Source organism: Halobacterium hubeiense, from assembly GCF_001488575.1.
Lineage (GTDB): Archaea > Halobacteriota > Halobacteria > Halobacteriales > Halobacteriaceae > Halobacterium > Halobacterium hubeiense.
In genome coordinates, this window is sequence record NZ_LN831302.1 from 1,419,725 (window position 1) to 1,471,867 (window position 52,143).

General features: G+C 69.9%; 68 protein-coding genes (2 of these 68 only partly in view). 31 read left to right on the forward strand and 37 right to left on the reverse strand.

What is annotated here, in order from left to right:
- Positions 1-304, reverse strand: partial view of a HalX domain-containing protein gene (locus HHUB_RS07350; protein ID WP_059056982.1) — the 5' portion only. 281 nt of this gene lie to the left of the window's left edge; the window shows 304 of its 585 coding nt (coding positions 1-304); it begins with the start codon at positions 302-304; the stop codon falls past the left edge of the window.
- 54 nt (positions 305-358) lie between these two features.
- Positions 359-1,726 carry a PAS domain-containing sensor histidine kinase gene (locus tag HHUB_RS07355; protein ID WP_059056983.1) on the reverse strand — a complete coding sequence of 456 codons (1,368 nt, stop codon included), beginning with the start codon at positions 1,724-1,726 and terminating at the stop codon, positions 359-361.
- A 134-nt stretch (positions 1,727-1,860) separates the two neighbouring features.
- Here HHUB_RS07355 and HHUB_RS07360 point away from each other — a divergent pair, with 134 nt between their 5' ends.
- The 8 genes from HHUB_RS07360 to HHUB_RS07395 all read left to right on the forward strand — a co-directional run bounded on the left by HHUB_RS07360 (position 1,861) and on the right by HHUB_RS07395 (position 9,134).
- Positions 1,861-2,592, forward strand: a complete 732-nt coding sequence (locus HHUB_RS07360; protein WP_059056984.1) for a prephenate dehydrogenase/arogenate dehydrogenase family protein — start codon at positions 1,861-1,863, stop codon at positions 2,590-2,592.
- A complete protein-coding gene (locus tag HHUB_RS07365) occupies positions 2,579-4,024 on the forward strand; it encodes a small ribosomal subunit Rsm22 family protein (protein ID WP_059056985.1) in 1,446 nt (481 codons plus the stop codon). The genes HHUB_RS07360 and HHUB_RS07365 overlap by 14 nt, the downstream gene beginning before the upstream one ends.
- 62 nt (positions 4,025-4,086) lie before the next feature.
- Positions 4,087-4,566 carry an Lrp/AsnC family transcriptional regulator gene (locus HHUB_RS07370; protein ID WP_059056986.1) on the forward strand — a complete coding sequence of 160 codons (480 nt, stop codon included), beginning with the start codon at positions 4,087-4,089 and terminating at the stop codon, positions 4,564-4,566.
- 116 nt (positions 4,567-4,682) lie between these two features.
- Positions 4,683-5,108: an NAD-binding protein gene (locus HHUB_RS07375; RefSeq protein WP_059056987.1), complete on the forward strand. Its 426-nt coding sequence runs from the start codon at positions 4,683-4,685 to the stop codon at positions 5,106-5,108.
- Positions 5,109-5,177: 69 nt separating this feature from the next.
- Positions 5,178-7,358, forward strand: a complete 2,181-nt coding sequence (locus HHUB_RS07380; protein ID WP_059056988.1) for an amino acid permease — start codon at positions 5,178-5,180, stop codon at positions 7,356-7,358.
- Positions 7,359-7,432: 74 nt separating this feature from the next.
- On the forward strand, positions 7,433-8,209 hold the full coding sequence (surE, locus tag HHUB_RS07385) for a 5'/3'-nucleotidase SurE (RefSeq protein WP_059056989.1): 777 nt from the start codon (positions 7,433-7,435) through the stop codon (positions 8,207-8,209).
- 59 nt (positions 8,210-8,268) lie between these two features.
- The gene (locus HHUB_RS07390; protein WP_082687199.1) at positions 8,269-8,835 is read left to right on the forward strand and encodes a GNAT family N-acetyltransferase; all 567 of its coding nucleotides are present in this window, start codon (positions 8,269-8,271) and stop codon (positions 8,833-8,835) included.
- 62 nt (positions 8,836-8,897) lie between these two features.
- Positions 8,898-9,134, forward strand: a complete 237-nt coding sequence (locus HHUB_RS07395) for a DUF7385 family protein (RefSeq protein WP_059056990.1) — start codon at positions 8,898-8,900, stop codon at positions 9,132-9,134.
- 18 nt (positions 9,135-9,152) lie between these two features.
- Here HHUB_RS07395 and HHUB_RS07400 read toward each other — a convergent pair whose 3' ends face one another.
- From HHUB_RS07400 to HHUB_RS07410, 3 genes are read right to left on the reverse strand one after another with little or no spacing between them, the layout of a single operon-like run.
- Positions 9,153-9,794 (reverse strand): hypothetical protein, encoded by a 642-nt coding sequence (locus HHUB_RS07400; RefSeq protein ID WP_059056991.1) that lies wholly within the window; start codon positions 9,792-9,794, stop codon positions 9,153-9,155.
- A gap of 43 nt (positions 9,795-9,837) precedes the next feature.
- Positions 9,838-10,317, reverse strand: coding sequence for a cupin domain-containing protein (locus HHUB_RS07405; RefSeq protein ID WP_059056992.1), 480 nt, complete (start codon positions 10,315-10,317; stop codon positions 9,838-9,840).
- Between the two features lie 54 nt (positions 10,318-10,371).
- Positions 10,372-11,082: a DUF47 domain-containing protein gene (locus HHUB_RS07410; protein WP_059056993.1), complete on the reverse strand. Its 711-nt coding sequence runs from the start codon at positions 11,080-11,082 to the stop codon at positions 10,372-10,374.
- 182 nt (positions 11,083-11,264) lie between these two features.
- Between HHUB_RS07410 and HHUB_RS07415 the strand changes: the two genes are divergently transcribed.
- Complete coding sequence (locus tag HHUB_RS07415) at positions 11,265-11,477, forward strand: hypothetical protein (protein WP_143416373.1); 213 nt, start codon at positions 11,265-11,267, stop codon at positions 11,475-11,477.
- Here HHUB_RS07415 and HHUB_RS16600 read toward each other — a convergent pair.
- From HHUB_RS16600 to HHUB_RS07425, 3 genes are all read right to left on the reverse strand, one after another.
- Complete coding sequence (locus HHUB_RS16600) at positions 11,474-11,626, reverse strand: hypothetical protein (protein ID WP_157533992.1); 153 nt, start codon at positions 11,624-11,626, stop codon at positions 11,474-11,476. The two genes, HHUB_RS07415 and HHUB_RS16600, sit on opposite strands and share 4 nt — an antisense overlap.
- Before the next feature lie 61 nt (positions 11,627-11,687).
- Positions 11,688-12,017, reverse strand: coding sequence for a chorismate mutase (locus HHUB_RS07420; RefSeq protein ID WP_059056995.1), 330 nt, complete (start codon positions 12,015-12,017; stop codon positions 11,688-11,690).
- Positions 11,951-12,805, reverse strand: coding sequence for a shikimate kinase (locus HHUB_RS07425; RefSeq protein WP_059056996.1), 855 nt, complete (start codon positions 12,803-12,805; stop codon positions 11,951-11,953). Before HHUB_RS07425 ends, HHUB_RS07420 begins: the two co-directional genes overlap by 67 nt.
- Before the next feature lie 301 nt (positions 12,806-13,106).
- On the opposite strand from HHUB_RS07425, the gene HHUB_RS07430 reads away from it, so the two are divergent.
- Entirely contained in the window at positions 13,107-13,544 is a 438-nt protein-coding gene (locus HHUB_RS07430; RefSeq protein WP_059056997.1) for a DUF5796 family protein, read from the forward strand.
- Positions 13,545-13,556: 12 nt separating this feature from the next.
- Here HHUB_RS07430 and HHUB_RS17515 read toward each other — a convergent pair whose 3' ends face one another.
- Together HHUB_RS17515 and HHUB_RS07440 are read right to left on the reverse strand one after the other, a co-directional pair.
- Positions 13,557-13,691: a DUF7128 family protein gene (locus tag HHUB_RS17515; protein WP_059056998.1), complete on the reverse strand. Its 135-nt coding sequence runs from the start codon at positions 13,689-13,691 to the stop codon at positions 13,557-13,559.
- Positions 13,692-13,840: 149 nt separating this feature from the next.
- The gene (locus tag HHUB_RS07440) at positions 13,841-14,398 is read right to left on the reverse strand and encodes a GNAT family N-acetyltransferase (protein ID WP_059056999.1); all 558 of its coding nucleotides are present in this window, start codon (positions 14,396-14,398) and stop codon (positions 13,841-13,843) included.
- Between the two features lie 95 nt (positions 14,399-14,493).
- On the opposite strand from HHUB_RS07440, the gene HHUB_RS07445 reads away from it, so the two are divergent.
- Entirely contained in the window at positions 14,494-14,781 is a 288-nt protein-coding gene (locus HHUB_RS07445) for a HalX domain-containing protein (protein WP_059057000.1), read from the forward strand.
- Positions 14,782-14,876: 95 nt separating this feature from the next.
- Here HHUB_RS07445 and HHUB_RS07450 read toward each other — a convergent pair whose 3' ends face one another.
- The 6 genes from HHUB_RS07450 to HHUB_RS07475 form a co-directional block, all read right to left on the reverse strand.
- Positions 14,877-15,353, reverse strand: a complete 477-nt coding sequence (locus HHUB_RS07450) for a fimbrial biogenesis chaperone (RefSeq protein WP_059057001.1) — start codon at positions 15,351-15,353, stop codon at positions 14,877-14,879.
- Between the two features lie 148 nt (positions 15,354-15,501).
- Positions 15,502-18,330, reverse strand: coding sequence for a DEAD/DEAH box helicase (locus HHUB_RS07455; RefSeq protein ID WP_059057002.1), 2,829 nt, complete (start codon positions 18,328-18,330; stop codon positions 15,502-15,504).
- 92 nt (positions 18,331-18,422) lie between these two features.
- Positions 18,423-19,232, reverse strand: a complete 810-nt coding sequence (locus HHUB_RS07460) for a hypothetical protein (RefSeq protein WP_059057003.1) — start codon at positions 19,230-19,232, stop codon at positions 18,423-18,425.
- A 131-nt stretch (positions 19,233-19,363) separates the two neighbouring features.
- Entirely contained in the window at positions 19,364-20,101 is a 738-nt protein-coding gene (locus HHUB_RS07465; protein ID WP_059057004.1) for a metallophosphoesterase, read from the reverse strand.
- Positions 20,102-21,694, reverse strand: a complete 1,593-nt coding sequence (locus tag HHUB_RS07470) for a hypothetical protein (RefSeq protein WP_059057005.1) — start codon at positions 21,692-21,694, stop codon at positions 20,102-20,104.
- Complete coding sequence (locus HHUB_RS07475; RefSeq protein ID WP_059057006.1) at positions 21,691-22,959, reverse strand: Single-stranded DNA binding protein; 1,269 nt, start codon at positions 22,957-22,959, stop codon at positions 21,691-21,693. Before HHUB_RS07475 ends, HHUB_RS07470 begins: the two co-directional genes overlap by 4 nt.
- Before the next feature lie 102 nt (positions 22,960-23,061).
- Between HHUB_RS07475 and HHUB_RS07480 the strand changes: the two genes are divergently transcribed.
- On the forward strand, positions 23,062-23,721 hold the full coding sequence (locus HHUB_RS07480; RefSeq protein WP_059057007.1) for a 2,5-diamino-6-(ribosylamino)-4(3H)-pyrimidinone 5'-phosphate reductase: 660 nt from the start codon (positions 23,062-23,064) through the stop codon (positions 23,719-23,721).
- 13 nt (positions 23,722-23,734) lie between these two features.
- On the opposite strand, the gene HHUB_RS07485 is transcribed toward HHUB_RS07480, so the two are convergent.
- The 3 genes from HHUB_RS07485 to HHUB_RS07495 all read right to left on the reverse strand — a co-directional run bounded on the left by HHUB_RS07485 (position 23,735) and on the right by HHUB_RS07495 (position 25,897).
- Positions 23,735-24,166: a universal stress protein gene (locus tag HHUB_RS07485; protein ID WP_059057008.1), complete on the reverse strand. Its 432-nt coding sequence runs from the start codon at positions 24,164-24,166 to the stop codon at positions 23,735-23,737.
- 65 nt (positions 24,167-24,231) lie between these two features.
- Positions 24,232-24,516 carry a DUF7545 family protein gene (locus HHUB_RS07490; RefSeq protein ID WP_059057009.1) on the reverse strand — a complete coding sequence of 95 codons (285 nt, stop codon included), beginning with the start codon at positions 24,514-24,516 and terminating at the stop codon, positions 24,232-24,234.
- Between the two features lie 58 nt (positions 24,517-24,574).
- Entirely contained in the window at positions 24,575-25,897 is a 1,323-nt protein-coding gene (locus HHUB_RS07495) for an FAD-dependent oxidoreductase (protein ID WP_059057010.1), read from the reverse strand.
- Between the two features lie 119 nt (positions 25,898-26,016).
- On the opposite strand from HHUB_RS07495, the gene HHUB_RS07500 reads away from it, so the two are divergent.
- The gene (locus tag HHUB_RS07500) at positions 26,017-27,051 is read left to right on the forward strand and encodes a hypothetical protein (protein ID WP_059057011.1); all 1,035 of its coding nucleotides are present in this window, start codon (positions 26,017-26,019) and stop codon (positions 27,049-27,051) included.
- Here HHUB_RS07500 and HHUB_RS16065 read toward each other — a convergent pair.
- Positions 26,959-27,510 (reverse strand): ArsR/SmtB family transcription factor, encoded by a 552-nt coding sequence (locus HHUB_RS16065; RefSeq protein WP_082687200.1) that lies wholly within the window; start codon positions 27,508-27,510, stop codon positions 26,959-26,961. The two genes, HHUB_RS07500 and HHUB_RS16065, sit on opposite strands and share 93 nt — an antisense overlap.
- 91 nt (positions 27,511-27,601) lie before the next feature.
- Here HHUB_RS16065 and HHUB_RS07505 point away from each other — a divergent pair, with 91 nt between their 5' ends.
- The 5 genes from HHUB_RS07505 (at position 27,602) to HHUB_RS07525 (ending at position 29,299) form a co-directional block, all read left to right on the forward strand.
- Complete coding sequence (locus HHUB_RS07505; RefSeq protein ID WP_059057012.1) at positions 27,602-27,886, forward strand: DUF357 domain-containing protein; 285 nt, start codon at positions 27,602-27,604, stop codon at positions 27,884-27,886.
- A 66-nt stretch (positions 27,887-27,952) separates the two neighbouring features.
- Positions 27,953-28,228, forward strand: coding sequence for an ArsR/SmtB family transcription factor (locus HHUB_RS07510; protein ID WP_059057013.1), 276 nt, complete (start codon positions 27,953-27,955; stop codon positions 28,226-28,228).
- A gap of 73 nt (positions 28,229-28,301) precedes the next feature.
- Positions 28,302-28,604, forward strand: coding sequence for a hypothetical protein (locus HHUB_RS07515; RefSeq protein WP_059057014.1), 303 nt, complete (start codon positions 28,302-28,304; stop codon positions 28,602-28,604).
- Positions 28,605-28,674: 70 nt separating this feature from the next.
- Entirely contained in the window at positions 28,675-29,067 is a 393-nt protein-coding gene (locus HHUB_RS07520; protein WP_059057015.1) for a DUF2267 domain-containing protein, read from the forward strand.
- 49 nt (positions 29,068-29,116) lie between these two features.
- A complete protein-coding gene (locus tag HHUB_RS07525; RefSeq protein WP_059057016.1) occupies positions 29,117-29,299 on the forward strand; it encodes a DUF7836 family putative zinc-binding protein in 183 nt (60 codons plus the stop codon).
- Here the strand turns inward: HHUB_RS07525 and HHUB_RS07530 are convergent, their stop codons facing one another.
- Entirely contained in the window at positions 29,300-29,698 is a 399-nt protein-coding gene (locus HHUB_RS07530) for a translation initiation factor IF-2 subunit beta (RefSeq protein ID WP_059057017.1), read from the reverse strand.
- Between the two features lie 136 nt (positions 29,699-29,834).
- Between HHUB_RS07530 and HHUB_RS07535 the strand changes: the two genes are divergently transcribed.
- Positions 29,835-30,074 carry a UPF0058 family protein gene (locus tag HHUB_RS07535; protein ID WP_059057018.1) on the forward strand — a complete coding sequence of 80 codons (240 nt, stop codon included), beginning with the start codon at positions 29,835-29,837 and terminating at the stop codon, positions 30,072-30,074.
- Positions 30,075-30,124: 50 nt separating this feature from the next.
- Here the strand turns inward: HHUB_RS07535 and HHUB_RS07540 are convergent, their stop codons facing one another.
- Positions 30,125-30,511, reverse strand: coding sequence for a DUF555 domain-containing protein (locus HHUB_RS07540; protein ID WP_059057019.1), 387 nt, complete (start codon positions 30,509-30,511; stop codon positions 30,125-30,127).
- An 88-nt stretch (positions 30,512-30,599) separates the two neighbouring features.
- On the opposite strand from HHUB_RS07540, the gene HHUB_RS07545 reads away from it, so the two are divergent.
- The 4 genes from HHUB_RS07545 to moaC are packed head-to-tail and all read left to right on the forward strand — an operon-like array spanning position 30,600 to position 33,767.
- Positions 30,600-31,490 carry a DNA-3-methyladenine glycosylase family protein gene (locus tag HHUB_RS07545; protein ID WP_059057020.1) on the forward strand — a complete coding sequence of 297 codons (891 nt, stop codon included), beginning with the start codon at positions 30,600-30,602 and terminating at the stop codon, positions 31,488-31,490.
- A 38-nt stretch (positions 31,491-31,528) separates the two neighbouring features.
- Positions 31,529-31,807 (forward strand): acylphosphatase, encoded by a 279-nt coding sequence (locus HHUB_RS07550; RefSeq protein ID WP_059057021.1) that lies wholly within the window; start codon positions 31,529-31,531, stop codon positions 31,805-31,807.
- Positions 31,808-31,846: 39 nt separating this feature from the next.
- Positions 31,847-33,283, forward strand: a complete 1,437-nt coding sequence (locus HHUB_RS07555; RefSeq protein WP_059057022.1) for a bifunctional ADP-dependent NAD(P)H-hydrate dehydratase/NAD(P)H-hydrate epimerase — start codon at positions 31,847-31,849, stop codon at positions 33,281-33,283.
- Positions 33,276-33,767, forward strand: a complete 492-nt coding sequence (moaC, locus tag HHUB_RS07560; protein WP_179204559.1) for a cyclic pyranopterin monophosphate synthase MoaC — start codon at positions 33,276-33,278, stop codon at positions 33,765-33,767. The genes HHUB_RS07555 and moaC overlap by 8 nt, the downstream gene beginning before the upstream one ends.
- On the opposite strand, the gene hflX is transcribed toward moaC, so the two are convergent.
- Positions 33,764-35,071 (reverse strand): GTPase HflX, encoded by a 1,308-nt coding sequence (gene hflX, locus HHUB_RS07565; RefSeq protein WP_059057024.1) that lies wholly within the window; start codon positions 35,069-35,071, stop codon positions 33,764-33,766. The genes moaC and hflX overlap by 4 nt on opposite strands.
- Positions 35,072-35,173: 102 nt before the next feature.
- Here hflX and HHUB_RS07570 point away from each other — a divergent pair, with 102 nt between their 5' ends.
- Positions 35,174-35,491 (forward strand): FUN14 domain-containing protein, encoded by a 318-nt coding sequence (locus tag HHUB_RS07570; protein ID WP_059057025.1) that lies wholly within the window; start codon positions 35,174-35,176, stop codon positions 35,489-35,491.
- 1 nt (position 35,492) lies between these two features.
- On the opposite strand, the gene HHUB_RS07575 is transcribed toward HHUB_RS07570, so the two are convergent.
- Genes HHUB_RS07575 through HHUB_RS07605 form a run of 7 tightly spaced genes read right to left on the reverse strand, consistent with a single transcriptional unit; the run spans position 35,493 to position 40,895 of the window.
- Complete coding sequence (locus tag HHUB_RS07575) at positions 35,493-36,218, reverse strand: ribosome assembly factor SBDS (RefSeq protein ID WP_059057026.1); 726 nt, start codon at positions 36,216-36,218, stop codon at positions 35,493-35,495.
- Positions 36,219-36,276: 58 nt separating this feature from the next.
- A complete protein-coding gene (gene psmA, locus HHUB_RS07580; RefSeq protein ID WP_059057027.1) occupies positions 36,277-37,065 on the reverse strand; it encodes an archaeal proteasome endopeptidase complex subunit alpha in 789 nt (262 codons plus the stop codon).
- A 2-nt stretch (positions 37,066-37,067) separates the two neighbouring features.
- The gene (locus tag HHUB_RS07585) at positions 37,068-37,544 is read right to left on the reverse strand and encodes an Rpp14/Pop5 family protein (protein WP_059057028.1); all 477 of its coding nucleotides are present in this window, start codon (positions 37,542-37,544) and stop codon (positions 37,068-37,070) included.
- Positions 37,541-38,143: a class I SAM-dependent methyltransferase gene (locus HHUB_RS07590; protein WP_059057029.1), complete on the reverse strand. Its 603-nt coding sequence runs from the start codon at positions 38,141-38,143 to the stop codon at positions 37,541-37,543. The genes HHUB_RS07585 and HHUB_RS07590 overlap by 4 nt, the downstream gene beginning before the upstream one ends.
- A complete protein-coding gene (locus HHUB_RS07595; RefSeq protein WP_059057030.1) occupies positions 38,127-38,831 on the reverse strand; it encodes an RNase P subunit p30 family protein in 705 nt (234 codons plus the stop codon). The genes HHUB_RS07590 and HHUB_RS07595 overlap by 17 nt, the downstream gene beginning before the upstream one ends.
- Before the next feature lie 50 nt (positions 38,832-38,881).
- Complete coding sequence (locus HHUB_RS07600) at positions 38,882-40,429, reverse strand: hypothetical protein (protein WP_059057031.1); 1,548 nt, start codon at positions 40,427-40,429, stop codon at positions 38,882-38,884.
- 46 nt (positions 40,430-40,475) lie between these two features.
- Entirely contained in the window at positions 40,476-40,895 is a 420-nt protein-coding gene (locus HHUB_RS07605; RefSeq protein WP_059057032.1) for an RNA-binding protein, read from the reverse strand.
- 134 nt (positions 40,896-41,029) lie between these two features.
- Between HHUB_RS07605 and HHUB_RS07610 the strand changes: the two genes are divergently transcribed.
- The gene (locus HHUB_RS07610) at positions 41,030-41,887 is read left to right on the forward strand and encodes a hypothetical protein (protein ID WP_059057033.1); all 858 of its coding nucleotides are present in this window, start codon (positions 41,030-41,032) and stop codon (positions 41,885-41,887) included.
- Here HHUB_RS07610 and HHUB_RS07615 read toward each other — a convergent pair.
- Positions 41,884-42,876, reverse strand: coding sequence for a glycosyltransferase (locus HHUB_RS07615; protein ID WP_179204560.1), 993 nt, complete (start codon positions 42,874-42,876; stop codon positions 41,884-41,886). The genes HHUB_RS07610 and HHUB_RS07615 overlap by 4 nt on opposite strands.
- A gap of 54 nt (positions 42,877-42,930) precedes the next feature.
- Positions 42,931-43,944, reverse strand: a complete 1,014-nt coding sequence (locus HHUB_RS07620; protein WP_059057034.1) for a lysylphosphatidylglycerol synthase transmembrane domain-containing protein — start codon at positions 43,942-43,944, stop codon at positions 42,931-42,933.
- A 156-nt stretch (positions 43,945-44,100) separates the two neighbouring features.
- Here HHUB_RS07620 and HHUB_RS07625 point away from each other — a divergent pair, with 156 nt between their 5' ends.
- Positions 44,101-45,033, forward strand: coding sequence for an alkaline phosphatase family protein (locus HHUB_RS07625; RefSeq protein ID WP_059057035.1), 933 nt, complete (start codon positions 44,101-44,103; stop codon positions 45,031-45,033).
- A gap of 2 nt (positions 45,034-45,035) precedes the next feature.
- Complete coding sequence (locus HHUB_RS07630; RefSeq protein WP_059057036.1) at positions 45,036-46,274, forward strand: sulfatase-like hydrolase/transferase; 1,239 nt, start codon at positions 45,036-45,038, stop codon at positions 46,272-46,274.
- 39 nt (positions 46,275-46,313) lie between these two features.
- On the opposite strand, the gene HHUB_RS07635 is transcribed toward HHUB_RS07630, so the two are convergent.
- On the reverse strand, positions 46,314-46,550 hold the full coding sequence (locus HHUB_RS07635; RefSeq protein WP_059057037.1) for a hypothetical protein: 237 nt from the start codon (positions 46,548-46,550) through the stop codon (positions 46,314-46,316).
- A gap of 134 nt (positions 46,551-46,684) precedes the next feature.
- Here HHUB_RS07635 and HHUB_RS07640 point away from each other — a divergent pair, with 134 nt between their 5' ends.
- A complete protein-coding gene (locus HHUB_RS07640; RefSeq protein ID WP_059057038.1) occupies positions 46,685-47,146 on the forward strand; it encodes a GNAT family N-acetyltransferase in 462 nt (153 codons plus the stop codon).
- On the opposite strand, the gene HHUB_RS07645 is transcribed toward HHUB_RS07640, so the two are convergent.
- From HHUB_RS07645 to pyrB, 3 genes are all read right to left on the reverse strand, one after another.
- On the reverse strand, positions 47,147-47,974 hold the full coding sequence (locus HHUB_RS07645; protein WP_059057039.1) for a hypothetical protein: 828 nt from the start codon (positions 47,972-47,974) through the stop codon (positions 47,147-47,149).
- A 272-nt stretch (positions 47,975-48,246) separates the two neighbouring features.
- Positions 48,247-48,705 (reverse strand): aspartate carbamoyltransferase regulatory subunit, encoded by a 459-nt coding sequence (pyrI, locus tag HHUB_RS07650; RefSeq protein WP_059057040.1) that lies wholly within the window; start codon positions 48,703-48,705, stop codon positions 48,247-48,249.
- The gene (pyrB, locus tag HHUB_RS07655; RefSeq protein ID WP_059057041.1) at positions 48,698-49,609 is read right to left on the reverse strand and encodes an aspartate carbamoyltransferase; all 912 of its coding nucleotides are present in this window, start codon (positions 49,607-49,609) and stop codon (positions 48,698-48,700) included. Before pyrB ends, pyrI begins: the two co-directional genes overlap by 8 nt.
- A gap of 117 nt (positions 49,610-49,726) precedes the next feature.
- Between pyrB and HHUB_RS07660 the strand changes: the two genes are divergently transcribed.
- Positions 49,727-50,335, forward strand: a complete 609-nt coding sequence (locus tag HHUB_RS07660) for a MinD/ParA family ATP-binding protein (protein WP_059057042.1) — start codon at positions 49,727-49,729, stop codon at positions 50,333-50,335.
- Between the two features lie 27 nt (positions 50,336-50,362).
- Complete coding sequence (locus tag HHUB_RS07665) at positions 50,363-50,989, forward strand: RAD55 family ATPase (RefSeq protein WP_059057043.1); 627 nt, start codon at positions 50,363-50,365, stop codon at positions 50,987-50,989.
- 65 nt (positions 50,990-51,054) lie between these two features.
- Here the strand turns inward: HHUB_RS07665 and HHUB_RS07670 are convergent, their stop codons facing one another.
- Positions 51,055-51,981, reverse strand: coding sequence for an FKBP-type peptidyl-prolyl cis-trans isomerase (locus HHUB_RS07670; RefSeq protein WP_059057044.1), 927 nt, complete (start codon positions 51,979-51,981; stop codon positions 51,055-51,057).
- 134 nt (positions 51,982-52,115) lie between these two features.
- Here HHUB_RS07670 and HHUB_RS07675 point away from each other — a divergent pair, with 134 nt between their 5' ends.
- A protein-coding gene (locus HHUB_RS07675) for a tyrosine-type recombinase/integrase (protein WP_059057045.1) crosses the window boundary here: on the forward strand, positions 52,116-52,143 show its 5' end (the start). Its footprint extends 854 nt past the window's final position; 28 of the gene's 882 nt are visible here — the first part of the coding sequence; the start codon lies at positions 52,116-52,118; its stop codon lies off the right edge, out of view.

A 52,143-nucleotide genomic window follows, 5' to 3' on the forward strand; every position in this document is an offset into this window, starting at 1 on the left:
CGGGCTTGACGACGTACGAGTCGAAGCCGAGTTCGAGCGTGTCGAAGTCGGGGTCGACGGCGGTCACCATCGCGACCTGACAGTCGAGGCCGCGCTCGCGGATGGTGTCGAGGACGTCGTCGCCGGAGCGCTCGGGGAGCCGGCGGTCCAGCAGGACGACGTCGACTGCCTCGTCGAGTTCCTCGAGCGCGTCCGCGGCGCTGTACGCCGTTCGCACGTCGTAGCTGTCCGCCAGCCAGTCGGCGAACAGGTCCGCGAGTTCGCGCTCGTCCTCGACGACGAGCACCGTCGCCGGTTCGGGCATCTCTGTCTGACCAAGTTCGTCGGTTCGGTTAACTCTTTCCCGCCGTGTCCCGGGTCAGTCCGCCGACGGCAGGCGGATGCACACGGTGTTCTCGTCGGGCACGGCGACCGTGGCGCCGCAGTGGCGGGCGAGCCAGTAGACCGTCCACAGCCCGATGCCGGAGCCGTGCTGGAGGGACTCCTCGGTGACGCCGGCGAGCGCGCGGCGCTCGTGCTCGGGAATTCCGGGGCCGTTGTCGGACACGCGGACGTCCACGAGGTCGTCGCCGTCGGCCGCGAGGGTCACGCGGGGCGGGTCGCTGTCGTTGTGCTCGACGGCGTTCGTCAGGAGTTCGCGGACCGCCAGCCGGAGCCGGGCGTCGACCTCGGCGTTCGCATCGACGGCGGCCTCGAAGACGGCCTCGGGGTGTTGAGAGCGGGCGCGCTGGAGTTCCGCGTCGAGGAGGTCGTCGAGGGGCGCGGTGTTCGCGTCGTCCTCCCCGAGCACGCGCTCGACGACGCGGGCCTTCTCGCTGACCGCTAGCAGGTCTTCGGCCGCGGACACGATGCTCTCGATGTCCGCGTCGTCGTGGCGCTCGGCGAACCGCTCGGCCCGCCCGAGCACGACGTTCAGGGAGTTCCGGACGTTGTGCCGGAGGACGCGGTTCAGCACGCGCAGGCGCTGGTCGCGCTCCTCGCGGGTGGTGACGTCACGCGCCACGAGGACGTAGCCGCCGTCGCCCAGCGACGTCATCGACAGCTCCTGTGGGTACGTGCGGCTGTCCTCGCGGCGCGCGAGCACTTGCCCGTGCCAGTGGTCGTCGCTGTCCCCGTTGGCGTCCAGCTCCTCGAAAACATCTCGGAGGCGGTCCTCGGCGCTCTCCGGGTAGTACTCGCGCCAGTGCGTGCCGGCGACGCCGCCGTCGGTCCGGTACTCCTCGCGGAAGGCGTCGTTGGCGTAGACGACGCGCCGGTCGGCGTCGAGGACCGCGACGCCGTCCATCGCGGCGTCGAGCGCGCGCTTGAGCCGGACCTGGACGCGGGAGCGGTGGCGCGCCCGCTCGCTGTACGTCCCCGCGACGGCGGCGCCGAGCGCCCCGACGCTCGTGTGCTGGACGAACACGTGATCGACCGTCGTCCCGTCGCCGTACCCGCCGACGAACATCGTCCAGAGGCTGAGCGCGAGGACGCCGCCCGCGCCGCCGACCGCCCACGCGGCGACGGTCGTGGCGCGCGCCCGGTCCCGCCCGAGGTACCGGAACCACACGCCGTACGCCAGCAGCGCGACCGACGGCCCCACGGTGGTCGCGACGACGACCGGCTGGTGGTGCCCGTGGTCCCCGAAGTGAGCGACAGCAGCCGCCGTGAGCACCGCTCCGAGGCCCGCGACGAGCCAGTCGAGGGCGGATTGCTCGCTCGGTTCGCTGGCGTCTAACTGCGGCACGGGCGACCGGAACCCGTGGGGGCATAAAAATCCACGCGTCGAATTATCAGCGGCGGAAATCGGGGCGGTTCGGCGCCGCTGCGCGGGCGGCGTGAACGAACTGCTTTTGCCGGGGCGGCCGCTATCGGAATCCGATGGACGTACTCGTGGTGGGGGCCGGCGACGTCGGCCGCTGGTTCGCGGAGCTGGTCGACGCGCCGGTGACGTTCACCGACGTGGACGCCGAGCGCGCGAGAGCGGCCGCGACGGAGCTCGACCGCCGAGCGGCGGCCGTCCCGCTGGACACCGAGGAGTCGTTCGGTATCGTCGCCGTCGCCGTGCCGATGGGGGCGGCCGTCGACGCCATCGAGCGCCACGCCGGCCGCGCCGAGCAGGCGGTCGTGGACTTCACCGGCGAGATGCGCGCGCCGCTTTCAGCGATGGCGGAGACGGCGCCCGCCCGCGAGCGCGTGAGCTTCCACCCGCTGTTCGCGCCCGAACACGCGCCGGGCCGCATCGCGGTCGCGGAGAGCGCGCCCGGGCCGGCGACCGACCGCGTGCGCGAGTGGCTCGACGCCGCTGGCAACGACCTCGTGGACGTCGGCGCGGCCGAGCACGACGACGCGATGGGGACGATTCAGGGGCGGGCGCACGCCGCCGTGCTGGCGTTCGCGCTCGCGGCCGACGACGTGCCCGAGGAACTCGCCACGCCGGTCTACGAGGACCTCGCGGCGCTCGCCGAGCGCGTGACCGGCGGGAACGCACGCGTGTACGCCGACATTCAGGACGCCTTCGGCGGCGCGGACGACGTGGCCGCGGCCGCACAGCGGCTCGCCGACGCCGACCGCGAGGCCTTCGAGGAGGTGTACGAGGATGCCGGTCGATAGGGCGGCGATTCTGGACTCGGCGAAGTACCTGCGAGACGTGCGGCCGCTGGACCCCGACGAACTCCGGGAGTACGTCGCCGACCAGCCACACGAGGCGGTCGTCCGGCAGGTGCTGCGCGAGCACGCCGCGGATCTCGGCCTCGTGGAGCGCGAGGACGGCACGTTTGTCCCCGCCAGCGACGAGCCAGTCCACCCTGACTTCGACGGCGTGGACGCGCTCCCCCGGCGGTACGAGCGCGTCGTCGAGGACTTGCTCGTCGAGCAGTGGGGCACCGACTGGCACCGCGGCGACTCCGGGAAGCGCCTGCGGGAGACGATTCGCCGCTTCAAGGAGCAGTACTACCGCCAGCACGCCGTCGAGTACGACGAGGAGGTCGCGCTCGGGTACGCAATCTACCACCTCGCGACGTACTACGCGGCGATTCAGTACGCGCTCGCGGACCTCGCGGCGGGCGGCGTGCTCTCCGGGGACCTCCGCGTGCTGGACGTGGGCGCGGGCGTCGGCGGCCCCGCGCTCGGCCTGTTTGACTTCCTGCCCGACGACGCGCTCGTGGAGTACCACGCCGTCGAGCCGAGCGACGCCGCGGACGTGCTGGACGAACTGCTCGACGAGACCGGGCGGAACGTCCACCCGACGATTCACCGCGAGACCGCCGAATCCTTCGACCCGGACGGCGAGTACGACCTCGTGCTGGCGTGTAGCGTGCTCAGCGAACTCGACGAACCCGTGGCGACCGCCCAGAAGTACGTGGACGCGCTCGCCGAGGGCGTTCCCGAGAGCGAAGCGACCGGGAGCTCGTCGCGCGAGCGACGCGAGTGCGACGGTGGGACGTTCCTCGGGCTCGCACCCGCAGACAAGAACACGAGCACGCACCTCCGCGAGGTCGAACGCGACCTCGAAGCGCGCGGCGCGACCGTCTACGGCCCGACGCCGCGGCTGTGGCCGGGCGAGCGTCCCAGCGACCGCGGCTGGACGTTCGACGAGCGCCCGGACGTCGCGGTGCCGAGCTTCCAGGAGCGGCTCGCGGGCGCGAGCCAGCGCCCCTCGGAGTTCTCCCACACCGAGGTGCGGTTCTCGTACTCGCTGCTGCGCACGGACGGCGTCCGCCAGCACGATGTCTCGCTGTCCGCCGACCGGCTGTTGAAGCTCGCGGACGCCGACGACTGCGTCACCGACCGCGTGGACGCGGTGCTGGCGAAGCTCTCCCGGAACCTCGCCGAAGACGGGAATTCGCTGTTCAAGGTCAGCGACGGCAGCGAGCGCGAGGACTGTTACGCGGTGCTGGTGCGGCCGACGAGCCTCAACCGCGACCTCGAGCGCGCGGACTACGGCCAGTTGCTCTCCGTGGAGTCGGCGCTCGTGCTCTGGAACGACGACGAGGAGGCGTACAATCTGGTCGTCGACGAGGAGACGGTCGTCGACCGCGCGTAGGGCCCCGGACGGGTCGCCGCGTGAGCCGGTATTTTATGCTGGTTCGTCCGCGAGAGCGACGTATGACACTGGAAGGTCTCGACGACCTGGACAAGCAGATACTGCACGCGCTCCAGGAGGACGCCCGCAGCACGTCCTCGCAGAACATCGCCGACAGCGCGGGCGTCTCCGCGAGCACGGTCCGCAACCGCATCCAGCGACTGGAGGAGCGCGGGATACTGCGGGGCTACCACGCGGACGTCGACTACGAGCTGTCCGGCTACCAGCTGTACACGCTCATCGTCTGCACGGCGCCCGTGACGCGCCGCGAGGAGCTGGCGGCGCAAGCGTTGAGCGTGCCGGGCGTGGTGCGCGTCGAGGAGGTGATGACGGGCTCGGAGAACGTCCACGTCTCCGCCGTGGGGACCGACAGCGACGACTTGAGCCGCATCGGCCGCGACCTCGACGACCTCGGGCTGGAGGTCGTCGACGAGGACCTCATCCGGAACGTCCACTCCGGCCCCTACGAGGGCTTCGACACCGGCGTATCGGACGAGGAGTGATTATATTCCTTATATTTTGACGACTTAGCAGAAAGTCCGGTTAGTTTATGCGGTTCCGTCCGGTACGAGTGGGTGAGTAGCGACACCCGAAGCGGCGGGTGCGCTCACCAACGCACATGAGTTCATCCGAACACGCGACAGACCGGACGCGGCAGGGGGAGGACGCGGTATTCGTCGTCGGCGGGGGCGCCGTCGGTCGCGCGGTCGCCGACCGACTGGCGGCCGACGGCGAGACGGTGACGCGCGTCGACCGGTCGCCGACGACCGACCCGCCACCCGGACAGACCGTCCGGACAGTCGATGCACTGGACGCCCACTCGCTGCGGGGGGCCGGCCTCGACGAAGCGACCACGGTGCTCGCTCTCGAACCCGACGACGCCACCAACCTCCTCGTCGCACAGCTCGCGCGCACCACGTTCGGCGTCGAGCGCGTGCTCGTCCGAACGAACGACCCCGACAGAGCGTCCGCCTTCGAGCTCGGCGGCGTCGAGACCGTCGACGCCGCCGCGGCGCTCGCCCGCGCCGTCGCCGACCGGTGGTAGCGTGCGGGCGAACGGCCGCTCTATCGAGCGCACAGCGCGACGACCACCCCGTCTCACACTCACTCTCTCATGAAAACACTCGAACGAGACCTCGGCCTCGGCGCCGTCTTCGCCATCAGCGTCGGCGCCATGATCGGCAGCGGCATCTTCATCCTCCCCGCGCTCGCGCTCGGCATCGCGGGTCCCGCGGTGATAGTGGCGTACCTGCTGGCCGGCCTGCTCGTCGTCCCGGCCGCCCTCTCGAAGTCCGAGATGGCGACCGCGATGCCGGAAGCCGGCGGCACCTACCTCTACATCGAGCGCGGCATGGGGCCCGTACTGGGCACCATCGCGGGCGTCGGCACGTGGTTCTCGCTGTCGTTCAAGAGCGCGCTCGCGCTCGTCGGCGGCGTCCCCTACCTCGTGTTGCTGTTCGACCTCCCCGTCAAGCCCGTCGCGCTCGGGCTCGCGGCGTTCCTCATCCTCGTGAACCTCCTCGGCGCGAAGCAGACCGGCCGCCTGCAGGTCGTCATCGTCTCGGTGATGCTCGCGGCGCTGGGCTGGTTCGTCGCCGGCAGCGCCACCAAGACCCAGCCCGAGAACTACCAGAACTTCTTCACCGGCGGCGTCGAGGGCCTGCTCGCCGCGACCGGCCTCGTGTTCGTCTCCTACGCGGGCGTCACGAAGGTCGCCAGCGTCGCCGAGGAGGTCGAAGACCCCGGGAAGAACATCCCCATCGGCATCCTCGGGTCGCTGGCGTTCACCACCCTGCTGTACGTCGGCATCGTCGCGGTGATGGTCGGCGTCACCGAGGCCGGCAGCGTCGCCGGCTCCGCCACCCCGGTCGCGGTCGCCGCGGAGGTCACGCTCGGCCAGTGGGGCGTCTACGCGGTCATCGGCGCGGCGCTGCTCGCGCTCGTCTCCACCGCCAACGCCGGCATCCTCTCGTCGTCGCGGTACCCGTTCGCGATGAGCCGCGACCAGCTCGCGCCGCCCACGTTCGCCGAGATTCACGAGCGGTTCGGCACGCCGACGACCGCCATCACGCTCACGGGCGCGGTCGTCCTCGCGCTCATCGCGTTCGTCCCCATCCTCGAAATCGCGAAGCTCGCGAGCGCGTTCCAGATTCTCGTGTTCGTGCTCATCAACTTCGCGCTGGTCGCGTTCCGCGAGGGCTCGACCGAGGGCTACGACCCCGAGTTCGAGTCGCCGCTGTACCCGTGGATGCAGGCGTTCGGCGTCCTCAGCGGCGTCGTGTTGCTCACCCAGATGGGGTGGGTGCCGCTCGTCGGCGCGGTCGTCATCACCGTCGGGAGCGTCGCGTGGTACTTCGTCTACGCTCGCTCGCGCATCCGCCGCGAGGGCGCCGCCACGGACGTCATCCGGCGGCGGCTCGGCCGCGACGTGCTCACGGAGACCGAGGCGTTCGTCGACGGCGAGTTCGCCGACGATGAGACGCCGGAGGTGCTGGTCGCGCTCACCCGGGAAGCCGACACCGAGCGGGAGCGCGCGCTCCTGTCGCTGGCCGCCGACCTCGTCCGGCCGGAGGGCGGCCGCGTCGTCGTCGTTCGCTTCGACGAGGTGCCCGACCAGGCGCCGCTGGACCACGCCGCGGAACTGCAGTCGCCCGCAGACGTCCGCTTCGAGGAGCAGACCGGCGACCTCGCCGACGAGTTCGACGTCGACGTCGAGTACGGCGAAATCGTCAGCCACGACACCAAACACGCCATCGTGAACTACGCCGAGCACCGCGGCGTCGAGGCCATCGTCGCCGAGCACGAGCGCCTCCGCCTGCGGTCGCGGCTGCTCGGCGACCCCATCGACTGGGTCGTCCGCCACGCCCACTGCGACGTGTTGCTCGTGGAGAACCGCGGCTACGACGACCCCCAGCACGTCGTCCTCGAAGGGGACGGCGGGCCGTTCGACCCGGCTTCGGTCGTCGTCGCCGACGCGATTGCGGGCGAAACCGGCGGCCACGTCACGCTCCGCTCCCCGCTGGGCGACGACCTGCCGGAGACGCGCACCGAGACGATTCGAGCCTACCAGAGCGAACTCGCGGGGCTGCTGTCCGCGCCGGTCCGAACGCGCGACCGGTCGGCCGACGGCACCGACCCCGACGTCGTGATTCGGACGGGCGTACAGAGCCGCGTCCGCGGCGGGCGCGGCGACTACTCGCCGAGCGCCGCCGACTCCACCGAGGTCACGGTCTATCCCCGGGAGTCGCGACGGCCGGGGTTCGCGCGCCGGGTCGTCGAACGCCTCGTGTTCTGACCGGCGCCGACACGCTTTTTCCCCGGCGGGGTGACTCCCCGCGTAATGACAGACGCGCTGGGGGCCGCGTGGCGATGAGCGAGGAACCCGAGATTCTGGTCACCAACGACGACGGCATCGACGCGCCGGGGATTCGAGCGCTCGCGGAGGGCCTCGACGACGTCGGGAACGTGACGGTGGTCGCGCCGACGACGGACAAGAGCGCGACCGGCCGCGCGATGTCCCGCGAGGTCACCGTCGAGGAGCACGAACTCGGGTACGCCATCGACGGGACGCCGACCGACTGCGTGGTCGCGGGGCTGGAAGCGCTCGGCCCGTACCCGGACGTGGTGGTCGCGGGCGTCAACGAGGGCGCGAACCTCGGGATGTACGTGCTCGGGCGGTCGGGCACCGTCAGCGCGGCCGTCGAGGCCGCGTTTTTCGGCGTGCCCGCAATCGCGTCGTCGCTGTTCCTCACCGAGGCGGACTTCGGCGAGCCGACGGAGCCGTCGGACTACGAGGCCGCCGTCGAGGCGACCACGTACCTCGTCGAGCACGCCCTCGACGCCGGCGTCTTCGAGCACGCCGACTACCTGAACGTGAACGCGCCCCACCCGGGCGCGGACGCGTCCGGCGAGATGGTCGTCACCCGCCCCTCCCACGGCTACGACATGACCGCCGACCGCGACGGCGGCACCATCACGCTCCACGACCGGATGTGGGACCGGATGGACGAGGGCGACATCCCCGACCCGCCGGGGACCGACCGCCGCGCGGTCGTCGACGGCCACGTCTCCGTCTCGCCGCTCACCGCGCCCCACACCACCGAGCACCACGAGGCGCTGGACGCGCTCGCGGAGACCTACGACTAACCTTCCTCATTAACCCTCGCAGCCAGCTATTTACGCCGCGGGTGTGAATCACACGCTCGATGTCGTCGCCGCCAGACGCGCTCCTGCCGCGCGTCACGGGACTGGCCCGCCGGCTCGTCGCCCGGTTCCGGCCCGAGCGCATCACGCTCACGCCGCCGCCGACGACGTTCACGGACGGCGAGGACCGCGAGGTTCGCGTGCGCGCCTACGACGAGCGGGACTTCGAGTCGCTGGTCGGGATGTACGACGACTTCGACCCCAGCCAGCGCGCGCAGGGGACGCCGCCGCTCGCCGAGGACGCCATCAGAGACTGGCTTGACGGCGTCCTCGACGGCCCGAACGTCGTCGCAGTCGCGGACGGCGAGGTCGTCGGACACGTGATGTTCGTCCCGGACGGCACCGGCCGCCACGAACTCGCCGTCTTCGTCCACCAGGACTACCAGCGCGCGGGCATCGGCACGCACCTCCTCGCGGTCGGCCTCGAACACGCCCGCCGCGAGGGCGTCGAGTACGTCTGGCTCTCCGTCGAGTCGTGGAAGCGCGACGCCCAGCGGCTCTACCAGCGCGCCGGCTTCTCGACGGTGAACCCGATGGGCGCCGCCCACCGCATGTCGCGGTACCTCTGAGCGGTCGCCGTACTCGCGTCCCGCCAGCTAGCATTTATGTGGACGTGAACGAGTCACTCGGTATGGACGACGTCGACTTCGACGAACTCGTCTCGTCGCTGACGCCGCGCGAGGAGAACAGCGCGCTCAAGTCCTACCAGAACACCGTCTCCGTCTCCTGTCCCGCCTGCGGCGACCCCTTCGACGACCTCGTCGTCTGCAAGGACAACCCCACGAGCCTGAACCTCTCGCGGCAACTGGACCTCTGTGTCGGCGTCGACGACGGCCGCGCCGTCATCTTCACGCACAAGCCCCAGTAGTCGCGAGCGCCGCCGCGCTCACCGCGCCTCGACGCTCACCGAGAGGTCGTCGACGTAGTGAGTCGCGTCGGCCTCCCAGATGACCGCCGTGCCGACCGCGAGGTACAGCGTGTCCGTGGACAGCTCCGGCGTGGTCCACTCGAAGTCGTACTCGTGCCAGCCGTCCGCCAGCCACAGCGGCTCCCGGAGGCCGCCGTACGGCGTCTCGCCCAACTCCGAGGTGTTGACGCCCGGCTGCGGGAAGTCCGCCTCGGCCGCGGGCGGCTCCGGGCCGAGGCGCATCACGGCGTCCCGAATCGTGTTGAACGACTCCGACTCGCTCCAGAACTGCCCCTCCACTTGGACCTCGTACGCCCGCCCGGACTCGACGGACACCGGGTGGACGGCCCACGTCACGCCGTCGTCGTAGCTCCCCTCGTTCCACACCCGCAAGGACTGGTCGCCGGCCGCCGCCTGCGCGTCCGAGACGCCGACCTCCCACTCGAACTCCGCGAGGTCCACCTCCGGGCCGATGGCCGCGTCCGCCTCCCAGTCGCCGAGACCGTCCTCGAAGCTCTCGGCGAACGCCGCGTCGTCATCGTCGCCACCCGGCACGACACAGCCCGCGAGGCCAGCGATTCCAGCGGCTGCGCCCGCCCGGAGCACGTCTCGGCGATTCATGGCGGAGGCTACTGCGGCCGACGCCATAACCGCTCGGGCGGCGTCACTCCCCCTCCCAGTAGTCCACGTCGTCGTCGATGCGGTAGTAGCCGTCCAGCGAGCGCACGCCCCGGCCGCCCGGCGCCGCGCCGACGAACACGCCGAACTTCTCGGAGTCCGGGTAGACGGTCACCTCGGGCTCGTTCATCGTGGAGACGACGAGGTACCGCAGCGGTCCCTCGGAGTCGTTGACGACCCTGTGCCCACCGGACTCGCCGGCGGGGAGCGCGACGTAGTCGCCCGCCCTGAGCGACCGCGCCTCGCCCGCGAGCCGCACCATCCCGCTCCCCGAGAGCACGTACAGCGCCTCCTCGTTGGCGGTGTGGTAGTGGTACGGCCACGACGCCTCGCCCGCCGGGAGTTCGTAGAGGCTGCAGCCGAGGTCCTCGCTGCCCGCCGCCTCCCCCAACTGCTTGCGCCGCACCCGCATCTCGCCGTCGTCGACGTCCGTCCAGTCGAGGTCGTCCTCGTTCACGAGTGGCATGCCTGGCGCTACGGCGCGCTCCGCGTAGTTCCTTCGGCCCAACGGATGCGCCGCTCACTGCTGCTGTGGCTCGGCCGTGATCCACTGCTCGCTGCTGGAGAGCAACACGAGCTGGTCGGTCACGTCCTCCATCGCGTCCACGAGCCGGTCGAACAGGCACGCGAACTCCCGGTACACCATCGGCTGATCGACGGTCTCGTCCGCGAACACGTCCGCCACGACGGCGTTGCGGACGTCGTCGCAGTCGCTCTCGGCGGCGCGAACCGTCGCCACGTGCTCGGCTATCGACCCCGTCTCCGTCGAGGAGGTCAGCAGGCGGACGAACTCGCGGACGGCGTCGTGGAGCGCGCCCATCGCCTCGGTCACGCGGCTGACCATCTCCCGGTACCGCCGGAAGCACGAGCGCCGCCGCGCCGGGGTAACCGTCACGAGCGCTTCGGCGATCTCCTCGGCGGCGTTCGGAATCTCGTCGAGCAACTGGTAGAGCCGCACCACCTGCTCGGCGTTGAGGTGCATCCGGGAGTTGCGGATGCCGAACTCCCGGACTGTCGTGTTCGTGACGAGCGCGCTGATGCGCCGGCTCCGCCCGTCGCACTCGCTCTCGCGGGCTCGAATCTCCTCGACGAGCTGTCGGGCCGCGTCCCCCGCGGTGTACTCCTCGACGAGTTCCGCCAGCAGGTCCACGCACTCGCTGATGGTTTCGAGGTACGCGTCGGTCTGCTCGACGACCCGCCTTGAGAACTCCGGCGTGCCCTTGGATGACATCAGTTCGAAGTCGGCGCCGGCAGTCGCAAAGAGGTTGATATGAGGGCTCCGTACCCCAACGTGGCCGACTATAGCTCGGCGCGGCCGTTCGGTCGGCGGTTCCCGCGCCGTCCGACCGCGTTCACGGAATCCACTACAGGAAGTAGCTTTTCACCTATCCGCGGCTGTGGTACGACATGGTGATGTCCCTCCGAGGATTCGGCGCAGCCCTCGTCGTCGGTGTCGCTGTCCTCTGTATCGGGGTGATTTCGCTGGGCTTCATCGTTCCCCAGCGGCTCTTCGAGAGCACTGTAGGACTCGTCGCCTTCTTCGCCGCCGTCCTCCTGATGGTCGTCTGCGCAGTCGTTGCGAACTACTACGACCTCAGAGCAGTCCTCCACGACGAGTTCGGCTAATCGCGCGCTGGCCGCTCGTGAACCGTGGTGACAGAATCGACGTCAACTTCGGACAGCCGACCGGAGAGCAGGTCACCGAGCTTCGCATCCTTCTCAGTGTCGTCGTCGTCGGATGGCCCGGAACTCGGGACTCTCGCTTTGCTACCCATGGTCGAGAATTGCGCGTCTTCGCGTAAAAGGTTTGTTCGCCGACCGAGCCGAAAGCGCCGTCTACCGATTCTCGCGCTGTTCGACCTTGTTCAGTTCGATGAGTAGCCGGAAGATGGCCTTCACGAGGTTCGGGTCCACGTCGAAGGCCTCCGCGTTCTGGCCGGCGCGGTCCATCACCGCCTGCTCTTGGCCCTCGTCGGTCGTCGCCATCCCGCGCTCGTCTTTGACCTCCGCGATGGTCTCGGCGACGTACGTGCGCCGCGCGATGAGGTCGACGATTTCGCGGTCGATGGACTCGATTTCCTCGCGCAGTTCCTCCAAGCTCATGTCGTCCGGGCCCCGTCCAGCTGCGTCGTCGTCAGCCGGACTGTCCCCGGGTTCTCGTCCCATAGTGATTTCACCTCCTGTAGTGCGTCTTCCTCGCCGACCGCGACGTAGCTCGGGCCGGTACCCGAGAGGGACGCCCCGTCGGCGTGCGGGAGGGCGTCCACGATTGGCTCGGTCGGGTGGCCGAGCGCCGCTGCGAACGCCAGCCCGTTGACCGTCATCGCGGTGCCGTACTCGCCGTCGGCCGCGAGGTCGGCGACGTGGTCGGCCATCGGCGCGACCCGCTGGCAGCGCTCGACGTCCGCGTCCGCGGAGAACGACTGCTCGGGCGGCGTCCACACGAGCGCCGCCCACTCGACTTCGTCGCGGAACAGCAGGTCGTCCTCGCGGTTGTCCGTCATCGTGAGCCCGCCGAGCATGCTCGCCGACGCGTCGTCGAACGCGCCCGTGACGGTGACGCCCACCTCGCGAGCGGCCTCGACGCCGAGACGCGCCGCGTCCTCGCGGGCGACCGACTCGGCTTCGCCGAGCGCGTCCAGCGTCGCCAGCACGGTCGCGTTCGCGGCCGCGCTCGAACTCTTCAGGCCGGACGCCAGCGGCACCTCGCTGTCCGTGTGGACGGTGCCGCCCTCGCCGTGCCCGTACTCGTCGGTCACCAGCGACACGCACCGCTCCACGAGCGCGGTGTCGGCGTCCGGGTGGTCGGCGACGCTGCCGGTGACGCCGTCGGCAGCCGCGTCCAGCGACACCTCCGCTGTCACGTCGAAGTCGAGCGCGAACGCCGACCCGATGCCCGTCGCGAGCGCGTTCAACACAGTGCCCGCGGCTGGCGCTGCTGCACGGCCGTCCATGTGTTGACCTGCCACGGCCGGTATTTACGACTGGCGCTTCGGGCAAGGAGAGCGTGGGCGAGCGAAGCGAGCCCACGTTATGGCGAGCGGCGACCGAAGGGAGCCGCGAGCAGCGTGGCCGAACGTAGTGAGGCCACGTTACGGCGAACGGCGAGCACCGCGAGCCGCGAGCAGCGTGCTCGACCAACGGGAGAGCACGTCGAAGCGAACGCGGAGCGTAGCGATGCGTGAGCAGCGTGCCCGAGCGAAGCGAGGCCACGCAAACGGCGGGCTTTTCCACGCCCACCCGCAAGCCACAGCTATGAGCGCCCGCAACGACATCGCGCCGAGCACGCTCGGCGTCGAACTCGAAGAGGAGGGCGTCTACGTCGAGTACACGGACGGCCGCCGCACGTTCTACAACGGCGTCCCGGAGAAGGTCCACGGGACGGTGCGGTGCCGGCCGGGCAAGGACGTCCACGTCCTCGTCACGGACCCGACGGAGACGGAGGGCGTCCTGGTCTACGTGAACGACCGCAAGACCCACGACGAGATTCTCGAATCGACGGGCGTCGGCCGCGTCCTGCTCGACCCCGGCGAGGAAGAGGAGCTGTTCCCGGGCGTGACCGTGCGCGCGGACGGCTACGCGACGGAGGTCGAAGCCGACCCCGAGGAGGCCCGGGGTCGCGTGTTCGTCTTCGAGGAGGACGAACTCGGCGAGCGCTCGTTCGAGCTGTTCGCACCGGAGTCGGAGGAGTAGCGCCGGCGTCCGCTACTGGAGGTAGGAGGGGTCTTCGGCGTCACAGTTCTGTTCGTGCTGTTCGGCGTCCCCCTGGTCGTCGAACATCAGTCCGCACTCTTCGCAGCGGTACCAGAGCATGTCGTCGCGCTCAGTCTCCTCGACCATGTGTGCGTCTGCGTCGCCCGAGCTAAAAACCGTTGCCCCCGCCGAGACGCCGGATTCTCCCTCGACGGACGGCGTTTTCGCCGGGCACGTCCACCCGGTGACGCGGCAGCGGCCGCCCAGCCCCGGCGACGCGGACGCCCGGCGCTCGACTAGGGCCGGATGCAGCGCTCGGGGTCGAACGGCAGTCCGAGGTGGTCGAAGACGTCGCGCCACCGACCGACGTCGTTCTCGTCGAGGATGCAGGGCGCGTAGCCGGCGTTCAGGAACAGCGCGAGCGCGGGATACCGGTCGGTTCGGACGCCGACGCGCACGCTGTCGTAGCCGGCGTCGAGTAGCCGGCGGGTGGCCGCGGCGGCGAGCGCGCGCCCGAGTCCTTCGCGGCGGTGGGCGGAGTCGACGACGAGCGACGAGAGCGCGCCGCCGAACGGGAAGTAGTGGTCGCCGGAGTCCGGCTCGTGTATCGCCGAACACGTCCCGACGACGGCGTTGGTCGCGCGCTCGACGGCGACGAACGCGCCGTTCGGCAGCGCGCGGTCCCGGAGCGGAGCGACGCCGTCCTCCCAGCCGCCGGTTTCGAGCAAGCCTTCGACGGCCTCGCGGTCGCGCCCGGTCAGGCTGCTCGTGCGGAGCGCGTAGCCTTCCGGTACGTCGACGTCCGGCGGTCGCAGGCCGTCCGGCCACAGCAGGTAGCGCGTGTCCTCGCCCATAGCTGCTGCTGGGGGCTGGCGCGTGGAACGCGTTGCGGTTCCGCGGGACCGTCGTCAGAGTAATCCGGCTGGTCGCCGTGTGTCTGGTAACTGCGATGAGCACCGACACCGAACCGGCGGGGGTCGTCGAGGACGAGTCGTTCTTCCGGACGCTCGTCGAGAAACTGCTGGGGCTGTCGTCGTTCGGCGACCAGTCCCGCCAGTTCTTCGCGATCTCCCGGAAAATCGCGACGCTGGAGTCCGAGAAGCGCGCCTCCGAACTCGAGGACAACGACACCTACCGACAGCTCGTCGCGCGCCGCGAGGAACTGGACACCGACCTCGACGACGCCGTCGGCGGGATGGACGACGACGACCTCGAAGCCGCGTTCCGCGACCTCTAGCAGTCCTTTTCGACGCGGGTTCTCCGCTCGGCGGGCGGGTGAGAACACCGCGACGTACAGCGGGTGTGTCTATCGCCTGTCACGGGCGCGTTGACCTACTGTTCGAATCGTCCGGCATTGTCCGTCGTACTTATCGTCCACGAGAGCTCCCCCGATGCAGAGACGACGCCTCTCAGGAAGTTGTCGTACTTTCGGGTGGACGGATTGAACGGAACGCGCCCGGCGTTCTCGGGAACGTCGCCGTCGATTGTGAACTCGACCAAGTAGTACACGGATTCCGAGAAGATGTTTCTGAACGTCTGTGTCTCACCGGGAGCGACCGACGACGAGGCAGTCAGTTCCCGTTGCTGGGGACGCACGGTCACGTCACCGGAGACGCTGTATCCATCAGCGTCCGCTCCTCCGTCGGTGCCGACGTCTACGACCGAGATTCCGACGACGTGTGGGAGGTCGTCCCGATTCTCGAACTGGAGGCTCCCGGCGGGGACGTCGCCACTTTGGAAGACAGCACAGCCGGCGAGGCCCGAGAAGCCAATTACGCCGAGCGATGCGAGGAGGGCACGACGATTCACAGCCTAGGTTCGGATAACTGCCGATAAGTATCTTTTGCGAGTTTGAGAACTCGGATGGAAATAACCGGAACGTCCGCACTCTCGCTTACCGACGCCGACGCTCCGGTCCCGGATTCTGAGTACCGAACTGCCCAGAAGCTACCGCTGACTACCAGAACGCCTTGGTGCGGGCGTACTCGCGCTCGCGTTCGAGGATGTCCCGGTAGAAGTCCTCGTCGTTCTCGCGGTGGCGGTTGATGACGCGGGCGGCGTTCCGGGGGCCGACGCCGCGCGCGGACAGCGCGATGACCGCCTTCTTGCCGTGGCTCTGGACGATGCTGGCGTTCCGGAACACGCGCTCGGTGCGGTCGCGTTGCTCGTCGTCCTTGTCGTCGGCGCGCACCGCTTTCACCGCGTCGTCGGCCCACGGCGACAGCGCCGCGATTCTGGTGGACCCGCAGTGCGGGCACTCGGGCTGGTCGCCGACGCGCCGGACTTTCGTCTCGTGCTCCCAGTCCTCGCAGTGCGTGCAGAACAGCTTCACGCGGTCGTCCTGGATGCGCTCCTCGACTGCCTGCACGACGCTTGCGTCCGCGTTCTCGGGCGTGAGCAGTTCCGTCCCCGAGGACCGGCCCCCGACGCCGACGGTCGTGCGCTCGCCGACGATGGCGACGTCGAGGTCGCCGGCCTGAATCGCGTCCAGCACCTCGCTCGCGCGCTCGACGTCGAGGTCCCTGTGGAATACCTCGCGGACGGCCTCGTCGTAGACCGGCGTGTCTTCGAGCGCGCCGAGCAAGCGGGAGAGGCCGACGCCGTCCCGGCCCTTCCAGCGCTTGAGCGCGCCGAACTTCGCGGCGACCTGCGCGAGCGTGAACTTCAGCGTCTCGGACTGCTTGAGGCTCAACTCCAGCAGCGGCTCGACGTGCTCGGGGTCCGTCTCCCGGAGGAGGTCCACCACGTCGTTCGCGCTGATGCGCGCCGGCACGTCCAACTCGACGCGGTACGGGCCGACGTCCAGCCCCACCGAGGAGCCGGTGCGCTGGCCGAGCAGGGCCGAGAGCAGCCGACCCAAGGTCTCGTTGGCCTCGTGCCCGAGCGCCGCGTTCACGACGATTGTGCGGCCCTCCTGTTCGACGACGATGCGGTCGTCGCTGGGCATCGCGTGCCCGCCGTCGACGTGGTACTCGACCTGTTCGAGCGCCTCGCCGGCGGTGTACTCGTCAGTCGGGTAGCGCGCCGTGAACTCCCGCGCCACTCCCTCGCGGGTCGCACCAGCGTCGAACTGGTCGGCCGCGACCTCGCGCATCTCCCCGACCTCCTGGGCGACCTCGTAGGGAACGGGAATCTCCTGGCCCGTCCACGACGGCACCTCGCCCGCGGGGTCCTCGATGGGGGAGACGTTGACCTCCTCCTCCTCTTCGTCGATGTTCGTGATGCGCCACATCTCCCCGCGCTGGACGAAGGTGGCGCCGGGCTCCGCGAAGTTCACGACGAAGCGCTCGTCCAGCGTCCCGACCTGCCGGCCGGCCGCCATGTCGTAGACGGCGTACGTCTCCTCGTCGGGAATCATCGAGAGGTTCGCGTAGTAGTACTGCCACGTCCCCCCGGACTTCGAGACGGTGTCGTCCTCGTCGTCCACGTAGATTACGCGGTTGTTGTGCAGCTCCATCGCGACCTCGCGGAACGTCTCCTCGGCGAGGTCGTGGAACGGGTACGCCCGCGTCACAATCTGGTAGGCGTGGCGCGCGCTCGTCTCCCCGAAGTCCATCACGACACCCACAATCTGGTTCGCGACGGTGTCGAGGCTGCCGTGGTGAATCTGGGTCGTCTCCACGTCGCCCTCGCCGGCCCGCCGCGCGATGGCCAGCGCCTCGAACGTGTCGTCGGGACTGCCCGTGATGACGGTGCCGTGGCTCACCTCGTCGCGGCGGTGGCCCGCGCGCCCGACGCGCTGGAGCAGGCGCGCGACCTCGCGCGGCGACGAGTACTGGACGACGTGGTCGATGCGGCCCACGTCAATGCCCAGTTCCATCGAGGACGTGCAGAGCAGGCCGTCGAGGTCGCCGGCCTTGAACTGGTTCTCGACCTCGATGCGGGCTTCTTTCGAGAGGGAGCCGTGGTGGACGCCGATGTTGGCGTCCAGTTCCTTGAACCGCGAGCCCAGCGCCTCCGCGGTCTGGCGCGTGTTCACGAAGATCAGCGTGGAGTCGTGCTCCTCGACGAGTTCCCGAATCGTCCGGACGTGGCTGGCCATCGACGGCGACGTCATCAGCTCGTTGCTGAGGCGCTCGTCGCTGTCGGTGACCTCCGGCTCGCGCACCGAGAACTCGACTTTCGAGGTGACGTCCACCTCGATAATCTCACAACCGCGGCCGCCCGTGAGGAACGCGCCGACCTCCTTCGGGTCGCCGACGGTCGCGGACAGCCCGATTCGCTGGAAGTCCCCCGCGAGTTCGACGAGCCGCTCCATCCCAATCGAGAGTTGTGCACCGCGTTTCGCGCCGGCGAGTTCGTGCACCTCGTCGACGACGACGTGGCGCACGTCCGCGAGGCCGTCCCGGAGCTTCTCCCCGGTGAGCATCGCCTGCAGCGTCTCGGGCGTCGTCACGAGCACGTCCGGCGGGTCGTCGGCCTGCTTCTTGCGCTGGTACTGGGTGGTGTCGCCGTGCCGCACGTCCACGTCGAGGCCCAGCGTCTCCCCCCACCAGTCGAGGCGCTCGCGCATGTCGCGGTTCAGCGCGCGCAGCGGCGTCACGTACAGCGCCGCGAACCCCTCGGGCGCGCCCTCCTCGACGATGCTGTTGAGGACTGGAAGCATCGCCGTCTCCGTCTTCCCGGTCCCCGTGGGAGCGACCACGAGCCCGTTCTTGCCGTCTGCGAGCGCGGGAATCGCGCGGCGCTGGGGCTCCGTCGGCGTCGTGAACCCGCGCTCGGAGAGCGCCGCCCGCACCTCGTCTCCGAGGTGCGCGAACGCGTCCATCCCCCGCGTCTCACTCATCTCCCGAACGTAGGGTTCGGACCCGAATAAGCGCGTTGCCGGGCGACGGCGCCGCCGCTAATCCACGGAGAGCGAGGAGAGAAATCGAGCGGTCAGGCGGTCCCGTTGCTCGCTTCGGAGTACCAGTCCGGCCGCTCCACGGGGTCGCCCGTCGACTGCTCGAACGTCACGGTGCGCTCGACGCTGCGGTCGAACCGCTCGTAGGAGAGGTCCAGCGACCGGACCACGCCGTCCGCCGTGACCGCGGCGTCGAACTCGACGTTCTCGGCGGCCGCCTCGCCGATTTTCACGTCTGCAATCGTCCCGGAGACGCGGGCGGCCGCGTCGTCGCCGCGCTCGACAGTGACGTTATCGCTGCCGAACAGCGTGTACAGGAGGTCGCGGTCGTACACCGACGACGGGAAGAGTTCTGCGGGCGGTATCGGCGGTGCGCCCGCGTCGTCGCTGACGCGCCGGACGCCGTACGAGGCGTTCCCGTCGCCGGCAATCACGGACAGGACGCGCTCCCCGTCGGCGTACAGGCCGAGCGTGCCGTTCGTGAGACCGTACGTATCGACTCCCGCTCGGGTCCAGTTCCAGTGGGACTCGTCGTCGTACTGGAACGTCGCGCGCCGGGACCCGTTCTCGGAGCTGTTCGTCCACTCGACGCCGGCGTGCTTGACGAACGACCCGCTCCGGAGGGACTCCCTGTGGGCGTCCACGAGCGCGAGGGCGTCGGTCACTTCCTCCGTGGTCACGCCCGGCGCGAGCCGCTCGGCGGACGCGGTCTCGGTGGGCGAATCGGTCGTCGGTCGCTGCGTCGTCGCGGAATCGGTGGTCTGGTCGCCACCGAGCACGCCGGCGCAGCCGGCGCTGGCGACGAGGAGGGCGCAGACGAGAACCGTCAGTACTGGGCGGCGCATACAGGAGAAACGTCACTACGCAGTCACATATTATTTGTGTGAATACTCGCCGCGTACGAACCCCCGACCGGGTCGGCTCCCACGTCGTGGAGCGTCGTGGCCCTCGCCGACCGGCGGCGCGCTGTGGCCGGTCAGACGTCCCGATACCGGCCGAGCCGCGTGCCGTCCAGCAGGTAGAGTTCGGCGTCCGGGCACGCCCCGGGGAGGAACGGTGCGAGGAACTCCTGCCCCTCGACGTTCACCCACGTTCCGCCGGAGAGGTCGTTGAACGCCGGGAACACCGCGAGGTCGCCCGTCACGTCGATGGCCTCGCTGTGGTGGGTCTCGAACGGCGCGGCGTCCAGCGGGCCGCGCAGCCACGCGCGCTCGACGCGCGCGCCGCCGACCTCGTCCTCCAACCGGACCGTGGGATGCTCGTGGCCGACGCAGATTGTCTCCGCTTCGAGCACCTCGGGCGCGGGCCACGTGTGGCCGTGCGCGAACCCGATGTCGCCGAAGCGCGCGCCCTCCGGCGGCGTCGCGTCGATGCCGAACTCGTCGGCGAGCCCGCCGTCGTGGTTGCCCACGACCAGCGTCACGGGCACGTCGAGCGCGTCGAACAGCGCTTCGAGTTCGTCGTATTCGGCGCCCTCCGGCGTGCCGATGGCGTGCCCGAGGTCGCCGAGGAAGACGACGCGGTCCGCGCGCGTCTCCCGCACGAGGTCCAGCAGGCGCTCGCGGCGCCGCTCGGCCTGACTCTGGACCTCCAGCCCCTCGCGCCGCAGCGACACCTCGATGCCCGCGTGGTAGTCAGCGACGACGAGCGCCTGCTCGTCGCCGAGGTCGGCGACCGCGGCGGGCTCGCCGGGAATCGGCTCCACCAGCGCCATCTAGATGGCTTTCAGGTGGTCGTCGCCGGACTCGTAGCAGCGCCCGCTCATCAGCGCCTCCTGGATGGCGTCCTCGATTTCGCCCTCGTCGGCGTCGCGCTCGTCGGCCGCCGTCGCGACAACGGTCTCGCGGAGCGCGCCGTCGCCGTCGTCGAGTTCGGCCATCAGCTCCACGACGTAGTCTTCGAGGTCGAGGTCCATCTCCCCGGCCTCGGCGTCCTCGCTGTCGGAGTCAGGCTCGTCGTACTCGTCCTCCGTGAAGTCGTCGAGGTCGTCGGCGTCCTCCTGCGATTCGTCGAACGCCTCGTCGTCGGCGTCGAAGTCACCGAGGTCGTCCTCGTCGGTGGCTTCTCCGGCGGCTTCGCCCTCGTCGGGCTCGGGCACGTCGATGTCGGACTCGCCGGCGTCCGGGACTTCCGTGCCCGTCGAGAAGCCGACGTCGTAGTTCTCCTTGACCTCCTCGCGCTCCTCCTCGGAGAGCTCGTACATCTCGCCGTCCGCGGCCGCTTCGCCCTCCTCGGGCGCGGCCTCCGCGGCGACTTCGTCCGGCTCTGGCGTCTCGGCGGCCGGACCGGGTTCGCTCTCGGGCTCCGCCTCGTCGCCGGCCTCGTCGGCTTCCGGCTCTGCTGCTTCTGCCTCGGCCGGTTCAGATTCTCCGGCTTCCGGCTCTGTGCCGGCCTCCGACGCCGGTTCGGCTTCCTCGTCGTCGAAGCCCTCCGCCTCGGGCTCGTCCAGTGATTCGTCCTCGGCCGCCGCGCTGTCGGGCTGGTCCGCGCCGAACCCCTCGGACTCCGGCTCCGTGACCGGCTCGCCCTCGGTCTCCGACTCGTCCTCGCCGTCCTCGCTGGGCTCGCTGTCCACGTCGAGGTCCGCGGCGAAGGTCAGGTCGGCGTCGCCCTCGTCGCTCGGGGAGACGGAGAGGTCGCCGACCTCGTCGCGCTCGCCGGCGACGACTCGCGCGGCGTCGAGCGCGAGCGTGCGGACCGCGTCGAGGTACGCCGGCGTCGTGCCGTAGTGGTCCAGCGCCAGCGGGATGCCCGCCGCGAGCCCGTGCTGGACGCCCGCGCCCTCCAGAATCTCGCGGAGCGTGTCACCGCGCTCGACGCGCTCGTGGGCGGCCGCCATCGTCGCCACGCGCTCGACGGTCTGCTCGGCCGTCGTGACGACCCAGCGGTCGCGGGTCTCCGCGTCCACCTCGCTGACCTCCTCCGGGCGGATGGACGTGTAGACGACGTCCGCGTCGTCGGGCTGGAAGGTCCGGGCCTTCCCCGTCACCGCGACGAACGACGGCGTGTCCGCGGATTCGAGCGCGGCCAGCGCCTCGGGCTGGTACTGGCCGGCGTAGACGACGAACGCGCCCGTCGGGTCGACGACCCGCGCCCGGACGACGTCCTCGCTGACCTGCTCGACCTCGGTGAGTACGCCCACGACGAACACGCGGTTGACGCGCGCGCCGGTCGGCGTCACCACGTAGTTCGGCGCGCGCTCCTCGTCGCTCTCCGCGTAGCTGTAGTCGGCGTCCTCGAACTCCGCGGCGAACAGTCGGTAGGCGACCTCGCGGCGGTTGACCTCCTCGTCCTCCGACTGGCTCATGCTTCCACCTCCGCGAGGAAGGCCTGCGCACGCTCGGCCGGGTCGTCGGCGGACTCGCGGAACTCTAGGGTTTCGAGGTTCGCGCCGTAGTCGTCCACCGAGAGGTGGCCGCGGACCGTGTACTCGGAGCCGACGAGCTTCTCGGCGATGGTCTCGGCGACGACGGTCTGGTCCATCGCGTCGCGGGCCTGCTGGCGCGCGTCCTCGATGTCGCCGCCGTACACCTCCTCGGTGAGTTCGCGGTCGAGAATCACCGTGACGGTGTCCGTGCCGTCGTCGAGAATCGCCTTCACGCGCAGGTCGTCCTCGCCCTCCACGTCGCCGTGCTGGCGGCACTGGCCCTTCTGGACGACGCGCCCGCACTCGGGACAGCGCTGGATGAGCCCGGAGCCGTCCCGGACCTCGATGACGTTCCCGACGAGTTCGACGTCGTACGCGCCGCCGCGCTCGACGGCCTCCCGAATCGCCATCCGGGTCGGGCCGCCCACCTCGACGGGCTCGTCGAGGGCCGTCACCGTCGAGAACTCCGAGACGTTCACGGAGGGGACGCCGCGGAACTCGCGGACGTAGACGTCTTCGAGCCGGACGGACGCCCCTTCCTCGATTTCGCTGTGGGGGTCCCAGTCGGTGAACGGGAGGCGGGCGCTCTCGTCGCCGAGCACGCCGCTCAGAATCTCGGTCTCGCCGTCCCGGCCGTCGATGGTCCGGGTCTCGACTTCGGTCACGCGCACCTCGACGTTCCGGCCGCGGTCGCCCGGCGAGAGGTCCGCGAGGTCGCGGTCGCCGCCCACGTCGTAGGGCACGTCGAGGTCCTCGGCCTTGCTCACGGTCGAGGACTCCCCGAAGTTGAGTTCGGGGTTCCCCTCGTACTCGCGGACGCTGGCGTTCCCGATGGTGACGGTGTCGCCGGGTTCGAGGCCGAAGTCCTCCCACGCCGTGTAGGAGATTTTCCCGGTCTCGTCGGCGAGTTCGCCCTCGCCGATGACGTGGTCGTCGCCCTGGTAGCGAATCGAGCGCTTGCCCGCCGTCAGGACCTTCGCGGTCACGGTGACGTTGCCCGAGTCGGGGCCGACGTCCACGATGTTCTCCGCGGTCGGGCCGCTGGAGCCGCCGCCCGACTCGTCGCCGAACTTCCGACGGAGGCTGCGCTTGGCCTCCTCGACGGGAACGCTGTACTCCACGAGGTTCTGCAGGTTCTCTTTGACCTCCGCTTTGTCTACACCGAGGTCGGAGGCGAGCTCCTCGGCGTGGTCGTCGATGTTCATGCGTCCGTAGTTCGGACTGCCTGCCGTAAAAGGGTTCCCGCGAGCGGGCGCGCGTGAAGCGAACACGAAACGCGTTTCCCACCGCCGCCCCCTCCCCAGCGTATGCACGTCGTCGTCAACGCCGCGATGAGCGCGGACGGCAAGCTCTCGACGCGCCGCCGCGAGCAGGTCGTCATCAGCGGCGAGGCCGACTTCCGGCGCGTGGACGAACTGCGCGCGAGCGTGGACGCCGTGATGGTCGGCGTCGGCACCGTGCTCGCTGACAACCCCTCACTGACCGTCGACGACTCCGACCTCGTCGCCGAGCGCGACCAGCGCGGCGACTCCCCCCAGCCGGCCCGCGTCGTCGCGGACTCCCACGCCCGCACGCCGCCGGACGCCCGCGTGCTCGACGGCGCCGCGGAGACGTACGTCCTCGTCGCCGAGGAGGAGCCCCGCGAGCACCGGCAGACGCTCGAAGACGCCGGCGCGACCGTCGTCGTCGCCGGCGAGAACCGCGTCGAACTCCCCGACGCCCTCGACCAACTGGAAGCCCACGGCGTCGAGGCGTTGATGGTCGAGGGCGGCGGCGAACTCATCTTCTCGCTGTTCGCCGACGACCTCGTGGACGAGCTCTCCGTATTCGTCGCGCCGAAGATTATCGGCGGCCGCGACGCCCCCACGCTCGCCGACGGCGACGGCTTCGTCCGCGACTTCCCGGAACTCGAACTGGCGGGCGTCGAGCGCATCGACGACGGCGTCCTCTTGGAGTACGACTGCTGAGGGCGACCGACCGCTATTCGCCGCCCCGAGAGACGGGGACGGTCGTGACCTGTACCTCGGCGCGCCGGACGACGCGCTCGGTGACGCTCCCGACGCTGAGGAACCGGTCGAGGCCGCTGCGGCCGTGCTTGCCCATCACCACGAGGTCCGCGCCGTAGTCGTCGGCCGCGTCCAGAATCTCCTCGTGGGGGAGCCCGGTTCGCAGGTGTTTCTCCACGCCCACGCCGGCCGCCGCGCCCTGCTCGCCGGCGGCGTCGAGCGCGCGCTCGGCCTCGGTCTCTGCTTCCTCGACGACGAGGTCGTAGTCCGTCGCGACGAACCGCTCGTCGACGACGAACAGCGCGTGCACCTCGGCGTCGAACCGCTCGGCTAACGCGAGCGCGACGCCGACTGCCTCCGACGCGCCCTCGCTGCCGTCCGTCGGCACGAGTATGGTCGAATACACTCGCGGCTAGTCGGCGGCGTCGAAGAAAGGTACTTCGGCGGCGTCAGCGGCCCGTAGAAAACGAGTTAGTGCTGGTGGCCGGTCGCTTCCGCGTACGTCTGCCCGAAGCGCTCCTCGAACTGGTCGAGGGTGGCCTGCTCGACGTCCTGCAGTTCCTCGGTGGGCTCGCCCTCGCTGTGGTGGACGAGCGCGTGGGCGCGCTGTGCGAACGCCATCAGCGCGATGTCGCCGACGACCTGCGCTTCGCTGTCGTCGTCCTCCTCGCTGAAGATCTCCACGAGTCGCGCGGGAATCGTGACCTCGTCGGTGTCGCCGTCCGGGTCCTCGATGGTGAACGTGGCTTCGTCCATGCCCGCACGGACGGGACCGCGACTCAAATGCGTGTGGTTACGGGAGCGGGGTGCTGGCTCAGTCGTCGGCGGGCGCGGCCTCGGTCCCTTCCGCGGCGCTCGCGCTCACTTCACTTTCGAGGTACTCGTCGGCGTCCAACGCGGCCTTACAGCCCATGCCCGCGGCGGTGACCGCCTGCTGGTAGTGGTAGTCCACGACGTCGCCCGCGCCGAAGATGCCCTCGACGTCGGTGAGCGTCTGCCCGCCGCCCTTGCCGCCGTGGGTGACGATGTAGCCCTCGTCGTCGAGTTCGACGCCGGTGTCTTCGAGGTACTCCGTGTTCGGCGTGTGGCCGATGGCGACGAAGAACGCGCCCACCGACAGCGAGAACTGCTCGGTCTCCTTGTCGTCGAGCTTCGCGGTCGGGTGGCCCTCGGGGTGGCGCACGAGCGTCACGTCCTCGACGCCGTCCTCGGGCGTGCCGTTGACCTCGACGGCTTCCGTGTTCCACAGGACCTCCATGTCGCCGTCCTCGACGTGTTCGTCGATGCGCTCCTGCCAGTAGTCCTCCGCGCGGAGTTCGTCGCGGCGGTGGACCAGATAGACGGTGTCCGCGAACTTCGTGAGGAACGACGCCTCCTCGGCGGCCGCGTCGCCGCCGCCGACGACGACCATGTCCTCGCCCTTGAAGAACGCGCCGTCGCAGGTCGCGCACGTCGAGACGCCGTAGCCCATCAGCTCGTCCTCGCCGGGGATGCCGAGCGTGCGCGCGCTCGCGCCGGACGCCGCGATGACGGCGTCGGCGGTGTAGACGTCGCCGTTCGACAGCTCCACGCGGAACGGCCGCTGGGAGTCATCGACGCTCTCGACGACGCCGTGTTCGAGCTCCGAGCCGAAGCGCTTGGCCTGCTCTTTCATGTTGTTGATGAGGTCCGGCCCCGAGATGCCCTCCGGGAACCCCGGGTAGTTCTCGACCTCGGTAGTGAGCGTGAGCTGGCCGCCGGGCTCGTCGCCCTCGAACAGCAGTGGGTCGTTGTTCGAGCGCGCCGCGTAGATGGCCGCAGTCAGCGCCGCGATGCCCGTCCCGGTGATGATGAGCTTCCGGTGCTCGACCACGTCGTCAGCGCTGTCGTCGGCGATGCCGAGCTTCTCGTCGAGTTCGCCGCTCTGGTCGAGTTCGTGGGTGTCGTCCCAGCCGCCGATGAGTTCGTCGTCGATGAACACCTCGGGTGCGGTTTCGCGGCCGTTCGCGCGCTCTTTCATCTCCGCGAACAGCTCCTCGTCGCCCGTGACGTTGTACGTCACGTAGTCGACGCCCTTCTCGTCGAAGAGGTCTTTCGCCTTCTCGCAGTACGGGCAGTCCGTCTTCGTGTAGATTTCCACTCGGGGCTCGTCAGTCATACCTACTAGTCGGTGACCGCGGTGTTTGTACGTTGTGTTGGCCGGGAAGCTGGCCGGTGCTTCAAACGCGCGTTTGTCGCGTCCGAAGCTACACGTGCCGGGTCGCCCAACGGCGACCCATGGACGCGTCACGTCGGAACCTCGCGCTCGCCGCAGTCGGCGGTGCGCTCTGGGCGGTCGTCCCGCCGCTGGACGGTACGGTGGCGTGGGTCTGGTCGGTCGCGCCGGTCGCCCCGGTGCTCGTCGCGTTCGGCGTCCTCGAGTGCTGGCGCCGCTACCGCGCGGACTGGGGGCGGGTCGGGCGAGCGGGCGCGGCGCTCTCGTGGATGGGACTCGCGCTCCTGACGGTCGCTGCACTCCTCCAGCAGGCGCTGGCGGGCCTCGTCGCGGTGTTCGCGGTGGCGCCCGTCGCGGTCAGCGGCGCGCTCGCGCTCTGGGCCGGGGCGGCGTTTCTCGCCGTCGTCCTCCGCCGCGCGGGCGTCGTGGACCGCGTCGGTGCGGCAGCGTTCGTTCTCGCGCTCCCGGCGAGCGCCGTCCTGAACGCCGTCCTCGGGCCGGCCGCGCTCGGTCTCGCGCCGGTGTCGCTCCCCGTCGGCCTCGGCCTCTACGGCGTCGCGTGGGTCGCGCTCCCCGTTCGCCTCTCGCGGACGAGTGAGTCGGCGGCTCGCGCCCCACCGTCCACCGCGGCGGCGAGCAGCGAGTCGGTCCTCGAGAGCCCGGAGCGCGTCGTCGCCGCTGCCGTCGGCCTCGCTGTCGGAGTGCTGACCGCGGCCGGCGTCGTCCCGTTCGGCGTCCCGGGCGGAACCCCGCTCACCGGAGAGACAGCGGTCCTCGACGCGATTCACGCGACCCTCGGCGTCGCGGGCGTCCTCGCCGCCGTCGCCGGGGCCCGGTACGCATCCTGGTACGACCGCCTCGGCGGTGTGGCGTTCCTCGCGCTCGCCGCGCTCCCCTTCTTCCCCGGCCAGACGCCGTTCGGACTGGCCTTCGTCGACCTCGTCGTCTACGTCCCGGCTGCCGTGGTGACCCTCGGCGTCGCGGCCGCCGCGGCAGGCGGCGACTCACCGCTCCAGCTGTCGGGCGTGGACGACGGCGTACGCGACGGCGGCGAGGACGCCGACGGTGAAAACGGCCGCGCCGACCGGGAGCACTGAGACGCCGTACCCGCCGAGGTGCTCCCCGCCGACGAACTCCGGGGCGGGCGCGAGCACTCGCTGCGCGACCACGCCGGCGACCGCGAACGCGGCGACGGCGCCCAGCGCACGCTCCAGCACGCGTTCCAGTTCGTCGCGGTCCGCGTCACCCGAGACGATGACCAGCGGGTCGCCCGCGGGTGCGTAGACGGCGGTCTCGCAGCCGGTCTCGTCGTCCACCGCGTCCACCGACGTTACCACGTCCGCAGCTTCGAGGTTGTCGAGGTGGTAGTGGACGTTCTGCGGACTGGTGTCGGTCACCTCGGCCAGCGTCGCCGCCGTCGTCGGCGACTCGCGGAGCCGGTCGAGGATGGCCCGCGCCGTTTCGGAGGACAGCGCGTCCACGGCCGCGCCGTCGTCTGCGCTCAGGTCGACGACGCGCGGCCCCGCGTCGGCGTGGGCGTCCTGCGGCGGAAACATTCACGCACAACCACGACAGCCCGAGACGTAACTCTGTCGCCCGCGACGGCGCACCCAAGCGCTTACGCCCCGCGTCGCCCCACACTCGGGTATGGCCGCCGACCTCCACGAGAAGATGGACCGCTACGAGGGCCTGCTGGCCGAAGCGCTCGACGAGGCCGAGGCCGTACCACCCGCTGACACGCCGCTGGGCGAGGCCGCCGCCGAGTGCGAGGAGATGGCGCAGTCGTATCTGGACGACGGCCGCCACTTCCGCGAGCACGACGACCCCGTGAACGCGCTCGCGGCGTTCTCCTACGGGCACGCGTGGCTGGACGCCGGCGCTCGCATCGGGCTCTTCGACGTGCCCGAGACTGGCCACCTGTTCACCGTCTGAGCCGGGAGCCGGCACGTCACGCGGTCTCGGGTAGTTTTACGGTACTGCGCCGCCTCGGCGTAGCCGATGGAGGCCGCGCTCTGGTACGTGTTGACGGGGACGCGCGGCGGCCCGAACCGCGTCCGCCTGCTGCGGGCGCTCGCCGACCGGCCGCGAAACGCGAACCAGCTCGCGGAGGACCTGGACCTGGACTACAAGACGGTCCGCCACCACCTCGACGTGCTCGTCGAGAACGACATCGTGCAGTCCAGCGGCGACGACTACGGCGCGGTGTACCTGCCGACCGACGCGGCCCGCGACAACTGGGACACCATCGAGGAAATCATCGAGGAGGTCGAATGATGCACGATCCTAGGGGAATACCGGCCGAATTTGGGAAAGCGTATAACTACCGGTCTTGCCAACGGTGGTGTAGATGACCGTCTGGGCGGACGTGACGCGGGCGGCGATGGCACTCAACGTCGTCGCGCTGCTCGCGCTCTGCGGCGTGTGGGCCCGCAACTACCGGCAGATACAGTCGAAACACGCGCTCGGCCTACTGGTGTTCGGCCTGCTGTTGCTCGGGGAGAACGCCCTCGGGCTCTACTACTTCGTGATGCACGCCAAACTGACGGCGTGGTTCAGCGGCCTCCCCTCGATTTCCGCGACCGCGATGATGGCGCTGCGGCTGCTGGAGACCGCCGCCATCGCGTTCCTGCTGTGGGTCACCTGGGACTGACGCCGGCCCGACGCACCGCCCGGGACGGCCACCAGTCATTTTTCGGCTGCGGGGGAACCCCTACACGTTCATGAAACACGACGAGTTCGTCGGCGCGGTCCAGCACCGCGCCGAACTGGCCTCCCGCGGCGAAGCCATCCGAGCCACGCGCGCGGTCCTCACCACGCTCGGCGAGCGACTCCAGCCGGGCGAAGCGTCCGACCTCGCGGGCCCGCTCCCGATGGAAATCGACGTCTTCCTCCACCAGGCGGATTCCGGGCAGCTATTCGACTACGACGACTTCGTCCAGCGGGTCTCCGAGCGCGCGAGCGCCGACTACGCCGACGCCGCCTACTACGCGCAGGTCGTGCTGGACGTCGTCGACGAGTCCGTGCCCGAGAGCGAACTGCAGGACGTCACCGCCCAGCTCCCCGGCGACTACGACGACCTCTTCGAGTTAGTCGGCTCCGACGACTACTACTGACCGAAACCGGGCCTCAAGCTTTTTCCCGGCAGCCGTTCGACTGGGGAGCATGGCGCACGAGGCGTACGTGCAGTTGGTCTGTCCTGAATGTCAAAAGCAGTGGGAGAGCACGCCGAGCGAGCTGCCCACCCACGACGAGAACTTCAGCTGTCCGAACTGTCACGCGACGCGGCGGACGGCGGAGTTCATGCGAACCGACCGCGACCTCGAGAACCTCAAGCGGCTCCAGTAGTTAGACGACCGACCGCGCGCCACACGCCTCGCAGTGGAGGCGCTCGGTGTCGTCCTCGACTTCGAGATTCGTGTCCGGCAGCCCGCACTCGGGGCACGTGACGTACGTCTCGACGTACTCGTCGAGGACGTCCTCGACGCGGCGCTGGCGGAACTCGCCGGTGAACCGGGCGCGCCCGTTCTCGTCGATCTGCGCGCTGGTCCCGAGCTCGTTCTGGATGAACTTCAGCACGTGGTCCTGCTCGCGGCCGAGGCGGTCAAGCGTGTCCTGGAAGTTCTCGTACACCGTGACGTTGCCTTCCTCGCGGACGTTCGGCTCCGGAACCTCGAACCGGCTCTCGCTGCCCGCGACGTCGGGCTTCTGCTGCATCGCGCGGTCGAGTTGCTCCTCGTAGTCCATACCCCGACGAAGGACCGGGCCGCACAAAAGCCTTTCAAAAGCCCGGGTCGCCCCGTATTTGGCCGGTTCTCGGGAGCGCCGTGGTAACACCTCTCAGGATAATACTATAACCCCGTGACCGTTAGAATTGGCTGCCATGAAGAAGCAGGAGCTCATCCACCTCCACGGCCTCCTCGCAGAGGTCGGGAACTACTACGAGGAGTGCGAGGCAGACGAAATTTCTCTTGACGAGTACGAGGAACTCGGCGTACGACCGACATCCATTCACAAATCGAAGACCGACCACAAAGCGGCTGTTTTCGCGCTCGCGGGCGGCATCACTTCGGCGATGGAAGAACCCGAAGAACAGGAAGCCGTCCCCGCTCAGGCCGACTAACGTAGCGACACGCGACGCCTCCCTGCGCACCCAACTCGCCAGCGACAGCGTTACGCTCCGTCCGCGCGCTCTGACTCCCCGCTCTCCGCGTCCTCCTCGCTGGCTTCCTCCTCGACGGACAGCACCTCCAGCGGGATGTTCTCCAGCCGCTGGCCGATTTCCTTGCGCGCGATGCGGGAGGCGTGCTCGGCGCGCTCGACGTTGAACACGCTCATCTCCAGTTCGAGCGCGACGAGGCTCTCGTCGGCCGCGACGAACGCGGGGTCGAGTTCGTCCCCGCAGTGCGGGCAGGACCGCTCGCCCATGCTGATTTCGACGTAGTTGAGGTCGGGGTTCAGCAGCTCGCCGGTCTTCGAGATGGCGATGCGAACCGCCTCGTCGGGGGTCTCGACGTCGTAAACGGGGACCGCGGCCTCGACGACCACCCTACAGTCCATGGCTACGTGGAACGTTCACACGCAATGTAGAAGAAGGTTGGCCCGGAACCGAACCCGTCTTCCCCGAGCGCCGCCAAGCCCGCCCGAGATGGAGCGCGGCGCCATTCCGACCGACGAGATTGCGGGCGCGGTCGACGTGCAGGCCACCCTCGAGAGCGGACAGACGTACCTCTGGTGGCGGCCCGACGGCACCACGTACGAGACCGACGGCGCCTCCGGCGGGCGCGCGTGGTACCGCACCGTCGTCGACGGCGACGTCGTGGAAGTCCGACAGACCGACGCCGCAGTCGAGTGGCAGTCCACGACCGACGCCGACCCGCTGGTCCGCGAACTGCTCGGCCTGAACGACGACCTCCACGAGATTCGCGCCGCCGCCACCGACGACGACCTCACGACCGCCGCGTGGGACGCCTACGACGGCCTCCGCATCGTCCGCGACCCGTTCTTCGGCTGTCTCGTCTCCTTTATCTGCTCGGCGCAGATGCGCGTCGAACGCATCTTCGCGATGCAGGAGTCGCTGCGCGAGCACTACGGCGAGCCGATCGAGTACGACGGCGAGACCGTCCACGCGTTCCCCGAGCCCGAGGCGCTGGCGGCCGCCACCGAGGAGGACCTCCGCGACCTGAAACTCGGCTACCGCGCGCCGTACGTCCAGCGCACCGCCGAGATGGTCGCTACCGGGGAACTCACCCGCCAGGACGTGGAGGGCCGCGCGTACGAACTCGCGCGTGAGACGCTCACCGACTTCGTGGGCGTCGGCGACAAGGTCGCTGACTGCGTGCTGTTGTTCTCGCTGGGCTACCTCGAAGCGGTTCCGCTGGACACGTGGATTCGCTCCGCCATCGAGGACCACTACCCGGACTGCGACTGCGGCAACTACGCCGACACCTCCCGCGCGATTCGGGAGCAGCTCGGCCCGTACGCCGGCTACACGCAGACCTATTTGTTCCACTACCTCCGGTCGGGCGGCGACGAGTAGCGCGTAGATTTTTGTCGGACGCGGCCGCACGCAACCGCATGAGCGACCGGACTCGCGCACGCGTGCTGGTCTCCGGGAAGGTACAGGGCGTCTACTTCCGCGCGAACACGCGCGAGCAGGCCCGCGAGCGCGGCCTCGACGGCTGGGTGCGGAACCTCCGGGACGGCCGCGTCGAAGCCGTCTTCGAGGGGCCCGAGGACGACGTCGAGGCGCTGGTGGAGTGGTGCCACGAGGGCAGTCCCGCCGCGAACGTCGAGGGCGTCGAAGCCGAGTACGGCGACCCCGAGGGCGTCGATGGCTTCGAGATTCGGCGCTGACGCGGAGTTTTTACGGCGGTCCCGGTCGAACGTTCGGACATGATTACCAGCGAGCGGATGGCCGCCGTGGACCGGAACGCGGCGGCGGTCGGCGTGCCGCGCAAGCAGCTGATGGAGTCCAGCGGGAACGCCGTCGCGCGAGCGGTCCGCGAGAGTGCCGACGCGGGCGCGAGCGTCGCCGTCGTCGCGGGCCGCGGGAACAACGGCGGGGACGCGTTCGTCGCGGCCAGATTCCTCGGCGAGTACGACGTGACCGTCCACCTGCTCGGGCGCCCCGAAACCATCACGACGGACATCAGCCGGGAGAACTGGGACGCGCTCCAGCAGGCCGAAATTCCCACCGAGGTCGTCAAGGACTCGGCGGCGTTGAACCTCGGGGACCCCGACGTCGTCGTTGACGCAGTTCTCGGTACGGGCGTCTCCGGCGCGCCCCGCGAACCCGAGGCAACGGCCATCGAGGCAATCAACGACGCGGACGCGATGGTCGTTGCGGTGGACGTGCCCTCCGGGATGGACGTCGACACCGGCGAGACGCCGGGCGTCGCCGTCGAGGCGGACCGCGTGGTGACGTTCCACGACACCAAGCCCGCGCTCGCGGACCGCGAGAACGTGACGGTCGCGGACATCGGCATCCCGGAGGCCGCCGAGCTGTTCGTCGGCCCGGGCGACCTCCAGCAGCTCGAACGCGACCCCCACGCCCACAAGGGCGACTTCGGGCGCGTGCTCGTCGTCGGCGGCGGGCCCTACACGGGCGCGCCAGCGCTGAGCGCGCAGGCGGCGCTGCGGGCGGGCGCGGACCTCGCGTACCTCGCGGTCCCCGACAGCATCGCCGAGACGGTGCAGGGGTACAGCGAGAACCTCATCGTGGACTCGTACGCCGGCAAGCGCCTGCTCCCCGAGCACGTCGACGAGATTCTGGAGCGCGCCGCGAACGTGGACGTGGTCGTCCTCGGGCCGGGGCTCGGTGACGCCGACGAGACGCTCGCCGCGGTCCGGCAGTTCCTCGCCGCCTACGACGGCCGCGCGGTCGTGGACGCGGACGGGCTCGAAGTCGTCCCGGAGGTCGAGACGGACGCCGACCTCGTCTGCACGCCGCATCAGGGCGAACTCCGGAAGATGGGGGGACGAGTAGACGAGGACTGGCGCGAGCGCGCCGAGGCGGTCGAATCCTTCGCCGCGGACCTCGGGCAGACCGTCCTCGTGAAGGGCGCCTACGACGTGATTTCGGACGGCGAGACGACCCGGGTCAACCGCACCGGGAACCCCGGAATGACCGTCGGCGGCACCGGCGACGTGCTCGCCGGCGCGACGGCCGCGATGTTCTCCGCGCTCGACGCCGTGCCCGCGGCGAGCGTCGGCGCGTACGCGAACGGCGCAGCCGGCGACCGGGTGGTCGACGAGCACGGCTACGGCCTGCTCGCCACCGACCTGCTGGATGCGCTCCCCGCGGCGCTGTGGGGTGGTGCTGATGACTAGCGACGCTCCCGAGGACGACCTCACGCACACCACCGAGGAGGGGGACGTGCAGATGGTGGACGTCGGCGACAAGCCGGACACGGCGCGTCGCGCGGTCGCGCGCGGCGAGATTCACCTCTCCGCATCGACCGTCGAGGCGATTCGCGGCGACGAAATCGGGAAGGGCGACGTGCTCGCGACCGCGCGCGTCGGCGCCGTGCAGGCGGTCAAGCACACGTGGGAGACGATTCCGATGTGCCACCAGATTCCGATTACGAACGTCGAGACCGACTTCGACGTGCGCGAGGACCGCGTCGTGCTGGAGGTCGCCGTCGAGACCACCGGGAAGACGGGCTGCGAGATGGAGGCCCTGGAGGGCGTGACGACCGGCCTGAACGTCGTCTGGGACATGGTGAAGGCCGCGGAGAAAGACGACGACGGCCAGTATCCGGGCACCGCTATCGAGGGCGTCGAGGTCGTCAGCAAGGAGAAGCGGGAACTCTAGGCTTCCGCGACGAGGTCGCTGGCTTTCGCGCGGGACTTCTCGACGACCGTGGGTAGTGCTTCGAAGTCGACGACGACCTGCTCGTCGCCGTAGTCGACGTCGCGGACGTGGGCGTGGTCGTGGACCCACGACACCACGCTCATCGTCTCGTCGGTCATCGGGAGCACGAGCGTCTCCCGCTCGCGAGGCGGCAGTTCGGCGTCGATGCGCTCGCGGAGCGCCGCGAGGTTGATGCCCTCCTTCCCGCTGACCGCGATGGGGTCCGGCGCGAGCGCCGACAGCGCCTCCATCTTCTCGGCGAGTTCGTCGTCGCCGACCTTGTCCACCTTGTTGAACACGGTGACGATGGGCGCCTCGTTGCGCTCGTAGAGCGTGTCGTGGCTCGTCACGAGCTTCTCGCGAATCTCGTCGATAGACTCGCTGGCGTCCACCACTAACAGGACGAGGTCCGCCTGGTAGACCGACTCCAGCGTGGACTTGAACGACTCCACGAGCCAGTGTGGGAGGTCGCTGATGAACCCGACCGTGTCCGTCAGCAGGACGTCCCGGCGGTCCATGTCCAGCCGCCGGGTCGTCGTCCCCAGCGTCGTGAACAGCTTGTCCTGCGACTCGGCGGTGGTGTCGAGGTCGGGGTGGAGCTGCTCGTTCTCGTCGACGTCGAGGTCGTCGGCGAGCCGGCGCAGCAGCGTCGACTTCCCGGCGTTCGTGTAGCCGGCCAGCGCCACCAGCTCGAAGCCGGACTCGCGGCGCGTCTCGCGGCGCTGCTGTTCGGTCTTCTCGATGTTCGCGAGCTCGTCCCGGATGCGGCTAATCTGGGCCTTGATGTCCTGCTCGCGGCTCTCGTCGTACTCGCCCAGTCCCATGAAGCCGGGGCGCTCGTCGCGCTTCGCGAGGCTCGTCTTCGCTTCCGCGCGCGGCAGCTCGTAGCGAAGCTCCGCCAGTTCGACCTGCAGTTGGGCCTTCCGCGTGTTGGCGCGCTGGCCGAAGATGTCGAGGATGAGGCGGAAGCGGTCCACGACTTCCGTGTTCTCGGGGAGCTGCTTGCCGAGGTTGTACGTCTGGTAGGGGCCGAGGCGGTTGTCGAAGACGACGCGCTCGGCGTCGGTCTCCGCGACGAGCGCGGCCAGCTCCTCGACTTTCCCCTCGCCGAGCTGGAGGGCGGGGTCGGCCGTGCGCGTCTGGGTCACTTCGCCGCCGACCTCGTAGCCCGCGGCGCGGACGAGCTCCCTGATTTCGGCGGTGTCGGCCTCGCCGTCGTCGACGCGCTTGGCGACGACCGCCGTCTTCGTCGTTGTTCCGGTCACTTGTCACGTGGTAGGCGCCGCTGGTACTTAAGCCCCGGGCGCGGCCCACTCGTCACTCGGGCTGACAAAAGAGACTTACCGGTCGCTCGCGGAGGAGCCAGCATGGCGGACATCAACCTCACCTCGCTCGGGCTGGAGTTCGGGGGTGGCGCCGGCATCGGCGCCATCATCGGCTTCGCCGCGAAGAAGGTCGCGAAGCTCATCGCGGTCATCGTCGGCCTCGAGCTCGCGCTGTTCAAGTTCCTCGAATCGCGGGGCATCATCACCGTCGACTGGGACCGCCTCACCGGTGGCTTCCTCGACATCACGCAGGCCGCCAACGGCGCCGCGCCGCCGTCGTGGGTGAACACCATCCTCTCGACGCTGTCGGTCAGCGCCGGCTTCACGGGCGGGTTCCTGCTGGGCTTCCGGAAGGGATAGCTTACCGCGTGTCGAGTTCGTCCTTCTCCTTGATTATCGTCGTCTCGCCCTCGCCCTCCGAGACCTCGTTGACGAGGTCGTAGAAGTCGTTTTGCATCCCCGCGGGGAACGTCAGCACGCCCACCCACGAGCCGTCTGCTTGCCATTCCTCGCGGTCGAGTTCGCCGAACTCCCGAATCTTGGCCTGCCCGCTGCCGGCGTAGTCCGGCGGCAGATTGACGGCGACGGTCACCTCCTCGAAGCGAATCGGAATCACGGGCCGGAGCGCGTCCAGCGCGTCGTCGACCTGGCTCTCGGCGGGCTCCATCGGGTCCACGGTGAACCCGGCTTCTTCGAGCGCGCTCTCGATGCGCTCGGGCGGGTGCGGCGCGTTGTCCATCTGGGGGTTGACGGCGTTCCGGGTGATGGTGTTGATGAGCTTGCGGCGCTTGCGCTCCTGCATCTCCTCGCGCTGCTCGGCGGTGATCTGAATCTCACCGCGCTCGATGACCTCCGGGATAATCTCCATCGGCTCGGTCGTCCCGAACACCTCCTCTAGGTCCTCCTCGGCGGGCCGGTCGCCGCGGGAGGCGTTCTCGAAGACGTCCCGCGCCGCGATGACGTCCTCCAGTTCGCCCTCGAACTCGCCGCGTTTCATCGCGAGCGCGGCGTCGGGGTCGACCAGCACTTCGAATCGCTCGCCGTGCGTTTCGAGGCGCGCGGTCACCGCCTCGTCGAGAGATATCATGCGTGTGACTTCGACGGGTGTACTTAAAAGAGCTTTTCCCGGCGAACCGCGTCCGGGACTACTCCTCGGTCGCGTCGTCGTCCGCGCCGTCGGCGTCGTCCGCGTCGCCCGCCGTCTCGTCACCGAGCAGGTCGTGCTCGACGAGGTACTCCCGAATCTCGTCGTTGGACAGCTCGATGAACGCGCCGGTCTCCGCGTCGATGGTCGCGACGCCGACGCCCTCCGGCTGGAGCGACTCGCGAATCTCGCCGAGCGCGCGCAGCGCGAGTTCGACGCCCTCGTCCAGCGGGAGCGACTCGTCGTAGTGGTCTTCGAGATAGCCCTGCACCGTCGAGCGGTCCTCGCCGATGGCGATGGCCTTCCACTCGTAGGGCGTCCCCGACGGGTCCGTCTCGAAGAGGCGGGGTTCGCCGTTCGTGACGCCGCCGATGAGGAGTGCGACGCCGAACGGGCGCGCGCCCCCGACCTGCGTGTACTGCTGGATGTGGTCGGTGATGTCCTTCGTCAGCGTCTCCACGCCGATTGGCTGGTCGTAGCGCACGCGCTCGACCTGCGCGTCGCGGCGCGCGAAGTCGATGAGCTGGCGGGCGTCGGCGACGTGGCCGGCGCTCGCGATGCCGACGTGGTTGTCCGCCTTGTGAATCTTCTCGACGGACGCCTCCTCCATCAGCGGCGAACTGATGCGCTTGTCCACGAGGAGGACGACGCCGCCGTCCGTGCGCACGCCGATGCTGGGCGTGCCTCGCTTGACTGCCTCCCGCGCGTACTCCACCTGATAGAGGCGGCCGTCCGGCGAGAAGATCGTGATACCGCGGTCGTAAGCCTGCTGTTGGTTCTGTCCTTGCATGGTTAGCAGTCGAGGTCCGTCGCGCCCACGTACCTGTCCTCGCAGTCGACGTCGAGGCGGTCGCCCCGGCGGAGCGCCGGGCGGGTGTCCCCGGCGAACGCGACGCTGGCTTCGGCTGCGGGTTCACCCGGCCGTCCTAAATACTTTTCCTCAGCGGCGCGTATCGTGCCGGAGACGCCGCGTACCGCCACCCTGACTGCGTCGCCGCGGACCTCGTCGACGCACGCCAGCGCCGCCCGCCCGCGCTCGACCTCGCCGTGGCGAACGCGGACGAGCGCCTCCCCGCTGCCGTCGTCGAAGGCGAACTGGAGCACGCGAAGGTCGGCGTCCGCGCTTCCCGCGTCCCCGTAGAGGTTCTGCGCGGCGAACCAGACGCTGCGCTGGAAGTCCCCCTGCGAGACGTCCGCGTCGGGCCACGCCTCCAGCTCGACGGCGAGGTACCGCCACCGCGGCCGGAGGTGCTTCGGGAGGTGTTTCACCGCTTCTCGGCGACGAGCACGCCGACCTGCTCGTGGACCATCTCGACGGCCGTGAGCGCGTAGCCCTCGTCCGTGAACGCGTCCGCGAGCACGCCCACCGTCGCCGGGTCGTCGACCTCGGGGCTGTAGAACGGCTCCTCGGGGTTCGGCTCCCCGAAGAACATCACGTCACCGAGCACGATTCGCCGCGGGCCGAGGCCGGCGATGACCGAGATGGCTTCGCGCTTCTCCGCGTCGCTGAGGTGGTGCATCGCGAAATTGGAGGTGACGATATCGACCTCGCCGTCGTAGTTCGGCTCGCGGAACTGGCCCTGTCCGAACTCCACGTTGTCGAGGCCGCGCTCGTCGGCCTTCCGGCGCGCCTCGTCCATCATCCCCTCGCTGATGTCGCGGCCGACGACGCGACCCGCCTGTTCGACGAGCCCGAGCGCGATGGCGCCCGTCCCACACCCCAAGTCGAGAACGGTGTCGTCGCTGTCGGGGTTCGCATGCTCGAGGACGAGCGCGACGCACTCGTTGTACTCGGCGGACTTCTCCTCGTCGTAGTCGGCCGCGAGGTCGTCGAAGCGCGCGGCGTGCTCCTCAACTGTCTTCTTCATACCTGCCGCGTTCGACCCCCGAGGTGATGAACTCCTCGGACGTGCGGTGGCGGTTGCGCTCCGCGAGGTCGCCCCACGCTTCCAACCCGGCTCGAATCTGGTCGCGGTCGAACCCGACCTCCTCGCCGACCGCGAGCAGTTCGCGGGGCGCGCGCAACTGGAGGTGGGATTCGGGGTCGGCGCTGACGACGTACGGCGCGTCGTAGTGGGCGACGAGCTCGCGGAGCTTCCGCAGCCCGCGCAGCGCCTGCACGCGCTCGCCGCCGCTGGCGCGCAACACCTTCGAGAAGTCGAACTCAACGTGGACGGCGTTGCGCTCGGCGGCCTTCACGACGACGTGATTGACGTCGCCGCTCCCGCGCATCGGTCCAGCGAGCACGTCCACGCGCTCGGACTCGGCGACGAACCGGTTCAGCTCGGGCGTCCCGCCGCGCGCGACCAGCACGGTCGCCTGCTCGCGGAGGTTCGCGATGGCGCCGCTGGCCTGCGAGGTGTCCTCCGCGTCGAGTTCGACGCCCGACACCACGTCGATGCCGTACTCCTCGGCGACGGCGTCGTGGTCCACGTCCGGCCGCGCGTCCGAACGGCTCCGCACGACGACACCGTCGTAGCCGACGCTGGCGGCGGTCGCGGCGAACCGCGCGACGGTGCTGTCGCCGTCCGGGTGGGCGTGAACGGCCTCGTACACGACCGTTCGTTCGCGGGCGGACGGTAAAAACGCGTGCGTTCCCCGCCGGCTCAGTACGCGAACACGTCCCACGCCAGCTCGCCGAGCGAGCGCGACCCGAGCGCGGCCGGCCGGCGGGCGTCCACGCCGCGCCCGGTCTCGACGGTGTAGCCGACGTTTCGCACGAGCCGCGTGCCGTCCACGGTCGCGTTCAGACGCGCACGCCCGCCGAGGACGACGCCGCGCTCGGCGTCCACGCGCATCCGTATCCGCGCGGTCTCCGCGGTCACGCTCCCGGTGGTACTCCCCTGCAACGCCTCGAACACCGCCGCGTCGCCGGTGAGTTCGAGGGTCCGGGTGCCGCCCGCGCGCTCGACCGTCGTCCACGACCCGGTTCGAGCCGCGGGGAGCCCGTACCCGATTCCGACGCCCTCGGTGACGGTGTAGTCGTCGCTGACCTGCCAGTACCCCGGGAGGGCGTGTGCGGTGTCGCCGTCCGCGGGAACCGCGCCGAGCCGGAAGAACCCGGGGGTGTAGCCGCGGAACTGGTAGGCGACACCGCTGTCCGCGTACCCGACGTCGGTTCGGTTCTCGTGGCGCAGTGAGGCCCTGAACTGGCGCGCCGAGCGCTCGACGACGGTCGTGGCGACGGCGCGGTCACCGTCCCACTGCTCGGTGGCGACGACGCGGTGGTCCGCCGCGCCGGTGTTGTCGAGGGCCGCCGCGTACGCGTCCGAGGCGTCCGCGGGAAGGGGCGACGCCGCCGTAGCGGTTCCGGGCCGCGTCTCGGTGACGCGGACCGCGCTCGCGCCGGCGACCAGTCCCGCGACGAGGAGCGCCGCGAGCGCGACCCGCCGCACGGGAACAGAGCGCGGTTCCCGGGGCTCGGACGCGGCTAGGGCGACGTGCATCGGGTAGACGAACATGCCGAGGAGGACCAGCGTCCCCGCGCCCGCGCCGACCGTCGCGAGGAACGCGAGCGTCGCTACGTCCCGGGTCGCGTACTGGCCGCTCGCGAGCGCGCCGACGAAGAGGCCAGCGGCGAGGACGCACGCGGCGTGGAGGGCGAGCGCTGTGGCGGTCCGGCGTCGGTTCCCGGCCGCGTGCAGCGGTGCGGCGGCCGCCGCGCGGAGTCGGTCGCCGGCGACGACGCGTTCCACGGCGGGCGCGAGCACCGCCCACGCGAGGAGCGCTCCGGCCGCGACGCCGGCCAACGGCGCGACGAGGACCGTCGTGGGCGAGAGCGACCCGCCGGTCGCGTAGACGGCCGCACGGAGCGGCGTGTCCACGAGGAGGAACGCGGCCGTACCGAGCGCGAGCGCGACGAGGTGGCCGCCGACGGCGACAGCGAGGAGCCGCGGGGCGCGGTCGCGGAGCGTCGCGGCGGCTGTCCACTGCGGGGGCGCGTCGGGCGTTTCGAGCGCGGCGCGAACGGTCGGCGCGGCCGCGGCGAGCACCGGGAGCGCGACGACCGGCGGGAACGCGACTGTTAGCACCGGGTGGACGACGACGAGCGCGAGCCGGACGGCGGCCTCGCCGAGCAGCGCCGCGGCCGCGAGCGCGAACACGCGCGGTCGATTCAGGACGACGTGGAGGGCGTCGCGGAGCGTGGGGGCCATCGTCTCCACAAGCTCACACGACCCTCAAAAGACGGTCGGTGGGCGGCTACGAGAGGGCTTCGCGGGCGTTCTCGACGGCGGCCTCCTTCTTCGCGGGGTAGGCCTCGACTTTCGCGCGGAGCGCGATGCCGTCGCCCAGTTGGGCGTCGCCGAGGAACGCCTCCTGCTTGTCGAGGTGGACGAACAGCGAGCAGTTGTCGTCGACGCGCTGGTCCAATTCCTCACGGATGCGCTCGATGTCCGCGCCGTCGCGCAGTTGGCCTAGGACGTGTCGCATCTCGTCGGCGCGCTCGACGCGTGCGGAGAGCACGACGATGCGGTCGCCGAGGTGGCCTTCGCTCTCGGCGCGTTCGAGTTCGACCTCCTCGGGGAGGAAGTGCCCGAGCGCGTCGGCGACGCGGACCTCGTCCTCCGTGCCGTAGCAGAACGCCCGGAGGTCGACGTAGTGGAACGGAACCTCGCTCATTACGCCGTCGTAGGACGCCCGGCGGTAAAAGCGTCGCTACTGGCGGTCGCCGCGCCCGCTGGCGGCTGAGGGTTCTACGAGGGTGCATTTCACCGATAGAACTACTTGAATCGACGTAGAAGCGCTACTGACTGATGCAGGACCAGCGCTTCCTCGAGTCCGACTGGGACTACTGCGTGGTGCTCGACGCGTGTCGCTACGACGTCTTCAGCGAGCTCTACGACGACTACCTCGACGGTGACCTCGAGAAGCGCTGGAGTACGGGCTCGTCGACGCCGGAGTGGGCGTACCGGACCTTCGAGGGCGACCACGACATCGCGTACTTCTCCGGGAACCCGTTCATCAACAGCCTCGGCATCCCGCTGAACGAACTCAAGTGGGGCGCCAGCTGCGACTACGAGTGGAGCGCCGACGACCACATCAGCGAGGTCGTCGACGTCTGGAAGCACGGCTGGGACGACGACCTCGGGACGATTCCGCCCGAGAGCATGGCCGAGTCGTTCCGCGACAACCAGGGGCTCGTCGCGGACGCCGACCGCACGGTCGTCCACTACATGCAGCCCCACGCGCCGTACCTCTCGCGGGGCGGCGGGCAGAAGCTCAGGCAGATACAGAAGGGCATCAAGCGGCAGGGCGAACGCGCGGAACTCGGCGAGGACGGCGGCCTGCTGTCGGCGCTCGGGGACCGGGTGCGCCCGCGCGTCGAGAGCGTCCTCGACGACAGCAACCTCGCGATGAAAGTCGGGCTGTGGCTCGAAACCGGGCTCGGCGGCGTCCTCACCGACGGCACGAGAACGACCGCGATGCGCTACTACGAGGAGAACCTCCGCATCGCACTCGAAGGCGTCGCGGAGCTCGTGGAGTCGCTGGACGGCGACGTCGTCGTCACCGCCGACCACGGCGAGGCGTTCGGCGAGGACGGCGTCTGGGAGCACCACATCGAGACCCACATCCCGGCGCTGATGGAAGTGCCGTGGCTGGAACTCGACTAGTCGGCGCTGGCCGGCGAGTCGCTCCCGGTGGACGCCGCGTCCGGGAGGTACGACGCCGCGATGTCCGCGACGCGCTTCGCGCCGTTGGCGTGCGGTTCCGGCGGCTCCACGGCGTCGAGGAGCGCTTCCACGCCCGCAATCGAGTCCGCCGCGTAGAAGCCGGGCGTGTCCGCGAGCGCGTCCACGACGCCGCGCTGTTCTGACGTCGCCGGTAACACGATGCAGGGCGTGCCGGCGACCGCGGCCTCCATCACCGTGGAGTAGCCGCTGCAGATGACGAGGTTCGCGCCGGCGACGAACGGCTGCAGCGACTCCTGTAGCTCCCAGTCGTCGCCGCCGACGAGCGTCACGTCCCGGCCGCTCGCTTCGATGGCGTCCGCGAGGCGGTCGGGGTCCACGCTGAACTCGCTGGGCACGACGAGCACGTCCACGTCCGCGTCCGGCGCGTCGCCGACCGGCGCCATCGGCCCCACGTCGTCGGCGCCCGGAATCGACGGGCCGCCGCTCCAGACCTTGGGGTGGAGGAACTGCTCGGCGCCGTAGCCCGCGATGCGGTTGCGGACCCACGCGCCGGCGCGCTCGACGGTCGTCGAGTAGAACGCCGCGGGGTCGTGGGAGACGTAGACGTAGCGCTGGCCGTGCAGGGTCGCGGCGATGGCCGCGGAGATGTCGTCGGTCACGAGGAGCGCGGGGGCTTCGTCGTCGAACCACCCGCGGTACTGCTTGACGCGCTCGGCGACCGCGGGCCCGCTGTTCCGGAGGACGTCCAGCAGGCCGCCGTTCTGGTAGTCGCCGACGAAGTCGAGGTCCAGCGGCTCGAACTCCGTGTAGCCGTTGGCCTCCACGAACTTCGTGCCGGGACCGCCGCCCGCGATGACCACGTCGTAGCCGGCGGCTTCCAGTTCCTCGACGACCGCCAGCATCCGGGTGGCGTGGCCGGCGCCCTCGCAGTAGTGGGCGACGGCGACCTTCGGGGGTGTCGCGGTCACGTGTGCGTCACTGTCGGTGCGCGAGCGGTATAAAACACTCCGAACGGGCGCGGGTCACGAGCGGACGCCGAGCGCGCTGGTGGCGGCGGCGCCGACGGTCGTCGTCAGCAGGTAGCCGCCGACGCTGTGAATCGTGACGACAGCCGCGATGGTCGGCGCGCTCACAGCCGTCAGCAGCGTGAGCAGCGTGACGTTGATGGCTTCGGTCCCGCCGAGGCCGCCGGGCGTCGGGAGCGCCGACCCGACCTTCCCCAGCGGGAGCACGAAGAACGGGACGTAGACGGGGACGGAGGCGTCGAGCGCGAGGAACGTCACCCACAGGCCCAGCGCCTGGAACGCCCACCCGAGCGCCGAGCAGCCGACGGCCGCCACGAGGCGCTCGCGGGAGACGGCGACGCGGCCGAGCGCGTCCGTGAACCCGCTGATGCGGGCCGCGAGGTCCTCGGCGTCCGGGAGGGAGACGCGGGGAATCGCGCCGACGACGCGGTGGATGACCGCCGCGACCGTCCCGCCCGCGCGGCCACGAATCGCGGCCCGGTAGCGCCACACGACCGCCGCGAGGACCGGGAGGACCACGGCCGCGGTGATGACGGCGACCGGGAGCAAGCCGAGTTCCCCGTCGGTCTCCGTGGCGACGTAGTAGAGCGAGCCGACCGCCGCGAACGCCAGCGACGGCACGACGTTGATGGCGTCGAGGCTCGTGATGGACGCGAGGCTCACCTCGTAGTCCGTGCCCGCGGTCTGGGTGAGCAGCCACGCGGTCACGGGCTCGCCGCCCGCCTGCCCGAACGGCGTGACGTGGTTCGCGAACGCGCCCGCGGCGTTCACGAGCAGCGCCGTGTGGACCGGCACGCGGATGTCGAGCGCGCGCAGGACGTTCCACAGCGCCAGCCCCCACGACACGTTCCACAGCAGTATCACGCCCGCGACGACCGCGAGCAACACGGGGTCCGCGGACCGGGCGGCCGCGAGCACCTCGCGGGCGTCCACGACCCAGAACATGACCGCGAACACGAGCGCTGCGCCCGCAACCCCGGCCACCGTCGCCAGCAGGTCCTCTCGCTGCACGCCTCCGAGTGGCGGGCGGGCGTGAATCAATCCATCGAATCCCGCGGCCGGGGGTCGTCCCGTCGCCGGTCGAATGGGAGGTTTTTTCTCCGCCCGTCACGACCGGAGCACCGAGTACCTGCCCGGAAATGTTCGAGAAGACGCCCACACCGACCGATGGTTGACGTGCCCGCTCAGGCGGCCAACGTCGCCCGCAACCTCCGCTACCGCGGCGCCGACGCCGTCCGCGAACTCGCGTCGCTGGTGAAGTACTCGCGGCGCTCGACGACCGACGCCGACCCCGTGCTGGACGCCGACTGGGACGTTCTCGTCCTCCTGGACGCGTGCCGCGCGGACCTGTTCGCGGAGGCCGCCGCCGACGTCGACTACGACTTCCTCCCCGCGGACCCGGGGTCGCGGACGTCGCCCGCCAGCTCCTCCGTGGAGTGGCTGGAGACGGTGTTCGGCGGCGCCAGCGACGACGCGCTCGCGGACCTCGCGTACGTCACCGGCAACCCCTACTCCGCGTCGAAAATCGACCACGACCGCTTCCACGGCGTCGAGGAGGTGTGGCGGTACGCGTGGGACGACGACCTCGGCACGATTCCGCCGCGGCCCGTGACGGACGTCGCCATCCGCACCGGCCGCGAGGCGGCCGCCGACCGGATGGTCGTCCACTACATGCAGCCGCACTTCCCGTCGGTCCTGGAGCGCGAGCAGCGAAGCGAGGGCGTCGAACTGGACGCTTTCGGCGACGACGAGATGTCCGTCTGGGACGACCTCCGCTTCGGCCGCCGGAGCGAGACCGACGCGTGGGAGACCTACCGCGAGAACCTCGAATACGTCCTCGAGGACCTCGAACTGCTGTTCGAGAATCTGGACGCCGAGCGCGTCGTCGTCACCGCCGACCACGGCAACGCGTTCGGCGAGCACCACGTCTACGGCCACCCCGGGGGCGTCGATCTCCCCGTCCTCCGCGAGGTGCCGTGGTGCGAGACGACTGCGACCGACACGCACAGCCACGACCCCGACGCCGCGGGCCGCGACGACACCGGCGAGAGCGGCGACGTCGTCGAAGAACGACTCGAAGATCTCGGCTACCGAACCTAACGATGGACACTACCGACTCCCCGAACCTCCTGCTGGTCGTGGTGGACTGCCTGCGACAGGACTTCCTGCACCGCGACGCCGTGGACACGCCGTTCCTCGACGGGCTCCGCGAGCGCGGGCGGGAAGCCACCGATCTGTACGCCACCGCGACCACGACGACGCCCGCGGTCGCGAGCCTGCTGACGGGCACGTACGGCGAGCGCAACGGCATCAAGTCGCTGCGCCGCGGCAGCCTCTCCGACGACGTCGAGTCGATGCCCGAGATACTGGGCGACGCCGGCTACCACACCGAAGCGATGGCGACCGGTCCGCTCGTCCCCGAGACCGGCCTCGACAGGGGGTTCGACCGCTACGAGTGCCGGGACCGCGACGAGTCGATGTTCAGCGACTGGCGCGAGGACGGCCTCGATAGGCTCGCCAGTCTGCCGGAACCGTTCGCGGCGTTCGTCCACCTCTGGGAGATTCACGAGGACGTCCACGTCCCCGGCGAGTTCGACAGCGCGGAGTACGGGGAAACGCCGTACGGCCGCGCGCTCTCCGCGCTCGACCGCGAAATCGAGGCGCTCGTTGACGCGGTCCCCGAGGACACGGTGGTCGCGGTCGTCGGCGACCACGGCGAGAGCATCACCCACCGCAACAACCCCCTGCGCCTGCTCGCGAAGTCCCTGCGGGACGGCCTGAAATACTACGGCGGCGTGGACACCCGCGGCGCCGCCGAGCGCGTCAACCAGTACTGCGAGCGGTTCGGCCCCGACCTCGACGACCACTTCCTCGAGAACGGGCACGGCGAGAACGTCTTCGACTTCACCACGAACGTCCCGTTCGTGCTCGCCGGCCCCGGCGTCGAGCCCGCGACCGTGGACGCCCAAGTCCGGCAAATCGACATCCTCCCCACCTTGCTGGACGCGCTCGGCGTGGAGCGCGAGACCGACGGCGAGGTCGTCGAACCCGGAATCGAGGACCGCGTCGCGTACATGCGCGCCTGCGGTGCCTCGCTGCACGGCGAGCGCAACTGGGCGCGCGCCGTCCGGCACGACGACGCCAAGTACGTCGAGTACCCCGACCGCGACTGGGAGCCCGGCGTCTACGACCTCGCGGAGAACCCCCGGGAGCTGGAGCGCGCCGACGACCCGGAGCTCGAAGCCGAACTCCGGGAGCGGCTCCCCGAGCGCGGCGTCGACCCGACGGACGTCGAGATGCTGGAAATCAACGAGCGCCTCGAAGACCTCGGCTACCTCTGAAGCGGCGGCTACGCGGCGGGAAAACAGGAACGAGCGTCGTTACGCGTCGTCGCGCTCTTCGTCGTCGCCCTCGTCGGGGTCCTCCTCGCTCTCGTCGTCCTCGGCGAGTTCGAGGTTGTCCTCGGGGACGCCGGCCTCCTGCCCGTCGTCGAAGCTCACGGTGTAGTTGGGCTCGCCGAACATCGTGTCGACGACCTGCGTGACGGTGCCGGTCTCGCCGTCGTACTCGCTGTGCTTGTCGTGGAGGACGACCTCGTCGTCTTCTTCGAAGCTCATACCCCAAGTTCCGCCGGCCGATTCAAAAGCGACCCGGTTTCGGGGCTGAAGCGGTGGCGAGTGCGCCCGGCCGTGTCCGCCGCGCCGACCGCGCTCTCGTAGCGCTTTTCTCGGTACTCCGCGTGCGTGCTGGCATGGACGTACGCGTGCCGGCGGACAGCGAGCGGGCGGCCGTCGCCGACCGGCTGCTCCGGCCGGCGTACCGCGAGGCCGAAGCCCTCGACCCCGCGTTCAGCGACCTCGACGAGGCCGTCGTCGCCGAGGAGGACTGCTCGCGGTGGCTGGACGACGACGACCGCACGATGTTCGTCGCGTACGACCCCGAGCCCGTCGGCGTCGTCTCCGGCGGCGTCACGTCGTCGCCCGAGCTGTACACCCGCGGGAAGAACTGCTACGTGGACGGCCTCTACGTCGTCCCGGAGCGCCGCCGCGAGGGCATCGCGGGCCGCCTGCTCGACCGCATGAAGGCGTGGGGCCGCGAGCGCGACTGCGAGTACGCGAGCCTCTCCGTGCACGTGGACAACCACGCCGCGATGGCGTTCTACGAGGATCACGGCTTCGAGCCGAAGTTCCGCAGCCTCCGTCAGCGGCTCTGACTACTCCGGGCCGAACGATTTCCCCTCGCGCTCCTCGGCGTCCATCCGGCGGAGCGTGGCGCGGGCGTTGCTCGCTTCGTAGCCGAAGAACACGCCCTCGGTGTACTCCTCGACGACTTCAGTGGCGTGCACCAGATTCTCGACCTCCACGTCGACGGCGTACAGCTCGACGCTGAACGGCGCGTCCAGCAGGTCCTCGAAGCCCGAGGCGATGGTCTCCAGCCAGTACGTCGTCCCGTAGCTGGTGTCGTACAGCGGGACGACGAATTCATCCACGTGTTCGGCGAGCGCCTCGACGTCGAGGCCCGCGCGCTCGTAGAGATGGCCCGGATACGGGTCGGGGTAGAGCGTGAGGTACGTCGTCCCCGGGATGCGGTCGGCGGCCTCGGCGACGAACTCCGTGATGACGCTCGCGCGCCAGTCGTACCAGTCCTCGAAGTCGGATTCCGCGAACGCGCTCTCGCAGCGGTCGCAGTGGCAGTACTCCGCGCGCGGGAACCCCACGTCGTCGAGGCGCACGTCGCCGTTGACCTCCGCGCACGTCTCGATGACCGTCAGGAGGCCGTTGCGGTAGTCCTCCGCGAGCGGGCAGATGTACGACCAGTCGAAGTACGGCCGCTCGCGGGTGGCCTCGTTGCCCTCGTCGTCCACGGGCACGAGGTCGGGTTCGGTGCCGGCGGTGGCGTTGTCCCCGAAGCAGGACACCATGCTGACGGCGTCCTCCAGCGGGTCGGTGTGGCGGCCGGTGACGTCTTTGACCTCGTAGAACGTGCGGTCGAACTCCGGCCACTCGACTTCCTCGGCGTTCCGCGTGACGACGCCGTACATGGACGCGAGTTGGCCGGCGGGCCGCCTAAGTCGTTCGCTCTCGGCACGCGCGCAGAAAAGCGGGGACCGGGGACCGACTAGTCGATGCGGTCTACTTCCTCGGGTTCGGGCGCTTCGTCGCCCCCGACGACGAACTTCCAGACGAGGGCGATGACGAGCAGTGCGGCGGCGGTCTTCACTAGTTTGCCTGCCATGACTGACACTACTCGCGGAGTCATTAAACGCTTTGCGGGGTCGGCACGAATCCACGATTCCGCGCCGACACGTCGCGGTCACCCGCGGAGGTGTGCGGTGATGTCCTCGCGGACGAGCTCCCCGCAGTACTCGCAGCGCAGGCCGTCGTCCAGCACCGCGAACGTCGGCTCGACGGGCTCGCCGGCGTTCGTGATGCACTCGCGGTTCGGGCACACGAGCACGCCTCCGACTTCTTCGGGGCGCTCGACGCGGCGCTTGTCCACGACCTCGTAGTCGCGGATGATGTTGATGGTGGCCTCGGGCGCGATGAGCGACAGCACCTCGGCCTCGCTGTCGCTGAGTTCGCGGCCCTCGACTTTCACGACGTCCTTGCGGCCGAGCCGGTCGGAGGGGACGTTCATGCCGAGGCTGACCGTCGTGCCCTCGGTGCCGTCGATGCCCAGCAGCTTGAGCACGTGCAGCGCCTCCCCGGCGGAGACGTGGTCGATGACGGTGCCGCTCTGAATCTTCGAGACGCGGAGTTCTGTGTCAGTCATCGTCGAGGAGCAGGTCGAGGAGGGCCATCCGGACCGGGACGCCGTTGTGTGCCTGTTCGAAGTACGTCGCGTTGTCCGTCTCGTCGACCGCGGCCGAGATCTCGTCCACGCGGGGCAGCGGGTGCATCACCGCGAGGTCGTCTTTCGCGTCTTCGAGGGTCTCGGGCGTGATGCTGTACTCGCCGGCGACGGCCTCGTACTCGTCCTCGTCGGGGAAGCGCTCGCGCTGGATGCGCGTGACGTACAGCACGTCGAGGTTCGGGAGGACGGCGTCCAGCGAGTCGTGTTCCTGCACCTGCGCGCCGGCCTCGTGGAGGTCGTAGCGCACCGAGCGCGGCAGTCGCAGCGACTCGGGGCTGACGAAGTGCTGGTGGACGTCGAAGTTCGTGAGCGCGTGCGCCAGCGAGTGGACGGTGCGGCCGTACTTCAGGTCGCCCATGATGCCGATGGAGATGTCGTCGAGGCCGGCGTGCTCGCGAATCGTGTAGAGGTCCAAAAGCGTCTGACTCGGGTGGTGGCCCGCGCCGTCCCCGGCGTTCACGACGGGGACATCGACGTGCTCGCTGGCCATCTTCGCGGCGCCCTGCTTGGGGTGGCGGAGCACGATGCCGTCGGCGTACCCCTCGACGACGCGCACCGTGTCGGCCAGCGACTCGCCCTTCTTCACCGACGAGGACTCCACGGAGCCCATGTCCACGACGTCGCCGCCGAGGCGTTTCGCGGCCGTCTCGAAGCTCATCTTCGTGCGCGTGCTCGGCTCGAAGAAGCACAGCGCCAGCAGCTCGTCGGCGTGTCGCTCGCCGGCGGCCGCCGGGTCGTCGTCGAAGGTCGCCGCCCTGTCGAGGACCGTCTCGATGTCGGCCCGCGAGAGCTGTTTGGCGGTGAGGAGGTGGTCGTGACGCATCGGTTCAGTACGCGACCCCCGGAAGCGTAAAGCTCCCGGAGCGCACCCGCTCCGGGATGTGCCACCGCGCCCCACTCGTGCCGAGGTTCAAGTGCGAAGCCGCGACCACCTGCTCGCGTGCTGGCAGTCGCGGGCGGCAAGGGCGGCAGCGGCAAGACCACCACCGCGCTCGGGCTGGCGGGCGCGCTCGTCGAGCGGCGGCGCCGGCCGCTGGTCGCGGACTGCGACCTCGACGCGCCGAACCTCCACTTGCGCGCGGACGTCCCGCGGGACCCCGGCGCCGACGCCTCGACTCCGACCGCGGCCGTCCACGAGTCGGCGACCGTCCCGGGCGCGGACGTGCTCCCCGCGGGCGACGCGGACGGCGACGACCTCGCCGCGGCACTCGACGCGCTGCCCGAATCGCGGCCCGTCATCTTGGACTGCCCCGCGGGCGCCAGCGAGGCCGCAGTCCGTCCCTTGCGCGCCGCTGACGCCTGCGTCGTCGTCGCGACCGACACCCGGGAGGGAATCGAGGACGCCGTCAAGACCGCCGCGATGGCGCGCGCGGTCGGGACACCAGTGCGTGTCGTCGCTGTCACCCGCACGGCCAGCGTCCCGGTCGGCCTCGCGGACGCGGCGGCCGCCGACGCCGTGCCGATTCCCGACGCCGCAACGCCGCTGGAAGCCCGAGAGACCGCCGCAGCGTACGCGACGTTCGCGGACTACGCGGAGCCCAATACTTAACCTCCGTCCGTCCCCTACAGTCGGTTCATGCGCGAGCGGCTCTCCACCGGCGTGGACGTCCTCGACCGGGAACTCGGGGGCGGCGTGCCGGCCGGAACGGTCGTGGCCTACGAGGCCCCGCCCGCCAGTCAGGGAGAGCTACTGCTGTACGAACTCACGCGCCCGCGGCCCACGCTGTACCTCACCACGAACCGCACCGAACAGGCCGTCAAGGACGCCTTCGAGGCGACGGACGCACCCACCGGCGACCCCGAAGTAGGGTACATCCCGGGCGCGGACGCCATCGAGAACGCGCGCCGCGCGTTCCGCAGCGTCCCCCCGGAGTCGACGGTCATCATCGACCCCGCGGACGCCCTCGAACGCGCGGACCGCGGCCGCTACGAGAACTTCGTCAACGAACTCGGCAACCACATGCGAAACGTCGGCGGCATCGCGGTCCTGCACTGCCTGGACACCGACCACGACCCCGAACTGCGCGGCACCACCGAGCACATGGCCGACGTCGTGTTCAAGCTCCGCGTCGAGGAGAACAACGACGAGGTCGAGACGCGGCTCACCGTCCCGAAGTTCCGCGGCGGCAACGCACTGGACTCCTCGATCAAGCTCAACCTCGGCGAGCGCGTGCAGGTGGACACCAGCCGCGACATCGCGTAGACGGACCCCGAGCTACGGGTCGTACTGTTCTGCGATAAAATAGGCCGAGCGGCCGGGTTCGAGCGTTACGCGTCTTCGTCGACGTCGAGCTCCTCGACGATTTCGTCGGCGTCCACGTCGGCGTCTTCGAGGGCTTCCTCGACGTCACCGAGGCCTTCGCCGCCGCCCATGCCGCCCATGCCGCCCATCATGCCGGGCATGCCAGCGGGCTGGCCGTCGATGATTTCCTGGACGATGACGCGGTCGATGTCCAGCATGTCGATGATCTGGTTGAGAATCTGGTCTTTGCCCATCATCCACTGCTGGTTGAACTGGAGCTGCGGGGACTGCTCGATGTAGAGGGTCTCCTTCTCGACGGTCTCGGTCGTGGTCTCGGTCTCGCCGTCGTCGGTCTCCTCGGTGACCTCCTCCTCGACCTCGTCCGTTTCGAGGTGCATGTCGAGCTCGGCGTCGAAGTACATCTGGAGCAGGCCGCGGGCCTTCTCGACGGTGTCCTCGACCTGGTCAAGAATCTCGTACTCGTACTCGACGTCCTCGCCGGCGAGCGGGTGGTTGAAGTCCACGCGGGCGCGGCCGCCGATGACGGCTTCGACGTGGCCGTGCTCGCCGTCGATGTCGACGTGCGCGCCGGGGTAGCGCTCGTCCTCGGGAATCTTGTTCGCGGAGACCGTGCGGACCTCCTCGTCGTCGTACTCGCCGAACGCCTGCTCGACGACGACTTCGCCGGTGTCACCGACGTCCTTGCCGACGAGGTCGTCTTCGACGTCCTCGAAGATGTGACCCTCGCCGATGACGATGGTGCGCGGGGAGAACTCCTGCTCTTCGGTGTCGACGCCTTCCTCCTCGGCGACCTCCTCGTCGGTGGTGTCGACGAGTTCGCCGCTGTCGACCGTGTAGGCGGTGTAGGAGAGCTGCACGAAGTCGCCCTCCTGGAGTCCGCCCTGTTCTGTCTCGGATTCGTCGGCCGTCTCGGCCTCAGTTTCGTCGCTCATACCACTACGCACTCCCGTTCCACCCTTAAGAATCACGTTTCTCTGGTATTAATCGAATCGGAAGACTACTTCAGCGTCGGACTGCAAGGAACATTATGGGGGAGAGACAAGTCAGTATACAAGAATGGGCAGAGGTGTTCAACAGGGACAACACCGACGTCA

Coding starts and splice junctions, on each gene's coding strand:
- HHUB_RS07360 (WP_059056984.1), top strand. CDS start 1,861: ATGGACGTACTCGTGGTGGGGGCCGGCGACGTCGGCCGCTGGTTCGCG.
- HHUB_RS07365 (WP_059056985.1), top strand. CDS start 2,579: ATGCCGGTCGATAGGGCGGCGATTCTGGACTCGGCGAAGTACCTGCGA.
- HHUB_RS07370 (WP_059056986.1), top strand. CDS start 4,087: ATGACACTGGAAGGTCTCGACGACCTGGACAAGCAGATACTGCACGCG.
- HHUB_RS07375 (WP_059056987.1), top strand. CDS start 4,683: ATGAGTTCATCCGAACACGCGACAGACCGGACGCGGCAGGGGGAGGAC.
- HHUB_RS07380 (WP_059056988.1), top strand. CDS start 5,178: ATGAAAACACTCGAACGAGACCTCGGCCTCGGCGCCGTCTTCGCCATC.
- surE (WP_059056989.1), top strand. CDS start 7,433: ATGAGCGAGGAACCCGAGATTCTGGTCACCAACGACGACGGCATCGAC.
- HHUB_RS07390 (WP_082687199.1), top strand. CDS start 8,269: ATGTCGTCGCCGCCAGACGCGCTCCTGCCGCGCGTCACGGGACTGGCC.
- HHUB_RS07395 (WP_059056990.1), top strand. CDS start 8,898: ATGGACGACGTCGACTTCGACGAACTCGTCTCGTCGCTGACGCCGCGC.
- HHUB_RS07400 (WP_059056991.1), bottom strand. CDS start 9,794: ATGAATCGCCGAGACGTGCTCCGGGCGGGCGCAGCCGCTGGAATCGCT.
- HHUB_RS07405 (WP_059056992.1), bottom strand. CDS start 10,317: ATGCCACTCGTGAACGAGGACGACCTCGACTGGACGGACGTCGACGAC.
- HHUB_RS07410 (WP_059056993.1), bottom strand. CDS start 11,082: ATGTCATCCAAGGGCACGCCGGAGTTCTCAAGGCGGGTCGTCGAGCAG.
- HHUB_RS07415 (WP_143416373.1), top strand. CDS start 11,265: ATGTCCCTCCGAGGATTCGGCGCAGCCCTCGTCGTCGGTGTCGCTGTC.
- HHUB_RS16600 (WP_157533992.1), bottom strand. CDS start 11,626: ATGGGTAGCAAAGCGAGAGTCCCGAGTTCCGGGCCATCCGACGACGAC.
- HHUB_RS07420 (WP_059056995.1), bottom strand. CDS start 12,017: ATGGGACGAGAACCCGGGGACAGTCCGGCTGACGACGACGCAGCTGGA.
- HHUB_RS07425 (WP_059056996.1), bottom strand. CDS start 12,805: ATGGACGGCCGTGCAGCAGCGCCAGCCGCGGGCACTGTGTTGAACGCG.
- HHUB_RS07430 (WP_059056997.1), top strand. CDS start 13,107: ATGAGCGCCCGCAACGACATCGCGCCGAGCACGCTCGGCGTCGAACTC.
- HHUB_RS17515 (WP_059056998.1), bottom strand. CDS start 13,691: ATGGTCGAGGAGACTGAGCGCGACGACATGCTCTGGTACCGCTGCGAA.
- HHUB_RS07440 (WP_059056999.1), bottom strand. CDS start 14,398: ATGGGCGAGGACACGCGCTACCTGCTGTGGCCGGACGGCCTGCGACCG.
- HHUB_RS07445 (WP_059057000.1), top strand. CDS start 14,494: ATGAGCACCGACACCGAACCGGCGGGGGTCGTCGAGGACGAGTCGTTC.
- HHUB_RS07455 (WP_059057002.1), bottom strand. CDS start 18,330: ATGAGTGAGACGCGGGGGATGGACGCGTTCGCGCACCTCGGAGACGAG.
- HHUB_RS07460 (WP_059057003.1), bottom strand. CDS start 19,232: ATGCGCCGCCCAGTACTGACGGTTCTCGTCTGCGCCCTCCTCGTCGCC.
- HHUB_RS07465 (WP_059057004.1), bottom strand. CDS start 20,101: ATGGCGCTGGTGGAGCCGATTCCCGGCGAGCCCGCCGCGGTCGCCGAC.
- HHUB_RS07470 (WP_059057005.1), bottom strand. CDS start 21,694: ATGAGCCAGTCGGAGGACGAGGAGGTCAACCGCCGCGAGGTCGCCTAC.
- HHUB_RS07475 (WP_059057006.1), bottom strand. CDS start 22,959: ATGAACATCGACGACCACGCCGAGGAGCTCGCCTCCGACCTCGGTGTA.
- HHUB_RS07480 (WP_059057007.1), top strand. CDS start 23,062: ATGCACGTCGTCGTCAACGCCGCGATGAGCGCGGACGGCAAGCTCTCG.
- HHUB_RS07490 (WP_059057009.1), bottom strand. CDS start 24,516: ATGGACGAAGCCACGTTCACCATCGAGGACCCGGACGGCGACACCGAC.
- HHUB_RS07495 (WP_059057010.1), bottom strand. CDS start 25,897: ATGACTGACGAGCCCCGAGTGGAAATCTACACGAAGACGGACTGCCCG.
- HHUB_RS07500 (WP_059057011.1), top strand. CDS start 26,017: ATGGACGCGTCACGTCGGAACCTCGCGCTCGCCGCAGTCGGCGGTGCG.
- HHUB_RS16065 (WP_082687200.1), bottom strand. CDS start 27,510: ATGTTTCCGCCGCAGGACGCCCACGCCGACGCGGGGCCGCGCGTCGTC.
- HHUB_RS07505 (WP_059057012.1), top strand. CDS start 27,602: ATGGCCGCCGACCTCCACGAGAAGATGGACCGCTACGAGGGCCTGCTG.
- HHUB_RS07510 (WP_059057013.1), top strand. CDS start 27,953: ATGGAGGCCGCGCTCTGGTACGTGTTGACGGGGACGCGCGGCGGCCCG.
- HHUB_RS07515 (WP_059057014.1), top strand. CDS start 28,302: ATGACCGTCTGGGCGGACGTGACGCGGGCGGCGATGGCACTCAACGTC.
- HHUB_RS07520 (WP_059057015.1), top strand. CDS start 28,675: ATGAAACACGACGAGTTCGTCGGCGCGGTCCAGCACCGCGCCGAACTG.
- HHUB_RS07525 (WP_059057016.1), top strand. CDS start 29,117: ATGGCGCACGAGGCGTACGTGCAGTTGGTCTGTCCTGAATGTCAAAAG.
- HHUB_RS07530 (WP_059057017.1), bottom strand. CDS start 29,698: ATGGACTACGAGGAGCAACTCGACCGCGCGATGCAGCAGAAGCCCGAC.
- HHUB_RS07535 (WP_059057018.1), top strand. CDS start 29,835: ATGAAGAAGCAGGAGCTCATCCACCTCCACGGCCTCCTCGCAGAGGTC.
- HHUB_RS07540 (WP_059057019.1), bottom strand. CDS start 30,511: ATGGACTGTAGGGTGGTCGTCGAGGCCGCGGTCCCCGTTTACGACGTC.
- HHUB_RS07545 (WP_059057020.1), top strand. CDS start 30,600: ATGGAGCGCGGCGCCATTCCGACCGACGAGATTGCGGGCGCGGTCGAC.
- HHUB_RS07550 (WP_059057021.1), top strand. CDS start 31,529: ATGAGCGACCGGACTCGCGCACGCGTGCTGGTCTCCGGGAAGGTACAG.
- HHUB_RS07555 (WP_059057022.1), top strand. CDS start 31,847: ATGATTACCAGCGAGCGGATGGCCGCCGTGGACCGGAACGCGGCGGCG.
- moaC (WP_179204559.1), top strand. CDS start 33,276: ATGACTAGCGACGCTCCCGAGGACGACCTCACGCACACCACCGAGGAG.
- HHUB_RS07570 (WP_059057025.1), top strand. CDS start 35,174: ATGGCGGACATCAACCTCACCTCGCTCGGGCTGGAGTTCGGGGGTGGC.
- HHUB_RS07575 (WP_059057026.1), bottom strand. CDS start 36,218: ATGATATCTCTCGACGAGGCGGTGACCGCGCGCCTCGAAACGCACGGC.
- psmA (WP_059057027.1), bottom strand. CDS start 37,065: ATGCAAGGACAGAACCAACAGCAGGCTTACGACCGCGGTATCACGATC.
- HHUB_RS07590 (WP_059057029.1), bottom strand. CDS start 38,143: ATGAAGAAGACAGTTGAGGAGCACGCCGCGCGCTTCGACGACCTCGCG.
- HHUB_RS07600 (WP_059057031.1), bottom strand. CDS start 40,429: ATGGCCCCCACGCTCCGCGACGCCCTCCACGTCGTCCTGAATCGACCG.
- HHUB_RS07605 (WP_059057032.1), bottom strand. CDS start 40,895: ATGAGCGAGGTTCCGTTCCACTACGTCGACCTCCGGGCGTTCTGCTAC.
- HHUB_RS07610 (WP_059057033.1), top strand. CDS start 41,030: ATGCAGGACCAGCGCTTCCTCGAGTCCGACTGGGACTACTGCGTGGTG.
- HHUB_RS07625 (WP_059057035.1), top strand. CDS start 44,101: ATGGTTGACGTGCCCGCTCAGGCGGCCAACGTCGCCCGCAACCTCCGC.
- HHUB_RS07630 (WP_059057036.1), top strand. CDS start 45,036: ATGGACACTACCGACTCCCCGAACCTCCTGCTGGTCGTGGTGGACTGC.
- HHUB_RS07635 (WP_059057037.1), bottom strand. CDS start 46,550: ATGAGCTTCGAAGAAGACGACGAGGTCGTCCTCCACGACAAGCACAGC.
- HHUB_RS07640 (WP_059057038.1), top strand. CDS start 46,685: ATGGACGTACGCGTGCCGGCGGACAGCGAGCGGGCGGCCGTCGCCGAC.
- HHUB_RS07645 (WP_059057039.1), bottom strand. CDS start 47,974: ATGTACGGCGTCGTCACGCGGAACGCCGAGGAAGTCGAGTGGCCGGAG.
- pyrI (WP_059057040.1), bottom strand. CDS start 48,705: ATGACTGACACAGAACTCCGCGTCTCGAAGATTCAGAGCGGCACCGTC.
- pyrB (WP_059057041.1), bottom strand. CDS start 49,609: ATGCGTCACGACCACCTCCTCACCGCCAAACAGCTCTCGCGGGCCGAC.
- HHUB_RS07665 (WP_059057043.1), top strand. CDS start 50,363: ATGCGCGAGCGGCTCTCCACCGGCGTGGACGTCCTCGACCGGGAACTC.
- HHUB_RS07670 (WP_059057044.1), bottom strand. CDS start 51,981: ATGAGCGACGAAACTGAGGCCGAGACGGCCGACGAATCCGAGACAGAA.